This window comes from Achromobacter agilis (assembly GCF_900496965.1).
In the GTDB taxonomy this organism is placed as follows: Bacteria; Pseudomonadota; Gammaproteobacteria; order Burkholderiales; family Burkholderiaceae_B; genus Achromobacter; species Achromobacter agilis.
In genome coordinates, this window is the sequence record NZ_UFQB01000012.1 from 111,732 (window position 1) to 167,802 (window position 56,071).

Sequence of the window (56,071 nt, forward strand, 5' to 3'; positions counted from 1 at the left end):
TCTCGCCGGCGGATCTGCAACGTCTCATCGCCCGCTTCTCACGCTCCATCGAGGACTTCGAGCCTGCCTACCTGGAAGAGATGCGCGGCATTGCCGCCGGCGCGGGCGTCTCGTTCGAGGACGTGCTGATGATCAACGCACGCACCGAGATCGTGGCGCAGGCCCGCCGCGCCCGCAAGGCGGGCGGCGCGGAACCCGGGAGCGACGAGTGCACGGGCGCCGCCATCCTCCCGGGCCGCAGCGCCAATGGCAACTTCCTGCAAGGCCAGAACTGGGACAACCGCCAGGATTGCGCCGACACCATCATCATCCTGCGCCTCTTGCGCGAAGATGGCCCGGATGTGCTGACCTTCGTCGAGGCGGGCGGACTGGCGCGCTACGGCATGAACTCCGCGGGCATCGCCTTGAACGGCAACGGCATGTCTTCCAGCCGCGACTACCAGCAGAACGGCGTGCCGCTGCCGCTGGTGCGCCGCAAGGCGCTGGAGCAGGAGCATTACGCGCTGGCGCTGCAGGCCGTGACCGCCACGCCCAAGGCTTGCTCGTGCAATCTCATCCTGGGCACGCAGTTGGGCTTCGCGCTGAGCCTGGAATGCGCGCCGGACGAAACCTTCCTCGTCTACCCCGAAGACGGCCTGCTGGTCCACGCCAATCACTGGGTCAGCCCCGTCGCGCTCGGCAAGCTGAAGGAAACCGGCATCGCCGGTTCGCCCGAGAGCCTTTATCGCGACCAGCGCGTCCGCCAGCACCTGGCCGCCGCCGGCCGCAGCCTCGGCACGCGCGATCTCAAGGCGGCCTTCGCGGACACGCACGCCACGCCCTTCTCCGTCTGCCGGCCAGGCAGGGTCAGCGCCCAGGGCTACCCGTCCTGCACCACGGCCACCCTGATCATGGAACCCGCCGCCGGCATCCTGGAAGTGGCGCGCATGCCCTGGCGCCACACCGCCTACGCCCGCTATTCGCTGGAGCGGGGCTCCCCGCTTTCCTTCTGAACGTCTCCTGGCAGAAAACCGATCTCATCAAGGACCCACCATGAAACGACCTCTGTATGCGCTTACCGCCCTGGCCACCCTCTTGACGGCCGCGACGCCATCCCTGGCCGCCACGGTATTGCGCGTCCACCAGGACGCGGACATCCGCAGCAGCGATCCCGGCGTGAACCGCGACGCCAATACCGACACGGTAGTGCTGCATACCGTGGAAGGCCTGGTGGGCTACAACGCGAAAGGCCAGGCCTCGCCGCTGCTCGCCGAGAAGATCGACGTCTCCGAGGACGGCAAGACCTATACCTTCCACCTGCGCCAGGGCGTGACCTTCCATAACGGCGCCCCCTTGACCGCCGATGACGTGGTCTGGAGCTGGAACCGCTACATGAATCCCAAGACCGGCTGGCGCTGCCTCACCGATTTCGACGGCCGCATCGGGCTGAAGGTCGAAAGCGCCACCGCCGCCGATCCGGCCACCGTCGTCTTCAAGCTGAACAAGGCGGCGCCGCTGTTCCTGGATTCGCTGGCCCGCAACGACTGCGGCATGACCGCCATCACGCACCGGGACTCGGTCAAGGCCGACGGCACCTGGGACAAGCCGATCGGCACCGGCCCCTTCCGCTTCGCCGAATGGCGCCGGCGCGAATACATCAGCCTGACGCGCTTCGAGAACTATGCGAACCGGCCCGGCCAGCGCGACGGCTATGTGGGCTCCAAGCGCCCGCTGGTCGACGAAGTGCGCTTCCTCGTCATTTCTGACCCGGCCACGGCCAAGACCGCCCTGGCGAGCGGCGCCATCGACCTGATGTCGAAAGTGCCTTATTCCGAGGTCGCGGAACTGGCCCAGAACCAGGCCATCGGCACCACCGTCGTGCCGCAGCTCGCTCCGTCCACCCTGACGATCCAGACCCGCGACAAGCTGCTCTCCAACCCCTATCTGCGCCAGGCCATCGCCGCGGCGCTGAACTACAAGGAGCTGGTGGCCGGCGTTACCTACGGCCTGGCCGAACCCAACAACTCGCTGGTTCCCGTGGTGTCGCCCTACTACGGCGACGCCGAAAAGCAGGGCTACGCCTACGACCCGGCCAAGGCCAAGGCCCTGCTCGCGAAGGCCGGATACAAAGGCGAGAGGATCGTCATCTCGACCAATAAGCGCAACTTGCCGAACTACGACGCGGCGGTCATCACCCAGGCGATGCTGCAGCAGGCCGGCATCAATGCCGACATCGAAGTGCTGGAATGGGGCGCCCAGCAGGACAAGTGGCAAAAGGGCAACTACCAGATGATGTCCTTCTCGTACTCCAGCCGCATGGATCCCGCCCTCAGCTACGAAGCCGTCACCGGCGACAAGGCCACCCAGCCGCGCAAGCTGTGGGACGACCCCGGCGCCCGCGCGCTGCTTGACAAGGCGACCAACACCACCGCTCCCGCCGAACGCCAGGCCTTGCTGGACCAGTTGCACCGGCTGATGCTCGAACAGGTCCCCATCATCCCGCTGTTCAACACTCTGAGCACCGGCGCATACCGCAAGAACGTCAAAGGCTTCGAATCGTCGATTTTCGGCACGCCGCAGCTCTGGGAAGTGTCGAAGACCGACTAGGAACGCAGCCATGAATCACACGCTTTATCTGCTGGGCGACATCAACCTCAAGGGCGTCGACGACGCCACCGGCCTGTTCGATCGGATCCGCCAGCCCCTGCTGGCGGCGGACCTGGTCTTCGCGAACCTGGAATGCTGCCTGTACGACCTGCCCGAGCATGCGCAGGAGCGCCGGGGCTTCTACACTTCACCCCGCCATGCCCAGGCCTTGCGCGACGCGGGCCTCCAGGCGGTAGGCAACGCCAACAACGTCAACATTGGCCACGAAGCCGTGCTGTCGTCGCTGGCCGCCCTCCGGGCCGCGTCCCTGCCCAGCGTCGGCGCGGGCGCGGATTCCACCGCCGCGCGCGCGCCATTGATCGAAGTGCGCGATGGCGTGCGCTACGGCTTCCTGCAGCGCACCGCGGTGTACTGGCCGGACAACCACGAAGCCGGCGCCCACCAGGCCGGCGTCGCCATCATCAAGGCCCATACCGCCTACCGCCCGCGCCTGGAGACACAGGCGGCGCGCACGCGCCCGGGCGTTCCTCCCGAAGTCCTGACCTGGGCCTGCCCCGAATCGCTGGCGCAGTTCCGCGCCGACGTGGCGGCGCTGCGCGCCCAGGCGGACGTGGTGGTCGCCTCGCTGCACTGGGGCTATCGCCGCGAAGTCCTGCAATACCAGCGCGAATACGCGCACGCGGCCATCGAGGCCGGCGCCGACCTCGTGCTGGGACACGGCCCCCACATGATCCTGCCCGTCGAACTGCACCAAGGCAGGCCGATTCTCTACGGCAGCGGCAATTTCTCGTTCCAGGTGGCGCACCAGGCCGATGCGCACACCGAATGGACTGGCATGATCGCCCGCGTGGAGGTCCGCGACGCGCGCCCGGCTGCCCTGCAATTCAGTTTCGTCCAGCGCAATCCGGCCAACCAGACCGTGCTCGCGCCCGCATCCGCCGTGGCGCCGGAACGCGATCTCCTCGTCCAGTCCTCCGCCGCGCTGGGCGCAAGGCTGTCCGCCGATGGCGACGGCCTGCGCCTCGAACTCGATGGCCGCGCCCAATCCTGAACCCCGCCCCCTATCGCATCCCCCTATGAAATACGCCCCTTTTCCCCTCGTCTCCATCTCCGGCAGCCCCTATGAACGCGGCCTGCAATACGGCAAGGCCGTGCCCGCGCGAATCGCCCACAGCGCTCGCCATTACCGCGGCGAACTCGACAAGCTCGGCATGAGCCCGGCGGCCCAGGCCGCGCTGATCAAGGAATTCGCCGACCAGATCCAGGGATTCGATCCCGCGCACACGGAAGAGATGCGCGGCATCGCGGAGGGCGCCGGCTGCGACTTCGACGACGTCGCCCTGATCAACGCCCGCACGGAAGTCATCGCCAAGGCGCGCCTGCTGGCCAGGATGGGCAATGTGGATCCCGCCGAGGGCGAATGCACCGCCGCGCTCGTCATGCCCGCGCGCAGCGCGACGGGCCAGCTGATCCACGCCCACAACTGGGACTGGGATCCGGACGCCTGCGACAGCACCATCGTGCTGCGCGTCACCCTCGAAACCGGCCTGGTCTTCCTGACCCTGGTCGAGGCCGGCGGCCTAGCGCGGCACGGCTTCAACTCAGCCGGCATCGGCCTTACCGGCAACTACCTCAGCAGCGACCGCGACTATACGCAGTCGGGCGTGCCCTTGAGCAGCGTGCGGCGCGCGGTGCTCTGCCAGGAGCACGTGGCCATCGCCATGCAGCTGATCGCCGCCACGCCGAAAGCATGTTCCAGCAACATGATCGTCAGCCAGGCCGGCTGGGTGATCGACTTCGAATGCGCGCCGGACGAGAGCTTCACGCTGCTGCCCCAGGACGGCATCCTGACCCACTCCAACCATTTCATGAGCGAAGTGGCATTGGGCAAGCTGCGCGAGGCGGGGCTGAAGAACGCCGTGGACACCTACTACCGGGCCTGGCGCGTGCGCGAACTGCTGGAGGCTTGCGGCCCGCGGATCGCCGTGGCCGACGTGCGGCGCGCCCTAGGCGACGACTGGGCGACCCCCTATTCCGTCTGCCGGCCGCCCCGCGGCACGTTGACCGGCGGCCGCACCGCCACCGTCGCCACCCTGGTGCTGGACACCGCCGGCGGCACCATGGATATCGCCGTCATGCCGTCGTTCGGCCAGTCGTTCACGCGCTACGGCCTGGCGGGCGACGCCCATTCCATCGACTGATCCCACGTCCACTGGAACCGCTCCCGTGAAAAAGAACCTCATCGCCCTGGCGCTGGCCGCCGCATGCGCCGCAGGACCGGCCGCCGCCTCGGCCCGGCCCCTGACCGTCGTCCTGAACGCCGACATCCGCAGTACCAATCCCGGCGTGAACCGCGACGGCAACACCGATGGCGTCATGCTCAACATCGTGGAAGGCCTGGTCGGCTACGGCGCCGACGGGCTGGTCAAGCCCCTGCTGGCCGAGCGCATCGCGCTATCGGACGACGGGTTGACCTATACCTTCACCCTGCGTTCCGGCGTGCATTTCCACAACGGCGCGCCGCTCACGTCCGCCGAAGTGCTGTGGAGCTGGGAGCGCTACATGATGCCCGCCACGGATTGGCGCTGCCGCAGCGAGTTCGACGGGCGCAACGGCTTGAAGGTGACCGACGTCAGCGCGCCCGATCCGCGCACCTTCGTGATGCGCATCAACAAGCCCCAGGCCCTGTTCCTGGACTCGCTGGCGCGCACCGACTGCGCCATGGCCGGCGTCATCCACCCCGATTCGCTGAATCCGGACGGCAGCTGGAAATCCCCCGTGGGCACCGGCCCGTACAAACTGGCCGGCTGGACGCGCGGCCAGCAGATCAGCCTCAGCCGCTACACCGATTACGTCTCGCCGCCCGGCGATGCCCCCGACGGCGCCACCGGCAAGAAGGAAGCCCTCGTCGACGAAGTGCGCTTCCTGATCGTTCCCGACGCGTCCACCATCAAGGCAGGCCTGGCCTCGGGCGCGCTGGATATCGCCAAGGTCCAGAACATCGACGTGCCCGAGGTGACCAGGAACGGGCGGCTGTCCATCGCCGAAGACCTGACGGGCGGGCGCAACGCCATCCTGTTCCAGACCCGCGATCCGCTGATGTCCAACCCGAAGTTGCGCCAGGCCCTGGCGGCGGCCATCGACGTCGCACAGGTCGTCGCCCTGGTCACGGACGGCAAAGGCATACCCAACGGCTCCACGGTGAAGACCGGTTCGTACTACTACAGCGACACGCAGAAAAAACGCGCGGCCTTCGACCCCGCCCGGGCCCGCGCCCTGCTCAAGGAGGCCGGCTACAAGGGCGAGCGGATCCGCATCACCACCAACAACCGCGAGAACATTCCCAGCCTGAACGTGGCGATCGTAGTGCAGCAGATGCTGCGCGAAGTCGGCGTGGAATCCGACATCGATATCGTCGAATGGGGCACTCACATGGACCGTTTCCTGAAGGGGAACTACCAGGTCATGGTCCATTCGTACTCTTCGCGCATCGATCCCGCCTTGAGCTTCGAGCATTTCACCGGCCCCAAGGCTACGCAGCCGCGCAAGGTCTGGGACAGCCCCAAGGCGCAATCCCTGCTCGAGCAGGCGGCCGTGGTGTCCGACACGCGGGAGCGCCAGCGGCTGTTCGACGCGCTGCACCTGCAGATGCTGGACGAGGTGCCTCTCATCATGCTGTTCAACCCGATGGAGCCCTGGGCGGTATCGCGCAAGGTCCGGGGGTTCCAGCCCTGGGAAGGCATGCCGCGCCTCTGGGGAGTGTCTTTCCAGCCCTAGAATTGTGTCAAAACCTGGCGTGACCGCGCAGCCCGGGCGCACGCGATACGCCTGGAAACATCCGGACAAACCCCCGCGGAAAGGCGCGCCTACGATGTGTGGCTCGATGCGCGCCGCCGATGCGCGCCAGGAGCCCGGATGCGCGCATTGCACTCGCTCAAAACCCGTGTCGCGGCCCGCCTCGCCAGCGTCGGCGCGTTGGTCGCCGCCGCCAGCGTGGCGCTCTACGGCGCCTACGGCAAGATCAATCGCAGCACCGAGCCGGTATTCAGCCCCGGCGCCGCCATCCAGACCGGCCAATGGCACGTGGTGCCGCGCCGCGCCTGGACCTCGGCGGCCCGGACCTACGGCGTGCCGTTGAAGCCCGGAACCACCGCCCTGGTGCTCGAGGCGGACCTCACCAACCGCACCGCCGAATCCAGCAGCGACTATCTCGGCGTATTCCACTGGAGGGCCCCGGCGGGCACAACCATCGGCAAGCCCATCGTGGTCGGCCTGCGCGATACGCAGCAGATGCCCTACCTGCAGCCCGGGCTGCCCGAGCGCGTCGCCTTCATCTGGATGCTGCCGCCCGCCGCCGCGGCGCCTTCGCAGGCCGCCTTCGGGGTAGAAAGCAAAACCTATAAGCCCATCGACAACCTGTACGGCGCGCCCGGCTGGTTCAACCCCGCCATCCTGGGGCGGGTCGAGCTGCCCGTGGCCCGCGACGGCGCCCAGGAGCCGGCCTCGTGAGCGCGCGCCTGGGCTCCTTGCTGCTGATCCTTGTCGCGGCGCTGGCGCTGTACGCCATGCAGCGCAGCACGCCGCGCTACATGGAGCTGACCGGTCCCGTCGTCGAACGCGGCGCCATGGGCAGGGCCGTGGACACCCGCCTGTTCGAAGCCACGGTGCAGCGTGTGCAGTTCGCGCAGCGGCTGGACTACCAGCGCCTGGGCAAAGTCCAGACCCGCGAGACGGGCGGCGTCTGGGCCATCGTGTGGCTGCGCCTGGCCGCCGCCGACACCTCGGCCACCGTCGCCGAAGCCGCCTGGCTCGGCCCCGACGGCCTGGTCTACCGCCACACCGACCGCCTCTCGCTCGCGCGCGGCGTGCCGCCCTATTTCCTGGATCCAGGACTGCCGCGCACCGTGCGGCTGGTGTTCGAGATCCGCCCGGACCAGGCGCGCGGCGCCACGCTCCTGCTCTCCTCGCGCTACGCCCCGCGCCTGGATTCGCAAGCCCGCATCGCGCTGGACGACGTGCCGGTCGATGCCGATGGCCGGCCGCAAGCCGTGGCCCGCTACGACCTGGACCAGGAGACCGCCCCTTGAACGAGGTCCAACACGACGAGCGCCGCTGGCGCCGCCGCAGTCTCTGGCTGCTGCCGCCGCTGATCCTGCTGATCCTGTACTGGAACGGCCACGAAAACGCGGCCCGCTGGCTGGAGGGGCGCGAGCTGCGTCCGCAAGACGTGGCCGCCGGCGCGCAGGCGCCGCTGGGCGGCGTCCAGTGGCGCCTGCATGAATTCAGCACCCTGAAACCGCCGGCGAATAGGGGTTGGCTGCCCGGCTCGCGCGCCGCCCTGGCCGTCTTCAAGGTCCATGTGGAATCCTCCGATCTGCCCACGCGCTGGCGCGGCTGCCGGATCGCCCTGCACGACGCGCGCGGGCGCACCTGGCTGCCCGCCATCGATCCGGTGCTGCGCGTGCCGCCGACGGCGGCGCGCGGCTGCGTGGCCGCGGCCCACCGCGGCGCCTTGCCCGGTTCGAGCCTCGACATCATCGAGGCCTTCATGGTGCCGCCCGACGCGGTCCCGCCCTGGTCGCTGTCCATCTCCATGGACAGCAGCCGGCCGGACTACCTGCGTTTCACGCCCCCGGCAACGACGCCGCCGGCAGCGGACTGACAGGCCCGCGCCAAATCGGATCAGGCCGCCGGCACGGCCGCCGCGCGGCGCGATTGCCAGGGCGCGAACGCGGTTTCCAGCACGGCGGCCAGGAAGCAGATGCGCAGGGGCTCGATCAGCACGCCCGTGGACGAATCCCGGAATGGGCTGCCGAACAGCAGCGACACCCCCTGCCCCAGCACCTGCCACGTATCCAGGTCGTGCGGCCCGATCAGGCGGGCCGCGCCGTACCACAGCCATGCCGCGCCCCAATCGATCAGGCGATACCCCACGATCAGCGTCACCAGCAGCAGCGTGCCGCTATGGAAGGCCAGGCGCACGCCATTGGCCAGCGGCAGATAGCGCTTGCGATAGCCCGCCACGAAATGCTCGATGAAATCGCGCAGGAAGCGCGGCACTGAACGATAGCGCTCGCCCAGGCGCTGCAGCCGGTCGTAGCGCCGCAGTTCCGCGTCCTCGCGCACATCGTAGCCATAGACCAGCGCCGCCATCACCAGCCAGACGACGGGCAGCAAGGCATAGAAAAACAGGCGGGTCAGCGCCGCGCCCCAGGTCGGGCCCTGCGCCTCCACCGGCACCATGCCGGCCGACCATGCGTTCGAAATGGGCGTCAGCGCGTTCAGCAGGGACTGCAGCAGCGTCTCCAGCCCGCGTTTGTCGGCCAGCCATTGCCAGGCCTGGTCCTTCCAGCGGCTGATCACGTAAAGGCCGATAAGAATCCAGTTGGTTTCGCACAGCACCACCAGCCACTGCCAGCCGCCGCGCTTGGTGCGGTCGCGCGCCGCCACTGCCGCCTTGCGCACCAGCCAGGAAATCGCCACCGACACCAGCAGCCAGCGCGAATCCAGCGCATCCAGCACCTGGCCGTGCTCGCCCAGGGGATCCAGCCCGTAGGCCAGCCGCGAATACTGCCGCACCGTATCGCCCAGGAATCCCCACGCCGCGTAATAGGCAAAGAACGGCAGCAGAGCCACCGTCAGCGCCTGTCCCAGGCGCCCCTTCTCTGCGCCCCCCGCCGCGCCGCCCGAACGCGCCGCTTCCTGCGCCCCGCGCAAGGCCGGCAGCCCGGGCAGCAGCACGAGGAACATGGCCACCGTCGTCACCAGCTGGGTCAGCGCAACCAGCGTCAGCACCGCCAGGCCGGACAGATGGTTGGCGAATCCGGTATGCACCGCCACCCACAGCAAGACATCGTGGGCCAGCGCTCCGGCCAGCACCATCGCCATCAATTGCGGCCAGAACCGCAGCCACAGCCTGCCGGTGAGCGCCCACGGCGCGAGAACGGGTTCGAGCATTTCGCCACCCTATCGTTGCGCGGATAGAAGCGGTCGATCTTAATGCCGCGCCGCGGAGCGGATTGTTACCGCTTGCCACGATTGCGCACAGGGTGTCAGCGGCGCCGGAACCGGCGCGGCGACCTTGAACCGCACCTGCATCACGCGTGCTTGCTGATCGCCCTGGCCGCCCGGATCACCAGCGGACCCAGCTCGTTGCGCGCGCGCTCCAGCGACCAGCGGGGCTTCGGCACCGAGATGTTCAGCGCGCCCATGGGCAACCCCTTGTCGTCGTAGATCACCGCGGCCACATTCAGGTCCCCCGCGAAGAACTCCTCGTCCGCATAGGCGTACTGGTCCCGCCGGGCTTCGTCGATGAATGCGCGCAGCGTGGCGATGTCGGTGGTGCTGCGCGGCGTGTGCTTGATGCGCGCAACGCTGCGCAGCTTGCGGTCCAGTTCCGCGGGCGGCAACAGCGCCCATAACGCGCGGCCGGACGCCGACGCCACGCATGGAATCCGCGTGCCTGCCGGCATGTATTCCGGAATGTGCCGGGACGGCGCCACGCGCATCACGAAAACCATGTTGTCCTGGTCGTCGGGCACGCCCAGGTTGACGATCTCGCCGCACTCCTGGTTGACCTGGTGCAGAACGGCGTGGGCATGCTGAAAGGTGGGTTGCCGATAAAGATAGCTGTACCCCAGCCCAACCGCCTTGACGGTCACGCTATAGCGCTTGGTGCGCGGATCCTTGAACAGATAGCCGCTTTGCTCCAGCGTGTAGGCCACGCGCTGCGCCGAGCCCATGGTGATGCCGTTTTCGCGCGCGATCTCCTGCAGCGTCAGCGATGCATGGGTGCGAAATGACGCCAGCACGGCCAGGCCTTTTTCCAGCGACTGGATCATTAATGCGGAAGGTTCGGACATCTGGACTCCATGCCGGGAAAAGCGAACGCTGTGACGGCGGGCCCCAGGGAAACCCTAAATTGTCCCGCCAGCAGGCGCGCAGTATAAAAACGCCAGAGATATCTCTATCCGTATTTTGTTATCGCATAGCGATAAAACCATACAACGGGCTGACAACGCAAGTGTCGATTTCCCCGGATTTGATGCGCTCCCCTCCATCGCCCGTACTGCCCGCGGCGGTCGACGTGGCAATCATCGGCGCCGGCATCATCGGCGTAAGCACCGCGTATGCCCTGGCCCGTGCCGGCGTGCGCGTCGCAGTCCTTGAGAAAGGCACGGTGGCGTGCGAACAGTCCTCGCGCAATTGGGGATGGGTGCGCACGCTGGGCCGGGATTTTCCCGAGGTTCCGCTGGCGCTGCGCGCGAACCAGCTGTGGGGCCAGATCCAGGACCAGATCGATGTCGGCTTCCGCCGCAGCGGCATTCTGTATCTGCAGGAGTCCGACGCCGATGCGGCCGGGCACCAGGCATGGATCGACGGCGCGCGCGCCTATGGCATCGATGCCAGGCTGCTGGACAGCCGCGAGGCCCGCGGCTTGCTGCCGCAGACCGCGCGCGGCTGGACCGGCGCCCTGTACAGCGCCACCGATGGCGTGGCCGAACCGCAGCTTGCCGCCCCCGCCATCGCAACGCTGGCGCGCGCCGCGGGCGCGCAAATCCTGGAAGGTTGCGCCGTACGCGGCGTGGAACTGTCCGCCGGCCGCGTTTCCGCGGTGCTCACCGAACATGGACGCATCGCCGCCTCCTCCGTGCTGGTCGCCGCCGGCGCATGGTCGCGGCTGTTCTGCGGCAATCTGGGCGCCGATTTTCCCCAATTGAAAGTCCGGGGTTCGGTGCTGCGCACCTCGCCCGTCGAGGCGGGCCCGGCTGCCGCGGTCAATGGCAAGAACTTCACCTGCCGCAGGCGCGCCGACGGCGGCTATACGGTGTCGCAGTTCGGCGCGTCGATGGCCGACGTGGTGCCGGACAGCTTCCGGCTCATGCGCCACTTCCTGCGTTCCTGGCTCGCCAACCGCGACTTCGTGCGGTTGCGCTTCGGCAAACGGTTCTTTGAAGAATTGGGAATTCCGCGCCATTTCCCCGCGGACCGCGCCTCGCCGTTCGAGCGGTATCGCGTGCTGGATCCACCCCCGTCGGAACGCGGTATCGAACAGGCCTGGAGCCGGCTGGTGCATGCGTTTCCCGTGTTCCGCCACGCGCGCATCCTGCAGTCATGGGCCGGCTATATCGACGTGACCCCGGACGCCATGCCGGTCATGGACGCGGTGCCGCGCCTGCCCGGCCTGTACCTGGCGTCGGGGTTTTCGGGACACGGCTTCGGCATCGGCCCCGCGGCTGGCGAAGCCATGGCGCAGCTGATCCAGGGCCAGACGCCCGCCATCGATCTGCACCCATTCCGCTACGGCCGCTACCGCCCCTAGGAGATGCCCCTCATGTTCGCTTGCGCATTGGCCTTACTGCATCCACGGCGGCTCGCCCGCCGCGCCGCCGCGGCGTCGGGCCTGGCTGCCCTGATCGCGCTGGCCCAGCCCTGCACGGCCCTCGCCGCCGACGCCTGGCCCGACAAACCCATCCGCATGATCGTCGGCTATCCGCCGGGCGCCGGTACCGACACCGTGGCGCGCGTGCTGGCGCAGCAGCTGGGCAAACAACTGAAACAGCCGGTCGTCGTGGAGAACCGCGCCGGCGCCAGCGGCACCATCGCCACCCAGCAGGTCATCCGGTCCGAACCCGACGGCTACACGATCCTGTTCGCGACCGCATCGCCCCTGACCGGCGCGCCCCTGACGGTCAAGGGGCTGACCTACGATCCGATGAATGACCTGATCCCCGTGTCCCGCATCGGCGGCGGCCCGTTCATCCTGGTCGCCAACCCGGCGTTTCCGCCGAACACGCTGCCGGAACTGGTCGCCTACGCGCGCGCGCATCCAGGCGTCGTCAACTACGCCTCGCCCGGCGTGATGACCGCCAATTATTTTTTCTCCGAACAGCTGAACATGGATGCGGGCATCAAGACCGTGCACGTGCCCTACAAGGGCAGCGCCGCCCTGCTGAACGACGTCATGGCCGGACAGGTGCAATACACGCTGGACACTCCGGGCACCACCCTGCCCCTGATCAAGTCGGGCAAGCTCAAGGCGCTGGCGATTTTCAGCGAGAAGCGCCTGGATCGCGCGCCCGGCATCCCCACCGCCAAGGAAAGCGGATTCCCCAACATGGTGGGTGGCTCCTGGTATGGGCTGCTGCTGCCCAAGGGCACGCCGCCGGAGATCGTCGACGCGCTCTACAAGGCCACCAAGATCGCCCTGTCCGGCGAGGAAGTGCGCCACGCCATGGAAGAACGCGACGTGATCATCGAAGGCAGCACGCCGGACCAGTTCCGGACCTATCTGCATGCCGAATTCAAGCGCTGGCAAGACGTGACCGAGAAACTGGGCATCAAACCGCAGTGACCTGCCTGCCCCGCCCCCGCGCGCAACGCGCGCCTGCGCACACCGCCCCATATCGGAGACCTCGATGCCCGCAACGCCCTACGCGCCCGATCTGACCTCGGGCAGCGCCCCCACCTCCATGCGGCCCACGCTGGCCGGCCTGAACCACATGATCTCGGCTGGCCACTACCTGGCCACGCAGGCCGGCATGGACATCCTGCAGGCCGGCGGCAACGCGGTCGATGCGGGCGTGGCAGCCGGGATCGCGCTGAGCGTCGTGCAAAGCGACATCGTGAACTTCGGCGGCGTCGCGCCCATCCTGGTCTACCAGGCCAGCACGGGCCGCGTGTCCAGCATCTCTGGCCTGGGCTATTGGCCCCAGGCGGCCCGGCTGGAAACATTCCTGGAAAAGCACGGCGGCACGATACCGGCCGGCGTCCTGCGCACCGTCATTCCAGCGGCGCCCGACGCCTGGATTACTGCCCTGGAACGCTTCGGCACGATGCGCTTCAGCGACGTCGCCGCCGGTGCGATACGGCTGGCCCGCGACGGCTTCGTCATGTACCCGCTGATGGCGGAAGTCCTGGCCGAGAACGAAAAGAACTACGCCCGCTGGGCTTCCAGCGCGGCCATCTACCTGCCCGGCGGCAAACCGCCGGCCGCGGGGTCCATCTTCCGCCAGGCCGATCTGGCCGCCAGCCTCCAGTACATGGCCGACGAAGAACGTCTGCGCCAGGGCCAGGGCCGCCTGGCTGGCCTGGCCGCCGCCCGCCGCGCCTTCTACGAAGGCGACATAGCCGCCGCCATCGTCAAGTACCACAAGGAAGAAGGCGGCCTCGTCACCCACGACGACCTGCGAACCTTCTCCGTCGACGTCGACCCCGCGCTCGTTACCGACTTCCGCGGCACCCAAGTCCACAGTTGCGGCTTCTGGTGCCAGGGGCCGTCGCTGCTGCAGATGCTGAACATCCTGGAGCCGCGCGACCTGCGCGCGCTGGGCCACAACACCGCGCCCTATATCCATCTGCTCACCGAAACCATCAAGCTGGCCTTCGCCGACCGCGAAGTGCATTACGCCGATCCGCGCCACACGCAGGTTCCGCAGATGGCGCTGCTGTCCAAAGCGTATGCGCGCGCCCGGCTCGCGCTGATCGACCCCGATCGCGCCGGCCCCGATATGCCGCCCGCCGGCCGCCTGCCCGATGCGCGCGACATCGACCTGCGCCCCGCCGGCCCCGGCGACATGACCCGCACCGATCCCAGGCTGGACACCTCCTACGTTGCCGTGGTCGACAAGGAAGGCAACGCCTTCTCCGCCACGCCCAGCGACGGCTCGTACAACATCCCCGTCATCCCGGGCACCGGCATCTGCGCCTCCGGGCGCGGCAGCCAGTCCTGGGCCGAAGCCGGCCACCCCTGCGCCATCGGCCCGGGCCGCCGCCCCCGGCTGACCCCGAACCCGTCCCTGGCCATCCGCCCCGGCCAGTACGTCATGCCCTTCGGCACCCCCGGCGGCGACGTGCAATGCCAGGCCATGCTGCAGACCTTCCTCAACATGGAGGTCTTCGGCATGGAGGTGCAACAGGCCGTCGAAGCCCCGCGCTTCGCCACCTTCAGCTTCCCCTCCTCGTTCGAACCGCACAACGCCATGCCGGGCCGCCTCATGATCGAGGACTTGGTCGCGCGCGAGGTCGGCGACCGGTTGGCGGCCATGGGACACACGGTCAAATGGTGGCAAGACCGCAGTTGGCGCGCCGGCGCCATGTGCGCGGTCAGGCACGATCTGGCCTCCGGTATCCGCTACGGCGGCGCCGACCCCAGGCGGCCGGCCTATGCGGCGGGGTGGTAGGTTCCCGATAGGGTACGATCCGGGCTTCTGAAGCGCCAGGAACGACAATGCTGGAGACCCTACTTGCCCACGTGCCGCTGGAGGCACTCGCCGTCAGAATGCTTGCCACGGCGTTCGTCGTCATGGCCGTATCCTGGGCAGTGGGCGCCTTCGGTCCGCTTATCGGCGGCGCGTTGGCGGGGCTCCCGATCATCCTCGGGCCGGGGTTCTACTTCCTGTCCGCGCAGGCCTCCCCGGCGTTCGTCGCGCAGACCGCCGCCTATGCGCTGCTCTCGCTCTGCGCCACGCAGTGCTTCCTGCTGGCCTACATCGCCACGGCGGAGAAAACCCGTCCATGGACGTGTCTGGCCTACGCCGTCGGCGCCTGGCTCCTGGCGGCGCTCGTACTGCGCCTGCTCCCGGCGTCTGCGTTGTCCGGCGGCATCATGTTCGTCCTGGTCACCGGCCTGTGCCTGCGCGCCGGCCGGCGGTTCCTCATGCCCCGCGGCCCGGCCAGGGGAAAAGCCGGATTCGGCCTCCTCCTCCTGCGCGGCCTGCTTGCCGGCATGCTGGTTGCCGCCGTCACCACCGCAAGCCAATGGCTGGGCGCCACCGGCGCCGGCCTGCTGCTGGCCTTTCCCATCGGCTACAGCGTGGTCGCGGTAACGATCCATCAGAAACTCGGCAGCGCAAACCTCATCGCCACCCTCTACGCCGCGCTGCTCGGCACGGCCAGCCTGGCCAGCTTCTGCGCCGCGCTCGCGCTTGCCGCCGCGCATTGGACGGCCAACGCCGCGCTCGCCGCCGCCTTGATGGTCTCCATGAGCCTCACGCTGGGGCTGGTGCTCCGGCGGCGGGCCGTGGCGGCGCGCGCCTAGCGCAGGCTGCGTTCGGATACACTGCGAACGACCCGCTCGCAGGGCCACATCGCGGCCTCTCTCCCGCAACACCCGCCCAAGCACGCAGCGGTCCCTCGGCCTCGAGCACACCAGGAGCCTGAAATGACGATCACTGCCGGCGGATGCCACTGCAACGCCACCCGGTTCGAACTGGCGCATGCCCCCGCGGAAGTGACCTCCTGCAATTGCAGCATCTGCGCGAAACGCGGCGCGCTCTGGGCCTATTACCAGCCGTCGGAAGTCACGTTCACCCGGCATGAGGCGGACAGCACCTATCAATGGGGCGCCAGGATGTGCACATTCCATTTCTGTCCTCAATGCGGCTGCTCCACCTATAACGAAACGCCGTCCTGGACCGAAAAAGGCCCCGACCCCGACCACCCGCTGATCGCCATCAACGCCCGCTTGATCGACGACTTCGATCCCGACGCGGTGCCGGTCCGGAAGGTGGACGGCAAGAACCAATGGTAGCCACCGTGACGCGTCGTCCCGGACTGCTGGCTTCTGCCGCCTTGACTCTGCTGCTTGCCGCCATAGCCCCTGCGCAGGCCGCGGGCATGAATTGCAGCCAGGCCCGCAGCGCCTCGGAAAAAGCCATTTGCGCCGACGCCGACCTCGTCCGCCTCGACGCCGACCTGGCCGCCGCCTACGCCGCGCTCGGCCGGGCGAAGCCCGATACCCGCGACGCCTTGCGGCAAAGCCAACGCGACTGGCTCGCGCGCCGCAACGCCTGCGCCGCCGATGCCGCCTGCCTGCGTTGGCAATACGAACTGCGTCTGGACGCCCTACAAGGGCAACTGCGCCGCGCGCAGGCCTACCGCCCCGACGGCACCGACCTGCAGGCCCTGGAAGACTTCCGCCGGGCCGTGGAAGCGGCCGCCAGCCAGGACGCCGCGTTTCCGCTGGAGACCGCACTCAAGGCCCTATCGGCCAGCGGCGGAACCACCAGTTTCTCCAATGTGCGCGACAAGGAAGACGACATCGAGGCCCATTTCCCGACTGCCCGCCCGACCGGCGTCAGCGAGGACGAATGGCGCGCCCTGCTCGCCTCCGACGTCGATAGCGGCGGCGAGAACGGCGTCGCTTCGTACACCTTGATAGACCTGGATGGAGACGGGTTGCGCGATCTGGCGATCGACTCCTACGTCGGCGGCACCGGCCTCTTCTCTGAAATCAGCACCCTGCGCAGGATCGGCGCCCGGTTCGGCGCGCCGTCCGGCCAATCCGCGGAAGCGAACCGCGCGGACGCGCCATCCGGCGCAACCCTCTATTCCCTCAACGATCGTGGCGCCAACCAGGCCGGAGAATGGATTCGGCTGCGCGGCCGCGTCTACGCCGCCTATCGCTCGAGCCGGTACGGCATGGACAGCGTATACCTGCTGCACCCGCTGGCCGAGGTCGGCGATGCGCCCACGCTCACCGTGCGCTACCGCTATGACTTGTCCGTGCCGCGCCAGCAGAAAAATGAAACGACCGGCGCGGTCCGGGCGCTAGACGAAGCCCTGCATGCGGCGTTGACCCGCGCGCTGGCACAGATCGACCCGGAACGGGTCGCGACGCCCGGCGAGCCCGCCAAACCGCTGTGCCCGATGCCGGCCAACACAAAAGAAGACGAACGCTCCCAGTACTACAGCTTCGGCCCCGGGCACTACGCCTACGAAACCGTGGCCGACGTTGCCGTGCAACTGCGCTCCGGTTGCGCCATCGCGAGGCTGGCCGACTGGTTCGGCGGCTACAGCGCCAAGGATGGCCTGTACGCGCAGCTGTGGGTCCGCGGCACGGCCGACGACGCGCGGACGGATACCTACAACGTGCACGGCGTACGCCGGGCGGTGCGCTACGGCACCGCTGTCGGCCCGGTTGCAACCGGCGACGACGCGCAAGGCGCCCAGTAACGCGAGCGGGGACGCGTGGCCGCGCTGGTCCAGAAACCAGAACCCTTTACAGCCTGGCTTCAATATTGATCTAACGCAAGCGGTCACCTCGGAGAATGCCGCCAGAAGCGCTACGCTGACGGTTCACCCGACACGCACTTCAGGAGACTGCCATGCCCGCCATGATGAAAGCTGCTGTATTTGTCGAACCCGGCCGTATCGACATCGTCGACAAGCCGATTCCGGACGTTGGTCCCAACGATGCCCTGATACGCATCACCACGACGACGATCTGCGGCACCGATATCCATATCCTCAAAGGCGAATATCCGGTGGCGCCCGGGCTGACTATCGGCCATGAGCCCGTTGGCATCATCGAAAAACTTGGCAGCGCGGTAACAGGCTACCAGGAGGGGCAGCGGGTCATCGCCGGGGCGATCTGCCCCAACTTCAACTCGTATGCCGCCCAGGACGGCGTCGCATCGCAAGACGGCAGCTACCTCGCGGCGATGGGGCTTTGCGGCTGCCATGGTTACCAGGCCACGGCCGGCTGGCGATTCGGCAACAAGATCGACGGCACCCAGGCGGAATACGTGCTCGTGCCAGACGCGCAGGCCAATTTGGCGCCGGTGCCCGACGGCCTGACGGACGAACAAGTGCTGATGTGCCCGGACATCATGTCCACGGGCTTCAAGGGCGCGGAAAACGCCAATATCCGCATCGGCGACGTCGTGGCGGTTTTCGCCCAGGGCCCGATCGGCCTGTGCGCCACGGCCGGAGCCCGGCTCCTGGGAGCCTCTACCATCATCGCCGTAGACGGAAACGCCCACCGGCTGGATGTTGCCCGGGCACTGGGCGCCGACGTCACGCTGAACTTCCGCGACTGCGATGCCGTGGACGAGATCCTGCGCCTTACCGGCGGGCGCGGCGTCGATTCGGCGATCGAGGCGCTGGGGCTGCAAAGCACCTTCGAGTCGGCCTTGCGCGTGCTCAAGCCCGGCGGCACCCTCTCCAGCCTGGGCGTCTATTCCGAAGACCTGAAGATCCCCGTGAGCGCGTTCGCGGCGGGCCTGGGCGACCACAAGATCAATACGGCGCTGTGCCCGGGCGGCAAGGAACGCATGCGCCGCCTGATGAACGTCATCCAGTCCGGCCGCGTGGATCTTGGCGTGATGGTCACCCACCAATACAAGCTCGACGACATCGTCGAGGCCTACGACCTGTTCGCCCATCAGCGCGACAACGTACTCAAGGTCGCCGTCAAGCCCGCCTGACGCGCCTGCGGCGCATCACGGACTTCTCGATCTCGGCGCCGGCGAACACCAGGAGTCCGGCGCCGAGCACGTCCAGCCACTCGCGCCAGCCCAGCGGCACCGAGCCGAATACGGCATGCATGAACGGCGTGTAGGTGTAGGCCAATTGCAGCGCAACGCAGGCGGCAATGGCGATCCACACGTATCGATTGCCGAACAGGCCCTCGCGGTTGAGCACCGAATCGTAGATGTGACGGCTGTTGATCAGGTAGAACATTTCCGCCGCGACCACGGCATTGACCGCCATGGTCCGTGCGCGCTCCACCGACATGCCATTGGAGAGCTCCCACAGGAACAGCCCCAGCGCGCCGGCCATCATCAACACCGACACCACCAGCACGCGCTGCACGAAAAGCCCTGATAGCAGCGGCTCGCCGGGCGGCCGCGGGCGATGCTGCATGATGCCGGGTTCCGCCGGCTCGAAGGCCAGCGCCAGCCCCAGCGTACTGGACGTCACCAGATTGATCCACAGCACCTGCGCGGGCGTAAGCGGCAGGGTGATCTGAAACAGGATGGCCGCGATCACCAGCAGCCCTTCGCCGCCGTTCGTGGGCAGCATGAACAGCACGAACTTCTTCAGGTTGTCGTAGACCGCGCGGCCTTCCCGCACCGCCGCGGCGATCGTCGCGAAATTGTCGTCCGCCAGCACCATGTCGGCCGCTTCCTTGGCCGCCTCGGTGCCTTTCAGGCCCATCGCCACGCCCACGTCGGCGCGCTTGAGCGCGGGCGCGTCGTTCACCCCGTCGCCCGTCATGGAAACCACCTGCCCCTGCGCCTGCATCGCCTGAACCAGCCGCAGCTTATGTTCGGGACTGGCGCGCGCGTAGATATCGACCCCCATCACCATCTCCCGCAGCGCCGCGTCGTCCATCAGCGCCACCTCGGCGCCCGTGACCGCCGGCTTGCCCACGCCGATATCCAGCTGGGCGCCGATCGCGCGCGCCGTCTCGGCGTGGTCGCCGGTGATCATCTTGACCTGGATCCCGGCCTGATGGCATTGGGCCACGGCCGCGATCGCCTCTGCGCGCGGCGGGTCCATCATGCCCACCAGCGCCAGCAGCATGAAGCCGCCCTCCACGTCATCAAAGTCCAGGGCGCCGCGCGCCGGGCCGGTGCGCTTGCAGGCCAGGCCCAGCACCCTCAACCCCTTGGCCGCCGTATCGGTGGCCATGCGCCGCCAGTAGTCCACGTCCAGCGCCTGGGGCATGGCGTCGCGGTCGGCCTGCGCGCCGCACATGTCCAGCACCCGCTCGGGCGCCCCCTTCACGAAAATCCATGGCGCGCCCGGCCCGGCCTCGTGGTAGGTCGCCATGAAGCGGTGCTCGGATTCGAACGGGATCGAATCCCGGCGCGGCCATTCCCGCTGGCCCGCCGCCTGCGTCAGGCCCGCCTTGCCTCCCAGAACCAGCAAAGCGCCTTCGGTGGGGTCGCCCTCGACGCGCCAGGCGCCGCCTTCCTCCCGTAGCACCGCGTCGTTGCAGAGCACGCCGGCGCGGATGGCCAGCTCCAGCGCGGGATGGTTGGCCGGATCGGCGGGACGGCCATCGATGCTGCACTGGCCCGACGGCTCATAGCCCACCCCGCTGACATCCACCACCGCGCTAGCGCACACCACACGCTGCACCGTCATCTCGTTGCGCGTGAGCGTGCCCGTCTTGTCGGAACAGATCACCGTCACCGAACCCAGCGCCTCCACCGCCGGCAGCCGCCGCACGACCGCCTGCCGCCGCGCCATGCGCTGCACGCCCAGCGCCAGCGTGACGGTCATGATGGCCGGCAGCCCCTCCGGAATCGCCGAAGCCGCCAACGCCACCACCATCATGAACATCTCCGCCGGCGGGTGGGCCAGCCACCACGTGCCCACGGCGAACAACAGCGCCGAAAGCCCCAGGATCACCACCGCCAGCACACGGCCAAAGTGATCCACCTGGCGCAGCAGCGGCGTGGTCATGCTGTCGATGCCCGACAGTAGCTGATTGATGCGGCCCAGCTCGGTATGCGTGCCGGTGGCCACCACGACGCCACGGGCCTGCCCATGCACCACGACGGTGCCCGAATACGCCATGCAATGGCGGTCGCCCAGCGGGGCATCCACGGCCACGGGCTCGGCCAGCTTCTCCACGGGCAATGATTCCCCCGTGAGCGCCGCCTCTTCGACGCGCAGTTCCTTGGCCTCGACCAGCCGCAGATCCGCGGGCACGCGGTCTCCGGAGGCCAGCAACATCTGATCGCCCGGCACCAGCCCGGACGCGTCGATATCGCTGCGCGCGCCGTCGCGCAGCACCATGGCGTGCGGCGAAAGCATGCCCCGGATCGCGTCCATGGCGCTTTCCGCCTTGCCTTCCTGGATGAAGCCGATAATGGCGTTTACGATCACCGCCGCCAGCAGCACGGCCGTATCGATCCAATGCCCCAGCAGGGCCGTAATGACGGCCGAGCCCATCATCACGTAGAGCAGGATATTGTGGAACTGGCGCAAGAAGCGCATCAACGTGCCCTGGCGCCGCGCCTCTACCAGACGGTTCGGCCCGTAGCGGGCCAGCCGGTCCCGGGCCTCGTCTTCCGTCAAGCCCGTTGGACGGGTCTGTAATGCTTCCTCCACGGCCGTCGCCGGCCGCGCATGCCAATCTTCTTGTTCTGAGAATGGGCGATCGGAGGAAGTCATCGATGGGATATGCCTTCGTAGCTTGGTGGGCTCATCGCGATAGGAACAGTCCATTCGAGTCTATCAGCATAAGGGCTCTCAGGCTGTTCCCCGCCTTGCCGCCGCAGGCGGAATGTCATATGGCGTACGCACCTGGCGGCCGCCCCTGCCGTGCGCCGGCTCCGAGGCGGGGGCCCGACGCGCCCGATACCGTCAGGAATAGTGATGGACCGTCGTTCCGGGGAAAGTCCATACCGCGCCCTCCTTATGCTCCTTCAGCAACTCCCCATAGCACTCGACATCCTTGAACGTGATATTGCGGCCGTCCAGTTCAAAGTGCACCTCACGCTCCTCCAGCAACATGCGAGTCCGTGAAATGCTGGGCGGATCGTTCATGTAGGCGACAAACGCGTCCACGGTGATTGGGCCGTCCAGGCGCGCATCGTGGACGAAGGTGCGCCGCCGGGACGTCAGAGGCCGCATGGAGAGCTTTTTGCGGGCAAAGAAGGCATAGAACATGTTCTCGTCAATGACGTAAAAGTCCTCGCTTATTCTCACCCGCCCCAGTTTTGCGGACGTCAAGATCACCCTCACCACCCTGGACGGCACCCATGCCGGCGCAAGCCCAAGCCGGTCCCGGACGTGGGCCAAATTGCTCTCGAAGTAGTCGCACGTCTTCCGATGTTGTTGGGCGGCATCCCGGACAAGCTCAGCCTCCAGTTCCACGTAGCTGCGGAAATCGCTGGTCTGGAACCGGCCCTTGCACTCGCACAGGAACAAGACGTCCTCTTCCAGCACGAAGGCCACATCGCAGTCCCGGTTCTTATGCTTGACCTTTCTCGCGACGATGCCCGCATCCGTCAATACCCGGCGAGTCAGTTTCTCGAAGCCCGGCCCGATGAACTGCAGCTCATGGTTTGGCTCGTCCCGCTTGCTTCTTATGCTTTTCAGGAGAGACTCCAGGGAAAAAGCCGGCTCGATCAGCATGGCCGCCGTAGGAACCAGGACCAGCTCATCATTGAAGGGAATCAATGGCGCATCAAGAATGTCCTTCGAAGACGCATTGAAGGTGAAGCGGCACAGAATCTGCTCGGCAGATTTCACCGGAATTCCCGCCGCGGCAAACTCGGCCAGGAAAAAATCGGCGTTCTTATGCAACAGCAACGTCGCCGGCTGCCCAATCAAGGGATGCGATTCAATGTGCTTCTTCGCAATCTCCTTGACTACCGTATAGGCGCGAATCCATTCGCACAACCTGGCTCCACGGACTTCCTCCCGCAGGTCTTCCGAGTAGAACTGTTGAGCCGTCATGTATGCGGACTTCACCTCGTCGTTCGACCTGAACCCATCGATAGGTAATTTCCGGGTTGAGCCGCTGACCGCCGGATGGGTCATCGGATTAAAGGACTCTCCTTGCCTAACCCCGCGAAGCCGGCTAAGCGACACTCTGAACGCGGACAGCAATTCAGACCTGCTGGCATCGAAGACCGCAACGTTCTCATGCCGCGTCCCCTTCGCATGCCCGTGTTCCCAGATTGACCGTCGTTCGTGGAAAATCGCCCATTCGCCACTCAGGGGAAGATGCAGGCATGCCGCGTCGAATTTCGCACTTTCATAGTGCGCGCCCATCTTCTCCCCCGCTTCCAGGAACGACCGCAGCGTGAGGGAGAAGTAAGACATGGCGTAGTCCACCGAGGCGCCGAAGTCCAACGGGTTCTTGTAATGACCCTCGTCCAGGAATTTCACCTCGATGGCGGTATTGAAATGCTCGTAAGTCGGCAACCCACAGGTGGATCTGAGCTGTTGCTCGTGCACCAGCATCGTGTGATAGAGCTCATCGGACCGGGAATCGAATCTTGCGCCGATGGCGGCGATACGGTCGGTAAATGAACGATCCAGCGCCACAAAAATATCGGCATCTGCCAGGAGTTCTTGCACGTTCCGAACGTCGCCTTGCTTCCGAAGAAGGCCTGTTATGTCCCGATCGACATAGAGGCGGTGCAGTTTGACCTCCCGCAAGACTGCCGCCAACTCCTCCGCTGGCGCGGATGGCAGTTCCAAGGCCGCCATCACCCTCTTCTTGATCTTCTCCCGCTTCTTTTCCATTTTTCTTTCCCGCCCGCCAGTATTTCAAAGCGCCAGCATGGGCATCTGCGGAGTTGAAGCTATCCCTGGGCGACGAAACGTCGATGCTTGGAGCGCATCGCCTTCTCCCGCTTACGGTGTCATCCAACTTTCCTGCCTGACTGCATTTTCCCCTAAAAATCCGGATCGGCCGCGGGTCCGTTTGCGCGCGGACAAACTCCCGCCGCTAAAATTCCAGCCCGGCGGGTCTTCGAGCCGGAAATATCAAATACGGCCAGCCACAACCCGAAGTATCCTCACCAGAAGAATAATGTCCCACCTTCCCGCCAGACCCGCCTCATACATCGCCGGCGCGATCCTGCTGCTGACGGCCGCCTGCGCGTCCGCCCAGGAAACCCAAAGCAAGGCTGCCTCCGCGGGCCAGTTCCACGCACTGGCCGACTTCTGCGGCGTGCCCTCGCCCGAGATGATGGCCCTCTTCAAGGAACGGCAGAAAGCCGCCGCCGTCCAATCCGGCATCGCCCCCGGCGCCTTCGATGCCGCCTACGCGTGGTCATACGGCAAAGCCCGAGCCGCCCTGGCGGAGTACGACGAGGAAGAAAAGGCGGAGACCTGCCGGCCGCTCAAGGCGATGGCCGGACAGGATTGAAGCGGAATCGGCGTGGGCGAACAACGATGCCATGCCGTTGAAAGCCCTTGGGAATCAGTCGAACAGGCAGGACTGCCCACCACGCGCCACGTGTCGCGACAAACTCACAATCTGATCCTCCGTTACCCGGTGCAACGACAAGGCGGGCAAGCCGTCCACCGGAAAAAAACCGCAAGCCAGCGTTTCGTCGGTTTCCGGCCGGATCTCGCCGCCCGTCACGATGCAATGGAAAAAGCATTTGTAGGCATGCGGAATCTGGGGCGGATGGCCATGCTTGAGCTTGTCGAACAAGGCGACCAGACGCACCGCCTCGACTTGCAGGCCGGTTTCCTCCTCGACCTCCCTCACCGCCGAGGCCGATGGGGATTCGCCCATATCGCACCAGCCCCCGGGCAACGTCCACAACTCATCGCTTTTCTCCTGCACCAGAAGCACGCAGCCCTGAGCGTCGTACACCAGGGCCCGCACATCCAGCTTGGGCGTCGCATAGTGCTCGTCATAGGCGATCCACTTGCCCAGCTTCTCGACCTCGACTCCCTCTAGCCTGCCCAGCAAGGCGGCGGCCGAGGCGCGAAGCCGGTGAAATCGCGCAATGTCGAAGGCATCAGTCGAGTAGGTCAGGCCGATCTGGGCCACGCCCAGCGTTTCCTCGATGAAATTCAGGATATCGGTAGTGACGGAGGCAGACATGGCAATCCCGGATCCAGTGTTGGACGAGCCTCACGCCCGCCCCTTGGGGCGCAGGCGGCTGGCGATGGCCGCCGCGATCAATCCGCCGATCACCGTAGCATGCTCCAGCGCCCAGAACATCGCGAGCTTGGCCTGGGGCTCCGGCATCGCCCAGAAGCGATGCACCACCACGATGGTCAGCAACAGGAACACCGACAGGGCTCCCGCGCCCAGCCATAGCACGCGATCCAGCAGCAGCAGGACCGAGCCGCCGATCAGCACCAGCGCCGTCGCGATGTTGAACAGCCAGTCCGGCTCCAGCCCGGCGGCGCGCATTTCGGCAAGCCCGCCCTGGAAATCGATCAGCTTCGCCAAGCCCGAGGAAAGAAATACCACTGCCAGCAGGATACGGGCCAGGATCCACAGCCAGCGGCTGTCCAGCGCCTTATTTACGAAGTCTTGCATGGGTCTCCACGATTGAAAAATCGGCCAGCGGCTATGCCACGCGGCCGGCAGGGTTACGGGGAAACAGGCAATCCCGAGGGCTTGCCCGCATCGGCCTGCCGGACTATAAAAGCTCAAGTTAAGTTGAGGTCAAACACATGAATGGGAAGAGACCGATGGATTTCTCGCGCATGCTCACGGTGGGCGAAGTCGCGCACCGGGCCGGCGTGGCGGTTTCCACCATCCATTTCTACGAATCCAGGGGATTGATCGCCAGCACGCGCAATGCGGGCAACCAGCGCCGCTTCCCCTCCGCGGTGCTGCGCTACATCGCCGTCATCAAGGTGGCCCAGCGAACGGGGATTCCGCTGGAGGAAATCAAGGAAACGCTGTGCCGCTACCCGCCCGGCAGCAAGCTCAGCGCCGCGCAATGGCACGAGCTTTCATCGAATTGGCGGAAACGCCTGAACGAGCGCATCACGAAACTCGAACGGCTGCGCGACGAGCTGGACCGCTGCATCGGTTGCGGCTGCCTGTCGCTGGAAGATTGCCCCTTGCGCAACCCGCTGGACGTATTGGGAGAAAGCGGTTCGGGTCCGCATCTATTGGAGCGGCCGTGAATGCATCATCGTGCGATAGATGCGGGGTTCATGACGGGGCAGACCTTGCACGTCGATGGGGCGCAGCGAAATCGCGACAATCGTAATGGCCCGCGGGTATTTGAGGCCGATGGCAATGTACCGGGATCGTGCCTCGAACACATCGCGCCGCTAGTCCTGGGTCAACGCCCACCAGCCCGCTTTTTTTGAATCGGCATCAACGCGGCACATTCCTCCGACAAAGGAGAAGTGCCGAGGCGGGTATGGCTTCGTATTGCGGTCAGGTCCCTGATGCTTGCGAAACCGATCAGGTAAGCCTCGGCCCGGCGGCGGTTTGACCGAAGAGGAGCTTTTTGCCCTCTTCCGTCACCGCAGGGCGTGACGCGAAAGGTTCGCCACGCGCGTAGGCGCCGATCGTCGCGGGGCGATTGCGGATCGCATCGAACCACCGTCGAAGGTGCGGAAAATCGTCGAGTTCCTGCTGCTGACGCTTCCACGGCACCACCCACGGGTAGGTCGCCATGTCCGCGATCGAATACGCCTCGCCGGCGAGGTATTCATGCGTGGCCAGACGCCGGTCGAGCACACCGTAGAGACGGTTGGTCTCGTTGACGTAGCGCGTGATGGCGTAGGGAATTTTCTCCGGCGCATAGATGCCAAAGTGATGGTTCTGGCCGGCCATGGGGCCAAGTCCACCGACCTGCCAGAACAACCACTCCAGCACCGCCTTCCGTCCGCGCAGGTCGCTCGGCATGAAGAGGCCCGTCTTCTCCGCGAGATAGAGCAGGATGGCACCCGACTCGAAGACGGTCACGGGTGTTCCGCCGTCGACCGGCTCCGTGTCGATGATCGCCGGCATCCGGTTGTTCGGCGAGAACGCGAGGAACTCCGGCTTGAACTGGTCGCCCGCGCTTATGTCGACAGGATGAATGCCGTACTTGAGACCGGCCTCCTCCAGGAACATCGTGACTTTGTGGCCGTTGGGCGTAGGCCAATAGTAGAGATCGATCATTTGAGATTCCCTTGTTGAGATGGGCCGGCGCCATCGAGCAGCGCTAATGCGGGCCGCACAACCCCACGCAGCAGTTCCGGTTCTGGCCGCGAGCGCGCGAGAACGCGCAATCCCATCAGCAGACCGAGCAACATCCGGGCAAGATCGTCTGCGGGCAGTGCAGCGCTGATCGCGCCACTGCCCTGACCCGCCTCGACGCAGCGATGGAAGAAGGCCTCCATGTCGCGCAGGACATTGGCCAGCGCCGCCTGAAACTCCGCGTCGTGGGGCGCCAGCTCAAGTGCCGAATTGACGATCATGCAGCCCTTGCGCTGGTCGTCGGCCAACGACAATTCGATGATCTCGTCGAAGAACGCCTCGATGGCCGCCCGAGGTGCCAGTTCGGACTCGAAGCGCCGGACCCGATTGCAAAAGCCTCGCTCGACATAGTGTTCAAGTGCCTGCCGGTACAGCTTGCGCTTGTCGCCGAACGTGTTGTACAGACTGGGGCCGGCGATACCCATCGCGTCGGCTAGGTCACGCACCGAGGTGGCCTCATAACCGCGTGACCAGAAACACTGGATCGCGGCATCTAGCGCTGCGGCTTCGTCAAACTCTTTGGGGCGCGCCATGGTCGTACCTGAATTGCTTCAATATGGAAGGAAGTGCCTGACGTTGAGCCATCAGAGCGCGCTGTGATCCTTAACCGCTGCCTCCAAGGCGCTCTTGAGCCCCTGAAATCTCGCGTCGACCGCTGCTGGATCGTTGCGGTTGAGCGCAATCATCTGGGCTCGCGCCTCGCCACCACGAATGACCTCGAAGGCGTTCGTCGCTATCCCTTCGACAATGGCGTCAGCCACTGCTGAAGCAGACTCGCGCGAAAAACCCAGTTCGGGGCCTGCCCGGTTGGACTTCATCATCGGCGTGTCCGTCCCCCCGGGATAAGCCGTCATGACATGAATGCCTTCGCCTTTGAGTTCGCGCCTGAGAGCTTCGCCGAAGTGAGCCAGGCCCGCCTTCACCGCGGCATAGGTTGCATAGAATGGCGCACCGATCAAGGCAATGCCGGAAGCGATGTTCACCACCATGGCGTCGCCACTGGATCGCAAGGCGGGCATCGCCGCGCGGGTCAGCAGGATCGGCGCGAGCAAGTCGACGACTACCATCTGTTCGATGTCGGCTTCCGTGGTGTTCTCCAGCCGGCCAGCCCGCACACCGCCGGCGTTGTTGACGAGAATGTCGAGTCCACCCAGCGCCTGCATTGCTTGGTCCAGCGTGGCCGCGCGTCCCTCGGAGGTTGCCACGTCGGCACAAACGCCCGTCACGGAGTCGAAGCTGCACAGCGCATCGTCAAGGACGGTTCTTCGCCTCCCGGTGATGACCACGCTGGCACCTCGCGCCGCGAGCGCCTGTGCAAGCGCGAGCCCGATCCCGCTGGATCCGCCAGTGACGAGGACCCGTTTGTCCCTAAGTTCCATTTCAAACTCCTTGCGCCGATGCAGCCGGATAGTTGGACGGGAAGAGCGCACGCTTGGTCTCTTCGTCGTTGATCGTTTTAAAGGCATGGCTCTTCGCAAGCGCCCTGGCGCGCCCGACCGCGGGACGCGCATCCACGCCTGCGAACCACCGCTTGAGTTCCGGAAACGGCCCCAACGGATCCTCGGCACCCTTGCGAACACGCGAGGCGCGATCGAGCCATCCCCAGGTAGAGATGTCGGCGATCGTGAAACTGCTGCCGACGATGTAGTCGCGTCCCGACAAATGGTCGTCGAGGACCTGGTAATGCCGCTCCGCCTCCCGGCGGTAGCGGTTGACGGCGTAGTCCAGGCCTTCGGGCGCGGCAAACTGGAAGTGCACCGCCTGCCCGGAGAACGGTCCCAGTCCCGAGGCGATGAAGAGCAGCCAGGACAGTAGTTCCGGCCGATCCTCCGGTGCGCCCAGAAGCTGACCGGTCTTTTCGGCGAGATAGATCAGGATAGCAGTCGAATCAAAGACCCTGACCTCTTTGCCGCCGGGACCATCGGTATCGACAATGGCCGGCACTTTGCCGTTCGGATTGATCGCGCGAAACGCCGGCATGTGCTGTTCGCCCCTGCTCGTGTCGACCGGAACAGCTTCGTAGGCTAAGCCGGTCTCCTCCAGGAAAAGCGCGATCTTCGCGGGGTTGGGGGTCGGATGGAAGTAGAACCGGATCATGTTGGTTGCCTCGCTCTCGTGGAATTCCGTGGTTTCACTGCTTCGCGGACGGACGTGCCGCCAGCAACACACCGCCCACAACGGCGGCAAGCGCGACCCATTCCCCAAGGGACGGCAGTTCTGCAAGTACGGGAATGGCGGCCAGTAAAGCGACCACCGGGATCAGCGCGATGATGGCTGTGGCGGCGGATGGGCCCAGAAGCGCGACAGCGCGATTGAAGGAAACGATCGCAACCCCGCTCATCAGGACACCCTGATAGATGGCCTGCAAACCGATCTCGCTGGGCGAAGCCAAGGCGAGGCGACTGAGCCCGGCAAGTATATAGATCGGCAGGAAGAGCACGGCCGACCAGAAACAGATGAGGGCGGCTGCCTGCACCGGCGTCAGTTTGCTGCGCCGAAAGAGCAGCGTGTAGACCGCCCACATCGCAGCCGCAGTCATGAGGGCGATGAGGCCTAGTGGGTTGATGCCTCCGTGAGCGGAAACGCCGCCCGCAACCATGCACACCAGCCCAATGACAATGGCGAGATAACCACACCAGCGCGCCCTACCTTGTTTCTCTTTGAGGAAGATCCACGCGAAAGTGCCGGCGAATACCGGCATCAGGGTCGGTGTGACCGCCGCCGCGCGCCCGGCCGATGTGAGCTGCAGGCCGAGCGCGACGGCCAGGACGAAAGGCAATCCCCATAGGCAGGCATACAGCAGCCCTTCAAGCCATTCCCTGGCCGAGATGCGTCTCTTGCTTCTCAGCAGCACCGGAAGAAGAATGATGGCCCCGATACCGAATCGCAGCGCGGTCACATCCCACAGGCGCAGTTCGCGCGTGACGCTGAAGCGCGTCACGACGAACCATCCCGCAAAAATCATGACGCTCAGTCCGGCCCAGAAGAGTCCGCGCAACGTGTTCCGGGGCGCTCTCTGAAACTGCGCCAGGGCGGCCGATGGGACGACCGCTCCCTGTGCGGGATTGTTACCCTGGATCATTCAGAGACCTGCTTTCGCAACGCCGCGAGCAAACGCTGCGGGACGAGTCTCTGCCGGTCCTAGTGCAAGGGCAGACGACAGCGACACGACATCGCCATGCGCATTCGGCAACGAGAAGTCCGGCGCGCTATCACCCTTCTTCAGCGCGACACGCTTGGCGAAATCAGATCGCAGTTCCTCGATCTTGGATTCATAGAGCTCGACCCGGCCGGCCGGGGCGGTGCGGACGAATTTCTCCTGCAACTCTCGCAGTTGAAGTTTGAGATCGACGATGGCCATTTGGCGAGAGACCTTCCAAAGCGAGGGAGTGGATGAACGAGTGCGGCAAAATCGTGCCGCTCCCGCCGATTCTATATCGAACGCTATAAAACAGCCATGCCTAGTTTCGTCGGATGCACTCCGGAGCGAGTAAGGGGGTTATGGGCACGCGTGCTGGCGTCGAGCGCCTGTTTGCGCGTCGCGCGCTTCACGTGGCCAGGCTAGATCAAAGCGACCAAGCCGGTCGTGACGTAGGCCCAGTTCGACGCGCTCGAGGTCGGCCTACCCTGGCAGCGCCGGCCCCAAATGAGCACGATCACGCAGTTTTTTTCGTGGGACTCGCGACGGGAGCGTTCACAGCCCCGGGAACTAGACATGGGTTCGGCCGAGGGGCGCCAGCTATGAGCCTTATGAATCTTGGACTTAGGCTTCAGATTTCGCAGTGCCGACGTCGGTCAGCATCGAGGCTCTCCTCCGGTTTTTCGACGGCTTTTACCGCTAGGGACCTGGAGGCCTGCTGGTGCTCGGAAAGTGGCGTAAAAAAGACTTTTACCGTCAAAGACGGTAAAAGTCTCAATAGTGAACGAGAGTGTCTTAATCCGGCTTCGATTCTTACCGCCAGCGCCACCGTCAATTTGTTTTGCTGGTTGGCGATAGTCCTCGAAGGACGTTAAATCACTCCCACTCGATCGTCGCAGGCGGCTTGCTCGACACGTCGTACACAACCCGGTTAATCCCGCGCACCTCATTGATGATCCGCGAAGACACCCGCGCCAGCAGCGGGTGCGGCAGCGGCGCCCAATCAGCCGTCATGAAGTCGAAGGTCTGCACGGCGCGCAGCGCGACGACGTATTCGTAGGTGCGGCCGTCGCCCATCACGCCCACCGACTTCACCGGCAGGAACACGGCGAACGCCTGCGAGGTCAGCTCGTACCAGGTCAGGCCGCTGGCCTCGTCCTTGGTATTGCGCAGTTCTTCGATGAAGATCGCGTCGGCGCGGCGCAGCAGTTCGGCGTATTCGTGCTTGACTTCGCCCAGGATGCGCACGCCCAGGCCGGGGCCGGGGAACGGGTGGCGGTAGACCATCTGCGGCGGCAGGCCCAGGGCCACGCCGAGTTCGCGGACTTCGTCCTTGAACAGTTCGCGCAGCGGCTCCAGCAGCTGCAGGTTCAGCGTGTCCGGCAGGCCGCCCACGTTGTGGTGCGACTTGATGGAGGTGGCCTTGCCGGTCTTGGCGCCTGCGGATTCGATGACGTCGGGGTAGATGGTGCCCTGGGCCAGCCACTTGGCACTCTTCTGCTTGCCGGCCTGGTCCTGGAACACTTCGACGAATTCGCGGCCGATGATCTTGCGCTTGGCTTCGGGATCGGCCACGCCGGACAGCTTGCCCATGAACTGGGCGGTGGCGTCGACGTGGATGATCTTCACGCCCATGTTCTCGGCGAAGGTCTGCATGACCTGCTTGCCTTCGTCCAGGCGCAGCAGGCCGTGGTCGACGAAGACGCAGGTGAGCTGGTCGCCGATGGCCTTGTGGATCAGGGCCGCGGCAACGGACGAATCCACGCCGCCCGACAGGCCGAGGATGACCTCGTCGTCGCCGACCTGTTCGCGGATGCGCGCGACGGCCTCGGCCACGTAGTCGGGCATGTTCCAGTCGCCTTCGCAGCCGCAGATCTCGTTCACGAAACGGGCCAGCATGGCCTTGCCCTGGACGGTGTGCGTGACTTCGGGGTGGAACTGCACGGCGTAGAACTTGCGGTCTTCGTCGGCCATGCCGGCGATCGGGCAGGACGGCGTGGACGCCATGATCTTGAAGCCCGGGGGCAGCTCGGTGACCTTGTCGCCGTGGCTCATCCAGACCTTGAGCATGCCGTGGCCTTCATCCGTGGTGAAGTCGGCCAGGCCGTCGAGCAGCTTGGTGTGGCCGTGCGCGCGGACTTCGGCGTAGCCGAATTCGCGGTGGTCGGAGAAGCTGACCACGCCGCCCAGCTGCTGCGCCATGGACTGCATGCCATAGCAGATGCCCAGCACGGGCACGCCCAGCTCGAACACGGCGTGGGGCACGCGCATGGAGCCTTCTTCGTAGGCCGAGGCGTGGCTGCCCGACAGGATGATGCCCTTCAGGCCTTGCGCCATCTGTTCGCGCACGAAGGCGTCGTCGACGTCGCCCGGATGCACTTCGGAATACACGCCGGCTTCGCGGACGCGGCGGGCGATCAGTTGGGTGACTTGCGAACCGTAGTCGAGAATGAGGATGCGCTGGTGCATGGAGACTCTACCGGTAATGAATGAAACCGCAGTAAATAAAACCGCACCGGCAGAACCGCTGGTTCATTTGCGGTTCTGCCGGTGCGTGATGCATGACATTGTAGTTGACTGTACGGATCAGTCGGCGCGGTAGTTGGGCGCTTCCTTGGTGATCTGTACGTCGTGCACGTGGGACTCGCGAACGCCCGCGGAGGTGATCTCCACGAATTCGGTCTTGGTGCGCATGTCGTCGATGGTGGCGGCGCCGCAGTAGCCCATCGAGGCGCGGATGCCGCCCACCAGTTGGTAAATGATGGCCAGCACGCTGCCCTTGTAGGGGACGCGGCCTTCGATGCCTTCCGGCACCAGCTTGTCGGCGTTGTTGGCGGGATCCTGGAAGTAACGGTCGGCCGAGCCGTCCGTCATGGCCCCCAGGCTGCCCATGCCGCGGTACGACTTGTACGAACGGCCTTGGAACAGGACCACTTCGCCCGGCGCTTCTTCCGTGCCGGCGAACATACCGCCCATCATGCAGGCGAACGCGCCGGCGGCCAGCGCCTTGGCGACGTCGCCCGAGTAGCGGATACCGCCGTCGGCGATCAGCGGCACGCCCGTGCCTTCCAGCGCCTTGGCGACTTCGGAGATCGCGTGGATCTGCGGAACGCCCACGCCGGCCACGATACGCGTCGTGCAGATGGAGCCCGGGCCGATACCGACCTTGACGCCGTCGGCGCCATACTCGACCAGCGCGCGCGCGGCGGCGGCGGTGGCGATGTTGCCGCCGATGACTTCAACCTTGGGGTAGTTCTGCTTGACCCAGCGCACGCCTTCCAGCACGCCCTTGGAGTGGCCGTGCGCGGTGTCGACGATCAGCACGTCCACGCCGGCCGCAACCAGCTTCTCGACGCGTTCTTCGGTGCCGGCGCCCACGCCCACCGCCGCGCCCACGCGCAGCTGGCCTTGGGCGTCCTTGCTGGCCATCGGGTGCTCGGTGTTCTTGACGATGTCCTTGACCGTGGCCAGGCCGCGCAGTTCGAAGCCGTCGTTCACGATCAGCACGCGCTCCAGGCGGTGCTTGTGCATCAGGGCCTGGGCTTCGTCCAGCGTGGCGCCTTCCTTCATGGTGACCAGGCGTTCCTGCGGCGTCATGATATTGCGCAGGGGCTGGTCCAGGTTCTCTTCGAAGCGCAGGTCGCGGTTGGTGACGATACCGACCAGCTTGCGCCCTTCGACCACCGGCAGGCCCGAGATGCCATGCTGGCGCTGCAACGCGATGGCGTCGCGCACTTTCATCTGGGGGGTGACGGTGACCGGATCGATCACGATGCCGAACTCGTGGCGCTTGACGCGGGCCACTTCACGGGCCTGGGCTTCTGCCGACAGGTTCTTGTGGATGATCCCGATGCCGCCCTCTTGCGCCATGGCGATGGCCAGGCGCGATTCCGTCACGGTGTCCATGGCGGCGGACACGAGCGGGATGTTCAGGTTGATATTGCGGGTGAGGCGCGTGGCCAGGGAAGTGTCGCGAGGCAGGACCTCGGAATACGCAGGCACCAGCAACACATCGTCGAAGGTGAGCGCTTTTTGTACGAGACGCATGGGTAACTCCGGGCGCAAAGCAAGATTATACGCCGCCTGTGTATTTTGCCTAGGTGTTGACCCTAGGTTCGCGGGGATATTTCTGAGGCGGAACCTGCCGCACCGGCCTGCGCAAACTTTTTTTACCCGGATGTATTGACTTCATTTTTTACCCGGATGATAATTCGATCACAATTTTACCCGGACAAAATAATGAACAACTTGCATCCGCCCCGCCCCGCCGATCCCCACACGGCCTTCGCGGGCCATCGCATTCTCACCGCCGGCGCGCTGGCCGACGTGGCGCTGGCCGTCAAGCGGGCCATGGCCGCCGGCAGCGACGCCCCCCTTTTGGTATTCGATGACCGCTCCGGCAAGCAGGTGGACCTGGACCTAAGCGGCGACGAAACCAGCATCGGTGAACGCCATCGCATTCCGGCGGACGCCGCGGCCGCGCATGCTGAACCCGCCCCCGACGCCCCCGACGACGCGCAGCCGCGCGGCCGCGGCCGGCCCAGGCTGGGCGTGGTGGCGCGCGAAGTCACCCTGCTGCCCCGCCATTGGGACTGGTTGAGCGCGCAGCCCGGCGGCGCGTCCGTGGCGTTGCGCAAGCTGGTGGAACAGGCGCGCCGCGACAACGAAGCGCGGGACCGGCGGCGCGAGCGCCAGGAGGCCGCCTACCGTTTCATGTCCGGCATGGCGGGCAACCTGCCCGGCTTCGAAGAAGCGACGCGGGCGCTCTATGCCGAAGACCGGGAGCGCTTTGTCTTGCAGGTCGCGAACTGGCCGGCGGACGTGCGCGGCTACGCCACGGCCCTGGCGTGGCCGTCGTCCGCTGAGCCGGCCGCGGCATGACGGCTGCGCTGTGCGCCCGGCTCAGCGCAGCATGGGCCACAGCGTCGCCGCCAGCAGCGCCCCCATCGCAATATTGAAGACCTTGAGGCGCCCGGGGTGCGCAAGAAAGCCGCGCAGCGCCACGCCGAAGCCGGCCCACACGGACACGGCCGGCAGGTTCACCAGGGCGAAGACGGCGCACAGCCAGGCCAGCGACGCCCACGGCGCCGCCGCATCCATATAGACCGCCACCGCCGCCAGCGCCACGATCCAGGCCTTGGGATTGACCCACTGAAACAGGGCCGACTCCATGATGCTGAGCGGCCGTGCCGACGCCCCCTTGCCTGGGGCGATCGAGCGCGACAGCGCAATGCGCCACGCGAGATACAGCAGATAGGCCGCGCCGATGATCTTCAGGCCCGTAGACAGGGCCGGCCAGGCTTGGAACAGCGCGCCCAGGCCCAGCCCCACCCCCAGCAGCAGCGAGGTGAAGCCCACCGTGATGCCCAGCACCTGCGGCAACGTTCTTGCGAAGCCGAAATTGGCCCCCGACGTCATCAGCATGACATTGCTGGGCCCGGGCGAGATGGAAGTCACCAGGGCGAACGTCGCCAGGGCAAACAGGTTTTCGAGGGGCAAGATGGGCTCCCGGCGCGCACCATGCACGCCATGCAGATGAAGACAGCCGAATTGTGGGCCTGCGCGGGCGTTATTAATATTGGCGCTATTGACATCTTTGATAGTGTTCTTGCCATGAAAATGCAGATCCTCGCGTTGGACGGCGTGTTCGATACAGGCTTGTCGGCCATCCTGGACGTGTTTGCGACCGCCAACGAACTGGCGCCCATGCTGCCGGCCCGCATCGCGCCCTTCGATACCCGCATCGTGGGCATGCGCCGCCATGTGCGCACGTCGCAGGGATTCAGCGTGCCGGTTTCGGGCAGCCCGGATCCCGCCGATCCGGACTGGATCGTGATCCCCGCCATCGGCTACAAGATGCCCGAGACGCTGGTGCCGGCCCTGGAGCGCCGCGACGTGCGCGACAGCGGCCGGATGCTGCGGGAACGCGCGCCCGGCGGCAACACCGCCGCAGCCTGCATCGGAACCTTCGTGCTGGCGGAGTCGGGCCTGCTGGACGGCCAGAAAGCCACCACCACCTGGTGGCTGGTGCCGCTGTTCCGGCAGCGCTATCCCGAGGTCGAACTCGAAGACAGCCGCATGCTGGTCCGCTCGTCGGCGTTCCTGACGGCCGGCGCGGCGCTGAGCCACATGGACATGGCGCTATGGTTGGTGCGCCAGGCCAGTCCTGAACTGGCGGCACTGGTGGCGCGCTATCTGATCGTGGACCAGCGGCCCGCGCAGTCCGCCTATGCGCTTGCCGACCACCTGGCGCATGCCGATCCGCTGGTCCAGGCCTTCGAGCGCTGGGCGCGCGAGCATCTGGCGCAAGGGTTCTCGCTGGACGCCGCCGCGCAGCAGCTGGGCGCCAGCAAGCGCACCCTGGCGCGGCGCACGCAGCAGGTGCTGGGCAAAAGCCCGCTATCGTTCTTCCAGGATCTGCGGGTCGAACGCGCGGCCCACCTGCTGAAAACCAGCAGCCTGTCGCTGGAGCAGATCGCCGCGCAGGTCGGCTACGCGGACGGCGTCACCCTGCGGAACCTGCTGCGACGGCGCCTGGGGCGCGGTGTGCGCGAACTGCGCTGATATGCGGTTTAATCGAGGTGGCGGACGCGCTTTTCGCGGCCGCGCATTCCAGACGGTGCATCATGGCCATTGCGAAAAATTTCCTGCTCTACGACGGAGATTGCCCCTTCTGCTCGAACTACGTGCGGATGCTGCAACTGCAAAAGGCCGTGGGCCCGGTCGATCTGCTGAACATGCGCGACCATCCCGATCTGGCGGTGGCGTACAAGGCGCAGGGATACGACCTGAACCAGGGCATGCTGCTGCACCTGGACGGCAAGGATTACTTCGGCGCAGACTGCATCAACCGGCTGGCGCTCATCAGCACCGGCAATGATCTATTCAACAGCTTCAACGCCGCTGTGTTCCGCAACCCCTGCCTGTCGACCGCCCTGTACCCGTTCATGCGCACGGGCAGGAGCCTGGCGCTGACCCTGCTGGGCAAGAAGAAGATGCAGGTATAGGGCGCGGCCCGCCTGAAGCCGTTAAGCGGCGTTCGCGGCGGGTTCCGCAGCCTGGGGCGCGGCGTCGCAGCGGCTCCAGCCGGAAGACGGATCGCGCTTGTCGTGCCGGTAGTCCCACTCGGCGCCGCACTGCGCGCAGGTAAACGCTTCCCGCGTCACGCCGCGCCTCCCCTCCTCCAGAGAACGCACGTCGCCCAGGCTGATCAGGTGCTCATGCCCTGGCGCGTCGCGCTGGTTCGGAACGATGGCTTCGCATTTTTCGCAGGTCTCCATGGCCCATCCCCTTTTTTCTATGCTTTAAGGGGATCGTACGAAAGCGCAACCCGTGAAAGTTCAGCAATTCTCACCGCGGGGCGGCTAGATTCCGTAACGTCTTGGAAAAATATCGAACTGCAATAAGTCCCCGAAAGTCGGACCATCTTGCGCTGGGTTCCGGATTACGCCCAAAGCATGAGTCCTGGCCCCCGATACATCGCCCCGAACGTTGAACAACAAAGGATGCTTATCGTGACTTCGATCAGAAAGACGGCCGCCGCCTGTGCGCTTGGCGCCTGCATGACCCTCGCCGCCATCGGGCAGGCCGCCTTTGCGCAGGCCGACGCCCCCGTCCCCCTGGCGACCGGCATGGTCGACTCCGGCACGGCCGAGGGCCAGGTGATCGAAGCGGTGCGCAATGGCGACATCCTTTCCATCAAGATGCGGTTCAAGCCCATCGTTTCCAGCAAGAGCGAGATGGTCTATTCGGCGATCACGCAGAACGACTACGAGAACAGCTTCTACGTCGTCGCGGGCAATAAGAAGTACCTGCTGCTGAAAGACAGCAACGACAAGCCGCTGACCAATCCCAAGCTGCTGATCCGGACCTCGAAAGACTCCCCCATCGCCGGAACCTGGCACGGGAAGTTCCCGGCGCCGCCCAAAGAGATCACCGAAGTCTCGCTGACGATCCCGGGAGTCGAGACCCTGGACGCCATCAAGATCACCGACCGCTAGCCATGGCCGGCCATCCGGGCGCGTCGACTCTGCTGGCCGCGGCGCTGCTGGCCGCCGCCGGCGGCTCTTTTGCGCAAGAGCCTCCCTACAAGGCCGAGATCCTCGATCTCAAGGCCACGATCCTGGACCTGAAGGGTTTTCCTTCCGACACCGGCGCAGGCGTGTCCGACCTGACCGCTCGGGTGGACGGGCTGGCGGCCCGGCACGAAGGGCTGTCGGTGCGGCAAGACAAGAATGCCGTGACGGTATCGATGCTGGGCGACGTGCTGTTCGACTTCGACAAGGCCGCGATCCGGCCCGCCGCCGAGCCCACGCTGCAGGACATCGCCAGCCTCATCAAGTCGGGCTCCGGCGGCAAGGTCGTCATCGAAGGGCACACCGATTCCAAGGGATCGGCGTCCTACAACAAGGATCTGTCGCTGCGGCGCGCCAAGGCGGTGGCGCAGTGGCTGGCAAGCCATGGCGTGGACCCGTCGCGGCTGAGCACCAAGGGACTGGGCGATACCCAGCCGGTCCAGCCCAACAAGCTTGCCAACGGCGCCGACAATCCGCAGGGCCGAGCCCAGAACCGGCGCGTGGAATTCGTGCTGCCCAAGAAGCAGTAGCGCGGCGTCAGCGGGCCGCCGCCGGCTCGTCCGCCGCATGCAGGGCGACGTCCATATCGATCAGCACCGGCGCGTCGCGCGGCAGTTCCCGCACGCCGATGACCGAGCGCGGATGCCGCCCCTTTGCGCCGAACAGCTCGGACAGCAGTTCCGATCCGGTGTCCGCAATGGCGGAAAGCCGGGCGCTCTTGCGCTCGCCCACCTGGAAGTAATAATTGACCCGCAGTATCTGGGCCACGGCGTCCAGGCCGCCCTGCGCGCTGTGCGCCACCCACGACAGGGCATGCAGCACGCACAGGCGCACGGCCTCGCGCGCCTGCTCCTCGGACACCTGTTCGCCGATGGCGCCCTGAACGAGCAGGCGGTCGGGCGCCACCTTGGGGATCTGCCCGGCCACATGCACCGTGTTGCCATGCCGCAGCGCCGGCAAGTAGGCATAGTGCGTCGGCGTGGGCGCCGGCAGCGCCAGCCCCAGCGCCTTCAATCGCGATTCCGTTTCGCCCATTTCCGCCGTCCTTCTAGAGCTTGCCGGGCAGGAAATTGACTTGCTTGGCCAGCGTGGCCCACCGCTTGCTCTCGCCCGCGACGAAGCTGGCGAAGGCTTCCGCCGAACCGCCCTTGGTGCTTACCCCCTGCTCTTTCAGCCGCGTGGCGACTTCGGGCGATTGCAGCGCCTTGTTGAATTCCTCGTTCAACTTCCTGATGATGGGCGCGGGCGTGCCGGCAGGCGCCACGATGCCCTGCCAGGAAGTGATGTCCAGGTCGGCCAGGCCCACCTCCTTGTAGCTCGGGATGTCGGGCGCGGAGTCGATGCGGGTGGGAGAAGTCACCGCCAGGGCGCGCAGCTTTCCTGCCTGCACGTGCGGCAGCAGCGTGATCACGGGGTCCAGGATCAGGCTGATGTGGCCGCCCAGCAGGTCATTGATGGCGGGCGCGCTGCCCTTGTACGGGATGTGCGCCATGCGGATGCCGGCCCGCTGCTTGAAGAGCTCGCCCGCCAGGAAGGTGGAACTGGAGGCCGAGCCGAAGGTCAGCGCGTCGGGTTTTTCATGGGCATAGGCGATGAACTCCTTCATCGTCTTGGCCGGCACGGAGTGGCTGGTCGCGATGATGTAGGGCTGGTCGGCCAGTAGGATCACGGGCGCGAAATCACGCGCGGCGGAGTATGGCAGGCTGGCGTACTGCAGTTCATTGATCGACATGATCGGCAGGTTCGCCAGCAGCAGCGTATAGCCGTCCGCGGGCGCCCGGGCCACGTATTCGGCGCCGATGATGCCGCTGGCGCCGGGCTTGTTGACCACCAATACGGGCTGCTTGATGTCCTGGCCGAGCTTTTGCGCCACTGTGCGCACGACCAGGTCCGCCACGCCTCCCGGCGGGAACGGCACGACGATCTGGATGTTCTTGTTCGGGAATTCCTGCGCACAGGCTTGCCCATTCCACAGGACTCCCAAGGCCAGGGCGGCGGATGCGAAAAGGCGGACGGCTTTCTTCATGTTCATGCTCCGGGGTTGCGGCCCAAGGAAAATTACGATTCGCTCGGCGCGGCGGCCGGGCCAAAACTCTGGTCGAAAAAGCGCATCCAGTTCTCGCCCATGAGCAACGCCACCTCGCGCGGCGAGAACCCCGTGGCGCGCAGCCCGTCCTCGATGTTGGCGAAGTCGCGGCTGTCCTGGAACCAGCCGGGCTGGGGCGGGAACCCCGGCTGCGCCGCGGATCCCTCGCCGTAATCGACGCCCTTGGTGTAGCGGCCCGTGCGCATCCACTGGACGACGGAATCCGGCTGGTCCTGGCACAGGTCCGACCCCAGGCCCAGGTGCTCGACGCCGATCAGTTCGGCCGTGCGAGCCACCATGGCGCAGAAGTCGTCCAGGGTGCAGGCCGACTTGCCCTTCAGATGGTGGGGATAGAGCGAAAAACCGAACATGCCGCCCGCGGACGCCAGCGCCTTCACCACCGTGTCCGATTTATTGCGCAGCGCCGCGGCCCACGAATGCGGATTGGCGTGGCTGATGGTGATGGGCCGCTCGGACAGATCGATCGCTTCGAGCGTGGAGCGTTCGCCTGAATGGCTCATGTCGATCACCAGCCCGACCCGGTTCATCTCCTTGATCACTTCCCGCCCCATGCGGGTGATGCCGCTGTCCACGGATTCGTAGCAGCCCGAGGCCAGCAGGGACTGGTTGTTGTAGCTCAGCTGCATGAAGCGCACGCCCAGGGTGTGCACCACTTCTACCAGGCCGATGTCGTCCTCGATGGGCGAAGGATTCTGCAGGCCGAAGATGATGGCCGTGCGCCCCGTTTCTTGCGCGCGCCTGACGTCGTCGCCGCTGCGAGCCTGCACGATCAATTCCGGATAGCGCTCGAACCAGGTGTTCCAGCGTTCAATATTCAGGATGGTCTCGCGCAGGTTCTCGTGATAGGCGATGGTGACGTGGACTGCGTCCACGCCCCCTTCCCGCAATTGCCGGAATATCTTTTCGGACCAGTTGCTGTACTGCAGGCCGTCGACGCGTAAGGGGTTTGCGCTCATTGCTGCTTCCTTGAATGGGATGAGCGGTACTGTAGATATCCAGCCAAATTTCAGTCAAACTAAAATTATTTTCATCCATTCAATAATTTCTTAATCGTGAAGCTAGAGCACTTGCGCATGTTCCTGGCCGTGGTCGATGCGGGCGAGCTGGCCCAGGCGGGCGACCGCGTCGGCCGCACGCCAGCGGCGCTGTCCATGACCTTGAAACAGCTGGAATCCGAGCTGGGCGGACCGCTGTTCGAGGGCGAACGCAAGATCCGGCTGTCTCCCCTGGGCATCTATGTGCGCGCGCACGCGCAACGGGCCATCGCCGAATACGACTCGGCCGTAGCCCACATGCTGCGCTACGCCAGCGGCGCCCTGGGCACGGCCAAGGTGGCAGCCGTGCCGTCCGCGGCCACGCGGCTGCTGCCGCGGGTCATCGGCCAGATGCGCCGGCAATATCCCCAGGTGCGGGTGGATCTGCGCGATATCGATTCCGCCGCCGTGGGTAGCGCGGTGGCCAGCGGCGCGGTGGATTTCGGCGTCGCCACGCTGCCAGAGCCCCTGCCGGGGATTCTGGCCGAGCCGCTGTTCGCGGACCGCTTCGTGCTCGTGTGCCCCGCCCGCCACAGCCTCACGAAGTTGGGCCGCGACGTGCGCTGGAAGGACATCGACGCCGCCGAGTTCATCGCCAATGGCCTGTGCGCGCGTTTCAACGTGCCGGAGGTGGCCGCGCTGGTCGAAGGCTCGCTGCTGACGGTGCGCAACACCACCTCTTTGCTCACTTTCGTCGAACAGGGCTTTGGCGTCACCATCCTGCCCGCGCTGGCGGTTCCCGCGGCCGACGGCCTGGCCATCTTGCCCCTGGCGGACCAGAGCGCCGCTCGCAGCCTGGAACTGCTGACCCGGCGGGGCGAAACCCTCAGCCCTGCTTCGCAGGCATTGCTGGGCCTCACCCGAACCGCGGCCGCGGAACTGGCGCTGGCCTGGTCCTGACGGAAACCGGACACTCATGAAATTCGATATCTACGGCAGGTTCCAGCTCGACATCCATCGCGAAGGCGCCGCCTGGGCGGCATACCGGTCGGACGGCGGCAAACGCGTCCGGGTCGCGGACCTGGCGATCCCGCCAGACGTCTCCACCGATGAACTGGCTGAATACCTGGACGACGTCTACCACGAGCTCTCGCGCCCCGGCGAACGGATCTCGCGCGTTGGCTAGGCCGCCGGAGCCCCGCCGGCCTGCGGCGTTTGCCACCCGGTCGGCCCGGTGCTACCGTGCCGATGGCTTATCGGGGATGGAACAGTCGATGGGAATTTTCAAGGGCATGCGGCGCTCGCTGGTCGCCTTCGGGATCGTGGCGGTGCTGGGCGTGCTGAGCATGGGAGCGCTGGGCGCGGCCCTTTACTACGCGGGATATCCCGTGCTGGCGCCGCTGTACGGCAAGTTGGACGATTGGCACGGCGACTGGGTCTGGCCCGCCACCATTGCCACGGGCTCGGCCTGGTCCCTCAGCTTCCTGGCCGCCGGCGCGCTCAATCTGCGGCTGGAACGTTCCCGACTCGGTTCCGCGGCTCGCCGCGCCGTCTACGCAGCGACACTATGGATAGGCGCAGTGGCCGCCTGGATCGTGGCCGGGGCGTTCCAACCCGCCTGAGGCCCGAGCGGGCCTATTCTTCCTCGCCGTAGCCGAACGGCCAGCGGCGCTTGTTCGGCTCGGGCGCGGGTGTCTGGGTGTGCATGGCAGTCTCCTGGATATCGATGACCGAATGCTACAGCCATCCCCAGGATCGAACTGCAAAGGTTCGCAAAGTTTGCGACCACCGTCCCAAAGCAACTCCATCCGTGTTTCTAACACAAGCAGGCCCCGCTCTGCATCGGGGCTAGAACGCATGCGATTTCACGATGTGGCGCAGTAGGATGGGAACAGAGCGCCGCATGAAGGGAGAACGTCATGCCAGGTTCCAACTGGATATGTGGCACCAAGCCACCGCATCGTCAGGGGTTCTACGAAACCGAATTCAATACCGGGGAAACCGAAGTCACGATGTACTCCATACTGGGCTGGATGCCGCCGGCACACCGGGGGTATGTGGTCCGGTGGCGCCCGCTGGAGCCAGCCGTGGAGCAGGCGGAGATCGAGCGCTATCTGTATTACCGCCGGGAAGGCCGCGGCCATTCATGAGCCGCGGCCCGGCGACCGCCCGGTAACACTCAGAACTTATAGGTAGCCGTCAGCATGGCCACCCGGCCGTCGCCGTACTCGATGGCGGACGAACGCGATTCGCTGCCCAGTACCTGGCGCACGCGCTCTACATAGGCCTTGTCGCCCAGGTTGTCCACGTTGAGCTGCAGCCTGAAATGCTTGTCCAAGTCATAGGACACCATGGCGCTGTGCACCAGGTAGCTGGCCAGTTCCCCATCACCCTGCGCCGTGACGTTGCGGGTACCCATGAAGCGCGCGCCGTAGCCCAGCGTCCACGAATCGTCGGGCTTATAGGTGGTCCACAGGCTGAAGGAAGAACGGGGCGTGTTGCCCAGCCGTTGCCCTTCGCGATCGGGATATGCCGAGGAATTCAGCGTCTTGGCCTGGGTATAGGTGTAGTTGGCGAAGACGTTCCATTGCGAGGTGATGGCGCCCGCCGCGCCCAGCTCCAGCCCGCGCGAGCGCTGCCGTCCGACCAGGGCCTGGGTGCCGTCGGCCATGCGTTCGCGCACATTGGTTTTTTCGATCTGGAACAAGGCCGCCGTCAGCCCGAGCTTGCCGCCCAGCACGTCCCACTTGGTGCCGAGTTCGACTGCGCGGTTCTTTTCCGGGTTGAGGTCGCTCGTGGCGGCGGTGAAACCCGAGCCCGTGGTGACGAGGCTTTCGGCCGATGGGTTGAACGAAGTGCCGTACGACACATAAATGCGGCCGTTTTCGGCGGGCTTGAAAACAATGCCGGCGCGTCCGCTGAGATTGCGGTCGGTGCCCGACACTCTGGTGACGTCGCCCGCGGGCGTGGTGCTGCGCAGCGCGGCGTCGATCCAGTCGTAGCGCAGGCCCAGGCTGAGATCCCACTGGCGGGCCAGCGCGATGGTGTCCATGAGGTACAGCGCCTTGACCTCCAGGCTGGTCTTGTTGCGGCCCGAATATGCTTTGGCGGTGGGACCCGCCCAGTATCCCGGCGGATTGGAAAGCTGATAGCCCGCGGCGGGGAAATGCCGCCCGATGTTGTACGAATAAGTGTCGCGCTCATAGGTCTCGCGCGAGAACTCGAAGCCGCTGACCATGGTATGGCCCAGGCCGAAGGTGTCGAATTCGGTGCTGAGCGTGGTCTGGTTGGCCCACATGTCCGTGAGCGAATCGCGGCCATAGGCCTGCGGGCCCGCCGGCCGGTAGCGGCCCGGCGCCAGGCCCAGCGTGTTGGCGTGCGAAGCGGAAATGACGGTATCGCGGCTGACGCGGGAATAGCGGCTCAGGTTCTGCAGCTTGGCCTTGTCGTTGAATGTATGCACCACCTTGACCGTGACCGCATCGGAATCGATTTTCTCGCGGTCGAGGTTGCGCCAGCCGAAGTAGGCATGCTGGGATACGCCGTCCAGCCTGGAACCCTGCAAGGCCGGCAGGCCGTAGTCGGGCAGGTTGTGGTCGCGCTGATGGATATAGCTGAGGGTAAGGCGGGTGGGCCCGGTCAGGCCCAGCGTGAGCGACGGCGCTACGCCCCAGCGATGCCGGTAGATTTCGTCGCGGCCGGCCACGTCGCTGCGGTGGCCCATCAGGTTGAGACGGAAGGCCGCGAAACCGTCGGAGCCGGGAAGTTCATGGTTGGCGTCCAGCGTGGCGCGGCGGTAGCGGTCCGTTCCCAGGCCGGCGGACATTTCGGTGAAGCTGCCCTCGCGGGCTTCCTTGCTGACCATGTTGACCGAGCCGCCGGTGGTGCCGGCGCCGCCGTACACGGAGTTGGGGCCCTTGATGACCTCGACCGATTCCAGGTTGAACATGTCGGTGCGGCTGGTCTGGGCGCTGTCGCGCAGGCCGTCGACCTGCATATTGGTGGTCGCGGCAAAACCGCGGATGTTGAACATGTCGCCGGAGCCGCCGCCGCCCTCGCCGGCATTGAAGGTAATGCCGGACACGTTGGACAGCACTTGCCGCAGGCTTTGCGCGTTCTGTTCCTGGATGATCTCGCGCGGCACGACGGTGATGGTCTGGGGCACGTCGAGCAGGGGCACGGGATACTTGGCCGAATTGGACTGGTTGGCCTTGTACCCATCCACCGGCGAGGCCGAGACGGTGACGGGATCCAGGACGTGATGCCCGGAGGACGCGCCGTTGCCGGCATGGGCCGGGGCGGCCAGCGTGGCGGCCGCCATGGCGGAAAAGAAGGTCGCGGCGGGAGCGAGGGAGTTGGAAAGGAGAGGCTTGCATGCCATCGGGGGGGGGCTCCAATTAAATGCGAATGATTCGCACTTAATTCTCACTAAGACCGGCCGGACCCGGCGCAAGAAAATTCTCAATCTGCCGGCCTGCCGCTCTCCCCGCGCATAAGCCCTTGAAATAACTGACGGTTATGAAATTCCCTAAGGAAAACCCCATTAGGGAATTTGCTTATGCGCTTTAATTATTTGCAAAGCGCATACTTGGCGCGCAAGAATTCGTCCTTGGCATAGATCAATACAGATGGAACTTCGTCAACTCGAGGCCTTCGCGGCCGTCATGTCCACGGGCAGCGTCACGGCTGCCGGACGGCTGCTTGGACGCTCGCAACCGGCGATCAGCCGGTTGCTGCAGGAACTGGAAGCCGAGATCGGCTATCCCCTGTTCGCGCGCAGCGGCCCGCGGGTAACGCCCACCGAGCAGGGCTTTCTGCTGTATGACGATGTGGAGCGCGCGCTGGCCGGCCTGCAGCAGATCCGCAACCGCGCCGACGAGATCGCCCGCGGCCAGGCCCAGCCGCTGCTGATGGCCGCCACGTCCGCCCTGGCGGCGGGGCTGGTGCCGGATGCGCTCAAGCGCATCGAGAACCAGATCGGCGCCGCGCGCATCCAGCTGCGCAGCGCCTCCCCCGAACGCGTGGTGCACGCCGTGCTATCGGGCGCCGCACAACTGGGCGCGACCAGCCTGCCGCTGGAACACCGCGGCCTGACGGTGCACTGGATCGGGCAAGCCCCCTGTGTGGCCGCGCTGCCGGAAGACGATCCGCTGGCCCAGCAAACCGTAGTGCCCGTAGCCGCGTTAGCCGGGCGCCGCATGATCACGATGGCCAACCCCTATCGGCTGCGCCGCCGCCTGGACGCGGCGCTGGCGCAGAACGCCCAGACGCCGGCCACCCTGGAAACCAATTCGTCCGTCAACGCCCTGGCCGCCGTGCGCGCCGGACTGGGCGTGTCGGTGCTGGAACCGATCACCGCCTACGGCGCCCCCATGCCGGGCGTGGCGATCCGCCCCATCGATCTGGACATCCCCTTTTTCTTCGGGGTCATCACCCCGCAGTCGCAAACGCTGACGCCGGCCTGCCAGGCCATGGCGGACGCGCTGGCGCAAGCCGCCGCGGCCCTGCTGCCCGGCTTTGTGCTGCACGACGCCTGCGAGCATTCGGCGCTATTGCAGTCGATCTACGGTGACGATGCCCCTCTTTCGGAATCCCCTGCTATATGAATCAGCCTGTAGCCACCCCGCCGCAAGGCCTAGCCGCGCTGGAAGCGCGCCTGCGCCAGGACCTGTCGTGGCTGGAAATCCCCGCCAAGAACTGGGTCACGCCCCGGCATGTCGACGGCCAGCAGGTGCTGGACGTGGCCATCGTCGGCGGCGGCATGGCCGGGCTGGCGGCGGCGGCGTCGCTGACGCACCTGGGCGTCAATGCGCCCATATTCGACCAGGCGCCCGAAGGCTATGAAGGCCCCTGGGCCACCACCGCCCGCATGGAAACATTGCGTTCGCCCAAGCAACTGACCGGCCCCGCGCTCGGCCTGCCCGCCCTGACCTTCCGCGCCTGGTTCGAGGCCCAGTTCGGATCCGAGGCCTGGGAAGCGCTGGACAAGATCCCGCGCCTGCAGTGGATGGACTACCTGCGCTGGTACCGCCGCGCGCTGAACCTGGACGTGCGGAACGAGCACCGCATTCTTGCCGTGCTGCCGCGCGCCGACAAGCTGGTCCAGCTCGATATCGAATCCCCCGCCGGGCGCAGCACGGTGCTGGCGCGCCGCGTGGTGCTGGCCACCGGCCGCGACGGCCTGGGCGGCGCCTATGTGCCTGATTTCGCGAAGAAACTGCCGCGCAGCCGCTGGGCGCACTCGTCCGACGTCATGGACTACAACACGCTCGCGGGCAAGCGCGTGGGCGTGGTGGGCGCAGGCGCCTCCGCGATGGACAGCGCGGCCACCGCGCTGGAAGCGGGCGCCGCCAGCGTGGACCTGCTGATCCGCCGCAACGACATTCCCCGCGTCAACAAGGGCAAGGGCGCGGGCAACCCCGGCCTCACCCACGGCCACCTGACGCTTCCCGATGAATGGAAGTGGAAGATCCGCCACTACATCAACGCCGCCCAGGTGCCGCCGCCGCGCGGCAGCACGCTGCGCGTGTCGCGCCACCCCAATGCCCGCTTCAACCTGGGCGCAGGCGTGCAGGACCTGGCCCTGGTGGACGACGAGATCCGCGTCACCACCCCCAAGGGCGTGTTCGCGCTGGATTTCCTGATCTTCTCCACGGGTTTTCGCATCGACTGGACCGCGCGTCCGGAATTCGCCGCGCTGGCGCCGCACGTGCGCGCCTGGGGCGACCGCTACGTGCCGCCGGCCGGTGAGGAAGACCAGGAACTGCATGACTCGCCCGACCTGGGCGCGGTATTCGAATTGCAGGAAAAGATCTCGGGCGCCTGCCCCGGCCTGGACCGCGTGCATTGCTTCTCCTACCCCGCCGCGCTCACCCAGGGCACGATCTCGGGCGACATCCCGGCCATCAGCGAGGGCGCCAAGCGCCTGGCCCAAGGCATCGCCGGCCTGTTCTACCGCGAGGACGTGGAGACGCACTACGCCAATATGGAAGCCTTCTCCGAGCCCGAGGTGTACGGCGACGAGTGGGTCCCAGCCCCGGTCCCAGCCCCGGCGCCCGCCTCCGCCCCGCAATCGGAGACCGCGCAATGACCGGCTGGTTGCTGCGCCGCATCGCGCAAGCCGCAGTGGTGGTCTTCCTGATGACGCTGATCGTCTTCGTGGGCCTGCACGCCATCGGCAACCCCGTGGACATCCTCATCGGCCAGGACGTGGACCAGGTGGACCGTGCCCGCATCATCGCCGAGCTCGGCCTGGACAAGCCGCTGTGGGAGCAGTACCTGGCGTTCCTGAACGGCGCCCTGCACGGCAATCTGGGCAATAGCTTCGTCTACAACATCCCGGCCGTGGAACTGGTGATCCAGCGCCTGCCCGCCACCTTCGAGCTGGCCATCGCCGCCATGATGCTGGCCGTGGTCGTGGGCCTGCCGCTGGGCCTGTACGCGGGCCTGTATCCGGATGGCAGGTTCTCCAAGATGATCATGGCGGGCAGCATCGTCGGCTTCTCGCTGCCGACGTTCTGGATCGCCCTGATGCTGATCATGACCTTCAGCGTCTCGCTGGGCTGGCTGCCGGCCAGCGGCCGCGGCGAAACGGTGGAGTTCCTGGGCTTCCAGTGGTCGTGGCTGACGGCCGACGGCTGGCGCCACCTGATCCTGCCGGCGTTCAACCTGTCGCTCTTCAAGATTTCCCTGGTCATCCGCCTGACGCGCGCCGGCGTGCGCGACGTGCTGCCGCAGGACTTCGTGAAGTTCGCGCGCGCCAAGGGCCTGTCGCCGATGCGCGTGGTCTGTGTGCACGTGCTGCGCAACACCATGATCCCGCTGGTGACGGTGCTGGGCCTGGAGCTGGGCTCCACCATCGCCTTCGCCGTGGTCACCGAGAGCATCTTCGCCTGGCCCGGCGCCGGCAAGCTGATCCTGGACAGCCTGAACGCGCTGGACCGCCCCGTGATCGTGGCCTACCTGATCGTGGTGGTCTTCCTGTTCGTGACGCTGAACCTGATCGTGGACATTCTTTATAAAGTGCTGGACCCGCGGGTGCGGCTGGAGGCCTCGGCATGAGCGCCGTATCTACCCCTACCCCTACCCCTACTCCTACCCCCACTCCCGCCCTGCGCCGCGAATCGCCCTGGCGCCGCAACCTGGCCGAATTCCTCTCGTCCAAGACGGCGGTGCTGGGCCTGGCCGTATCCGTGCTGCTGATCCTGGCCGCCGCGCTGGCGCCGTGGATCGCGCCGCAGAACCCGTACGACCTGCTGCAGATCGACGTGCTGGACGCGCGCCTGCCGCCCGGCACCATGAACGGCCTGGAGACCTTCCATTACTGGCTGGGCACCGATGGCCAGGGGCGCGACCTGCTCTCGGGCATCCTGTACGGCCTGCGCATCAGCCTGGTCGTGGGCGTGGGCTCGGCCCTCATCGCGGGCGTCGTCGGCACACTGCTGGGCCTGCTCGCCGCCTACGCCGGCGGCAAGGTCGACGCGCTGATCATGCGCCTGGTGGACCTGATCCTGTCGTTCCCGTCCATCCTCGTCGCCATGATGATCCTGGCCTACCTGGGCAAGGGCGTGGGCAACGTGGTGCTGACCCTGGTGATCCTGGAATGGGCCTACTACGCCCGCACCGCGCGCGGCCAGGCCCTGGTGGAGCGCCGCCGCGAATACGTCGAGGCCGCTCGCTGCCTGGACATTCCCAACTGGCGGATCATGCTGAAGCACATCCTGCCCAACTGCCTGCCGCCGCTCATCGTCATCGGCACGCTGCAGATCGCGCGCGCCATCACGCTGGAAGCCACGCTGAGCTTCCTGGGCCTGGGCGTGCCCGTGACCGAACCGTCGCTGGGGCTGCTGATCTCCAACGGCTTCCAGACCATGCTGTCCGGCGAATACTGGATCAGTTTCTACCCCGGCATCGCGCTGCTCGTCACCATCGTGGCGATCAACCTGGTGGGCGACCGCCTGCGCGACGTGCTGAACCCGAGGAACCACAAATGACCGCCGCCCGCTCCCCTTCCGGCGCGCCGGCCACGCTGGAAGTGCGCGGCCTGCGCACCCACTTCTTTACCCGCGCGGGCGTGTTGCCCGCCGTTGATGGCGTCTCTTTCACGCTGGAGCGCGGCAAGATCCTGGGCCTGGTCGGCGAGTCCGGCTCGGGCAAGTCCGTCACGGGCTTCTCCATCATGGGCCTGGTGGACGCGCCGGGCCGCGTCGTGGGCGGCGAAGTGCTGTTCCAGGGCCGCGACCTGACCAAGCTGGCGCCGCGTGAATTGCGCAGGCTGCAAGGCAACCGCATCGCCATGATCTTCCAGGATCCGATGATGACGCTGAACCCCGTGCTGCGGGTGGACGCGCAAATGATCGAAACCGTGCGCGCGCACACGAAAATGAGCGTGGCCCAGGCCCGCGAACTGTCGCGCGACACCCTGGGCATGATGGGCATTCCCAGCCCCGAGGAACGCCTGCGGGCCTATCCGCACCAGCTGTCCGGCGGCATGCGCCAGCGCGTGGCCATCGCCATCGCCATGCTGCACCGCCCCGACCTGATCATCGCGGACGAGCCCACCACCGCGCTGGACGTCACCATCCAGGCGCAGATCCTGTCCGAAGTGCAGAAGCTTGCGCAGCAGCACGGCACCAGCCTGATCTGGATCACGCACGACCTGTCGGTGGTGGCCGGGCTGGCCGACGACGTGGCCGTCATGTACGCCGGCCGCATCGTCGAGCACGGCACCGTCGACGACGTGCTGGACCGCCCGCAGCATCCCTACACCGTGGGCCTGATCGACAGCCTGCCCAGTAACAACCAGCGCGGCCAACGCCTGCGCCAGATTCCCGGCATGACGCCCAACCTGCTCAATCTGCCCGCCGGCTGTGCCTTCGCGGCGCGCTGCCCGCGCGCCACCGCCGCCTGCGGCCAGCAGCCTTCGATTACCGACGCCCTGCCCGGACACCGCGTGCGCTGCTTCCACCCCAGCCTCCAGGCCAGCGAGGTAACGGCATGACGACGCCCGCCTCCGCCCCCACCCCGCTGATTGACCTGAGCGGCGTCAGCAAGCGCTTCGGCGAGCGCCGTATCGGCCCCGCCGGCCGCGCCCTGCAACGCCTGGGCTTGTCCAAGCCGCCCGCCATCACCCGCGCCGTCGACAACGTCGACCTGGTGGTCCGGCCCGGCGAAGTGGTCGGCCTGGTCGGCGAATCCGGCTGCGGCAAGTCCACGCTGGGCCGCATCGCGGCCGGCCTCTTGACGCCCTCGGGCGGCGAGATCCGCATCAACGGCGTGCGCCCGGCCGACATGAACGCCGCCCAGGCTCACGCCGCGCGCCTGCGCGTGCAGATGATTTTCCAGGACCCCTACGCCAGCCTCAATCCGCGCCTGCGCGTGGACGAGATCGTGGGCGAAGCGGCCCGCATCCATGGGCTGGTCGGCAACGGCGACTTCGACGACTACGTCAGCGCCCAGATGGAGCGCGCCGGCCTGGACCCGGCGCTGCGCCAGCGCTATCCGCACCAGTTCAGCGGCGGCCAGCGCCAGCGCATCGGCATCGCCCGCGCGCTGGCGGTGCAGCCCACCATGCTGGTGTGCGACGAAGCCGTGGCCGCGCTGGACGTGTCCATCCAGGCGCAGATCCTGAACCTCTTCATGGACCTGCGCGAAGACCTGGGGCTGACCTATCTCTTCATCAGCCATGACCTGGGCGTGGTCGAACACCTGTCCGACCGCGTCGTGATCATGTACCTGGGCCGCGTCGTGGAAACGGCCACGGTGGAGGAAGTGTTCCGCCGCCCCAACCACCCGTACACGCAAGCCCTGCTGGCCGAGATCCCCAGCCTGAAATCGCGCCACAAGACCTTTACCGCGATCAAGGGCGAGATCCCCAGCCCGCTGAACCCGCCCGGCGGCTGCCATTTCCATCCGCGATGTCCGCATGCGATGCCGCGCTGCAAGACCGAGGTTCCCACGCTGAAGGGAATCGCCATCAACCACCTCAGCGCCTGTCACCTGAACGACATGGCGTGAACGCATCCGCCGCGGCGCCCGCGCCGCGGTTTCTCGAATAACCGCTCGTTCCCCCTATACCAAGGACTCCGAACATGAAACGCCTGATTCTCACCACCCTGACCGCCGCCATCCTCGGCGCTTCCGCCGCCGCCAGCGCGGACGACCTGTCCATCGGCTTCGCCGACCCGCTGTCGTCCCTGGACCCGCAGCTGAACAACCACGCCGGCGACCGCTCGGTGGCCCTGCACTTCTGGGACCTGCTGATCGAGAACAAGTGGAACAAGCTGCAGCCCGGCCTGGCCGTCAGCTGGAAGCCGCTGGACGACAAGACCTGGGAATTCAAGCTGCGCGAAGGCGTCAAGTGGCAGGACGGCACGCCGTTCACCGCCGATGACCTGATCTATTCCTATACCCGCGCGCGCGCCGTGCCGGGCAGCGTGGCCACCTATGCCGGCTACCTGCGCACCATCGACACGATGACCGCCAAGGACCCGCTGACCCTCATCGTCAAGACCAAGGCCCCCAACCCCGACCTGCCGCTGAACCTGGCCTCGGTGCACGTGGTCAGCAAGCACGTGGGCGAGAAGTCCGCCACGGAAGACTACAACTCGGGCAAGGCCATGGTCGGCACCGGCCCCTACAAGTTCGTGTCCTACACCCCCGGCGACCGCGTCATCATGGAACGCAACGACGCCTACTGGGGCGACAAGCAGATCTGGGACAAGGTCAACTACCGCTACATCAACAACGCCGCCGCCCGCACCGCCGCGCTCCTGGCCGGCGACGTGGACGTGATCGACAAGGTGTCGGTGTCTGACCTGGCCAAGCTGCAGAAGGCTTCGAACATCTCGGTCTATCCGTACGACGGCCTGCGCGTCATGCTGCTGCAACCCAGCTTCAACCCCGCGCCCAACCAGTACATCACCGACAACAACGGCAAGCCGCTGGACAAGAACCCGCTCCTGGACGTGCGCGTGCGCCAGGCGCTGAACCTGGCCATCAACCGCAAGGCCATCGCCGACCGCATCCTGCAGGGCGCCGCCACCGAAGCCAACCAGTGGATGCCCAAGGGCACCTTCGGCTACAACCCCGAGGTCAAGGACATCCCCAACGACGTCGCCCAGGCCAAGAAGCTGCTGGCCGAAGCCGGCTTCCCCGACGGCTTCAAGCTGACCATGCACGTGCCCAACGACCGCTACCCGCAGGGCCCGGAAACGGCCCAGGCCGTGGCGCAGTTCTGGACCCGCATCGGCGTGAAGACCCAGGTGGAAGTGGTGCCATGGGCCGTGTATTCGGGCCGCGCCAACAAGAACGAATTCGCCGTCAGCATGCTGGCCTGGGGCAACGGCACCGGCGAAGGCAGCTACGCGCTGGTCAACATCCTGGCCACCGCCGACGCCAAGAAGGGCCTGGGCGCCTCGAACTGGGGCCGCTACAGCAACGCCAAGGTCGACACCGCCCTGGAGCAGTCCACCTCGGAATTCGACGTGGCCAAGCGTGAAGCCATCCTGCGCGACTCCGTCAAGATCGTGTCGGACGACGTGGGCATCATCCCGCTGTTCCACTACAAAAACATCTGGGCCACCAAGAAGGGCCTGAAGGTCACCCCCATGACCAGCGACCGCACGGCCGCCATGATGGTGACCAAGGACTCCGGCAAAGACTCGGGCAAATAAGCCATGGCCCTTACTCTTTCCATCACCCCCGCGGACGCGCTGATCGACGTGCCGCGCCACATCCGGGTCGATCACGCCCAGCCCGGCCAGACGGTGGAGATCACCGCGCTGACCCGCCGCAAGGGCGTGCTCTGGCAAAGCCAGGCCGCCTTCGTGGCGGATGCGCACGGCACCGTCGACCTGAGCCGGGACGCCCCCGCGTCCGGCGACTACGCCGGCGTCGCCCCCATGGGCCTGATCTGGTCGCAGTCGCCCGTGGACTCGCCCAGCCGCGAACAGTTCAACCTGCCGGTCGCCGAGCCCCTGGTCACCGACGTGGTGGCGCGCGCCGGCGGCGCGCAGGCCCAGGCCAGCTTCATCCAGCGCCTGGCGTGCGAGGGCGTCACCCGCCAGGACGTGCGCGAGGAAGGCCTGGTCGGCACGCTGTACCTGCCGCCCGGCGCCGGCCCTGGAACGCACCCCGCCGTCATGATCCTGAACGGCTCGGGCGGCGGCATCAACGAACCGCGCGCCGCGCTCTACGCCTCGCGCGGCTACGCCGCCTTCGCGCTCGCCTACTTCAAGGCGCCCGGCCTGTCGGACTACATCTCCAACACCCCGCTGGAATACTTCCAGACCGGCCTGCGCTGGCTGCGCAAGAAGGTCCAGCCCAAGCACGACTTCGTCGCCATCAGCGGCCAGTCGCGCGGCGGCGAACTGGTGTTGCTTCTGGGCGCCACATTCCCCGAGGAAGTCTCGGCCGTCGTCGCCTACGTGCCCGGCGCCGTCGTCCACAGCGGCCAGAACGCCTGCGACCCCAAGATCGGCCGCGAAGGCCCCACCTGGCTCTTGGGCGGCAAGCCCATCCCCCACGTCTGGGAGAACAACCGCACGGCCACCTGGGCCCCCTTCGACGAAGGCCCCGCCCCGCACCGCCACGAGAAAGCCATCCTCACCGCCCTGCAAGACCCCGACGCCGTGGCCCGCGCCCGCATCAAGGTCGAGGACATCCAGGGCCCCGTCATCATGCTGTCCGGCACCGACGACGGTTCCTGGCCGTCCAGCCTGTACTCCAAGATGGTCAAGGACAAGCTGGCCGAGGTGAAGCACCCCTACCCGGTCCAATGGCTGGACTACGAGAACGGCGGGCACTCCATCCTGTTCCCGTACGTGCCCACCACCCAGCACGTCTACGCCCACCCCGTGTCCGGCAAGATCAGCACCAGTGGCGGCACCCCCAAAGACAACGCCCGCGCCGACCAGGAATCCTGGGAAGGCGTGCTGAAGTTCCTGGACGCCGCCGTCCGCGCCCGCGCCGCCTGAGAGAAACAAGGAGATCCCGCATGGCTGAACCCATCGTCTACAACGTCACCGACGACCTGGTCGATCGCCTGATCGCCCTGGCGCCCGGCAGCAAGACCTACGAAGCGCGCCACCAGCGCGAGAAAGTCGCCGCCGCCACCCAAGGCAGCTACGACGCCCTGTTCGACCCCGCCCTGCCCGGCCTGTCGCTGGCCGAGCGCCTGCTGGTCGCGCTGTACGCCACCCGCATCACCCCCTCGCCCGTCCTGGCCGCGCACTACCGCGCCCGCCTGACCGACGCCGGCGCCACCCCGGCCGACATCGCCGTCGCCGAATCCGGCAAGCCCGCCGACGCGTCCACCCCGCGCCTGGCCGCCATCCTCGAATACACGCGCAAGCTGATCGAGAAGCCCGTCGAAGGCGACGAAGCCGCGCTCAAGACCCTGCCCGCCGCCGGCGTCTCCACGCCCGCCGTGGTCACCCTGTCGCAGCTCATCGCCTTCCTGTCCTACCAGGTCCGCCTCGTCGCCGGCTTGGAAGCCATGAAGGCCCTGGAAGGCCAGCCCAGCCGCGCCGCCGGCAACCCGCCCGCGCCCTTCCCGCCCAACACCGCCGCCACCGCGCCCGGCGCCGTCATCAAGGCCCACGGCTTCACCAACGAAAGCCTGGAATGGAAGGCCTGGCTCGATGTCGTCAACGTCGAAACCGCCACGCCCGAACAGGTTGCCGTCCTGGAAGAAAGCCACCCCAAGGCCAAGGTCTCGGACTACTACCTGTTCCTGGTCCACCAACCCGAAATCCTGCGCCA

At 66.3% G+C, this 56,071-nt stretch carries 55 protein-coding genes (2 of these 55 only partly in view); 35 read left to right on the top strand and 20 right to left on the bottom strand.

The features are described from left to right. The 8 genes from AGI3411_RS15755 to AGI3411_RS15790 form a co-directional block, all read left to right on the top strand. On the top strand, positions 1-992 hold the 3' portion of the coding sequence (locus AGI3411_RS15755) for a C45 family autoproteolytic acyltransferase/hydrolase (RefSeq protein ID WP_129528311.1). 139 nt of this gene lie to the left of the window's left edge; the window shows 992 of its 1,131 coding nt (coding positions 140-1,131); the start codon falls outside the window, past its left edge; it ends in the stop codon at positions 990-992. 40 nt (positions 993-1,032) lie between these two features. Continuing rightward, positions 1,033-2,586: an ABC transporter substrate-binding protein gene (locus AGI3411_RS15760; protein ID WP_129528312.1), complete on the top strand. Its 1,554-nt coding sequence runs from the start codon at positions 1,033-1,035 to the stop codon at positions 2,584-2,586. A 10-nt stretch (positions 2,587-2,596) separates the two neighbouring features. Then, on the top strand, positions 2,597-3,637 hold the full coding sequence (locus tag AGI3411_RS15765; protein ID WP_129528313.1) for a CapA family protein: 1,041 nt from the start codon (positions 2,597-2,599) through the stop codon (positions 3,635-3,637). A 25-nt stretch (positions 3,638-3,662) separates the two neighbouring features. Next, positions 3,663-4,787 carry a C45 family autoproteolytic acyltransferase/hydrolase gene (locus AGI3411_RS15770; RefSeq protein WP_129528314.1) on the top strand — a complete coding sequence of 375 codons (1,125 nt, stop codon included), beginning with the start codon at positions 3,663-3,665 and terminating at the stop codon, positions 4,785-4,787. Positions 4,788-4,812: 25 nt separating this feature from the next. Further along, on the top strand, positions 4,813-6,363 hold the full coding sequence (locus tag AGI3411_RS15775) for an ABC transporter substrate-binding protein (RefSeq protein ID WP_129528315.1): 1,551 nt from the start codon (positions 4,813-4,815) through the stop codon (positions 6,361-6,363). 138 nt (positions 6,364-6,501) lie between these two features. Further along, positions 6,502-7,095: a hypothetical protein gene (locus AGI3411_RS15780; protein WP_129528316.1), complete on the top strand. Its 594-nt coding sequence runs from the start codon at positions 6,502-6,504 to the stop codon at positions 7,093-7,095. Continuing rightward, entirely contained in the window at positions 7,092-7,673 is a 582-nt protein-coding gene (locus tag AGI3411_RS15785; RefSeq protein WP_129528317.1) for a hypothetical protein, read from the top strand. The genes AGI3411_RS15780 and AGI3411_RS15785 overlap by 4 nt, the downstream gene beginning before the upstream one ends. Then, positions 7,670-8,248, top strand: a complete 579-nt coding sequence (locus AGI3411_RS15790; protein WP_129528318.1) for a hypothetical protein — start codon at positions 7,670-7,672, stop codon at positions 8,246-8,248. Before AGI3411_RS15785 ends, AGI3411_RS15790 begins: the two co-directional genes overlap by 4 nt. Positions 8,249-8,268: 20 nt before the next feature. On the opposite strand, the gene AGI3411_RS15795 is transcribed toward AGI3411_RS15790, so the two are convergent. Then, positions 8,269-9,543 (bottom strand): hypothetical protein, encoded by a 1,275-nt coding sequence (locus AGI3411_RS15795; protein ID WP_129528319.1) that lies wholly within the window; start codon positions 9,541-9,543, stop codon positions 8,269-8,271. 140 nt (positions 9,544-9,683) lie between these two features. Further along, a complete protein-coding gene (locus AGI3411_RS15800; protein ID WP_244240368.1) occupies positions 9,684-10,448 on the bottom strand; it encodes an IclR family transcriptional regulator in 765 nt (254 codons plus the stop codon). A 182-nt stretch (positions 10,449-10,630) separates the two neighbouring features. Between AGI3411_RS15800 and AGI3411_RS15805 the strand changes: the two genes are divergently transcribed. From AGI3411_RS15805 to AGI3411_RS15835, 7 genes are all read left to right on the top strand, one after another. Beyond that, positions 10,631-11,908, top strand: a complete 1,278-nt coding sequence (locus AGI3411_RS15805) for an NAD(P)/FAD-dependent oxidoreductase (RefSeq protein ID WP_129528320.1) — start codon at positions 10,631-10,633, stop codon at positions 11,906-11,908. A 12-nt stretch (positions 11,909-11,920) separates the two neighbouring features. Further along, the gene (locus AGI3411_RS15810; protein WP_165359186.1) at positions 11,921-12,940 is read left to right on the top strand and encodes a Bug family tripartite tricarboxylate transporter substrate binding protein; all 1,020 of its coding nucleotides are present in this window, start codon (positions 11,921-11,923) and stop codon (positions 12,938-12,940) included. A gap of 64 nt (positions 12,941-13,004) precedes the next feature. Continuing rightward, entirely contained in the window at positions 13,005-14,768 is a 1,764-nt protein-coding gene (locus tag AGI3411_RS15815) for a gamma-glutamyltransferase family protein (RefSeq protein WP_129528322.1), read from the top strand. 47 nt (positions 14,769-14,815) lie between these two features. Next, complete coding sequence (locus AGI3411_RS15820; protein ID WP_129528323.1) at positions 14,816-15,625, top strand: hypothetical protein; 810 nt, start codon at positions 14,816-14,818, stop codon at positions 15,623-15,625. A gap of 123 nt (positions 15,626-15,748) precedes the next feature. Beyond that, positions 15,749-16,117: a GFA family protein gene (locus tag AGI3411_RS15825; RefSeq protein ID WP_129528324.1), complete on the top strand. Its 369-nt coding sequence runs from the start codon at positions 15,749-15,751 to the stop codon at positions 16,115-16,117. Next, positions 16,111-17,541, top strand: a complete 1,431-nt coding sequence (locus AGI3411_RS15830) for a lysozyme inhibitor LprI family protein (RefSeq protein ID WP_129528325.1) — start codon at positions 16,111-16,113, stop codon at positions 17,539-17,541. The genes AGI3411_RS15825 and AGI3411_RS15830 overlap by 7 nt, the downstream gene beginning before the upstream one ends. A 152-nt stretch (positions 17,542-17,693) precedes the next feature. Further along, entirely contained in the window at positions 17,694-18,794 is a 1,101-nt protein-coding gene (locus tag AGI3411_RS15835) for an NAD(P)-dependent alcohol dehydrogenase (protein ID WP_129528326.1), read from the top strand. Here AGI3411_RS15835 and AGI3411_RS15840 read toward each other — a convergent pair. After that, entirely contained in the window at positions 18,781-21,498 is a 2,718-nt protein-coding gene (locus AGI3411_RS15840; protein ID WP_129528327.1) for a cation-transporting P-type ATPase, read from the bottom strand. The genes AGI3411_RS15835 and AGI3411_RS15840 overlap by 14 nt on opposite strands. 192 nt (positions 21,499-21,690) lie before the next feature. Further along, entirely contained in the window at positions 21,691-23,583 is a 1,893-nt protein-coding gene (locus AGI3411_RS15845; RefSeq protein ID WP_129528328.1) for a hypothetical protein, read from the bottom strand. 289 nt (positions 23,584-23,872) lie between these two features. Here AGI3411_RS15845 and AGI3411_RS15850 point away from each other — a divergent pair, with 289 nt between their 5' ends. After that, the gene (locus AGI3411_RS15850; protein WP_129528329.1) at positions 23,873-24,211 is read left to right on the top strand and encodes a hypothetical protein; all 339 of its coding nucleotides are present in this window, start codon (positions 23,873-23,875) and stop codon (positions 24,209-24,211) included. 54 nt (positions 24,212-24,265) lie between these two features. Here the strand turns inward: AGI3411_RS15850 and AGI3411_RS15855 are convergent, their stop codons facing one another. Together AGI3411_RS15855 and AGI3411_RS15860 are read right to left on the bottom strand one after the other, a co-directional pair. After that, the gene (locus AGI3411_RS15855) at positions 24,266-24,901 is read right to left on the bottom strand and encodes an NUDIX hydrolase N-terminal domain-containing protein (RefSeq protein ID WP_129528330.1); all 636 of its coding nucleotides are present in this window, start codon (positions 24,899-24,901) and stop codon (positions 24,266-24,268) included. 30 nt (positions 24,902-24,931) lie between these two features. Next, a complete protein-coding gene (locus tag AGI3411_RS15860) occupies positions 24,932-25,345 on the bottom strand; it encodes a DoxX family protein (protein ID WP_129528331.1) in 414 nt (137 codons plus the stop codon). 137 nt (positions 25,346-25,482) lie between these two features. On the opposite strand from AGI3411_RS15860, the gene soxR reads away from it, so the two are divergent. Further along, the gene (gene soxR / locus AGI3411_RS15865) at positions 25,483-25,944 is read left to right on the top strand and encodes a redox-sensitive transcriptional activator SoxR (protein ID WP_129528332.1); all 462 of its coding nucleotides are present in this window, start codon (positions 25,483-25,485) and stop codon (positions 25,942-25,944) included. 286 nt (positions 25,945-26,230) lie between these two features. On the opposite strand, the gene AGI3411_RS15870 is transcribed toward soxR, so the two are convergent. The 8 genes from AGI3411_RS15870 to guaB form a co-directional block, all read right to left on the bottom strand. Continuing rightward, a complete protein-coding gene (locus tag AGI3411_RS15870) occupies positions 26,231-26,935 on the bottom strand; it encodes a glutathione binding-like protein (protein ID WP_129528333.1) in 705 nt (234 codons plus the stop codon). After that, positions 26,932-27,546: a TetR/AcrR family transcriptional regulator gene (locus tag AGI3411_RS15875; protein ID WP_129528334.1), complete on the bottom strand. Its 615-nt coding sequence runs from the start codon at positions 27,544-27,546 to the stop codon at positions 26,932-26,934. The genes AGI3411_RS15870 and AGI3411_RS15875 overlap by 4 nt, the downstream gene beginning before the upstream one ends. A 51-nt stretch (positions 27,547-27,597) precedes the next feature. Continuing rightward, complete coding sequence (locus tag AGI3411_RS15880; protein ID WP_129528335.1) at positions 27,598-28,392, bottom strand: SDR family NAD(P)-dependent oxidoreductase; 795 nt, start codon at positions 28,390-28,392, stop codon at positions 27,598-27,600. 1 nt (position 28,393) lies between these two features. Further along, positions 28,394-29,110, bottom strand: a complete 717-nt coding sequence (locus AGI3411_RS15885; protein WP_129528336.1) for a glutathione S-transferase family protein — start codon at positions 29,108-29,110, stop codon at positions 28,394-28,396. 34 nt (positions 29,111-29,144) lie between these two features. After that, entirely contained in the window at positions 29,145-30,095 is a 951-nt protein-coding gene (locus AGI3411_RS15890) for a DMT family transporter (RefSeq protein WP_129528337.1), read from the bottom strand. Further along, on the bottom strand, positions 30,096-30,374 hold the full coding sequence (locus AGI3411_RS15895) for a thioredoxin domain-containing protein (RefSeq protein ID WP_129528338.1): 279 nt from the start codon (positions 30,372-30,374) through the stop codon (positions 30,096-30,098). 654 nt (positions 30,375-31,028) lie between these two features. Next, on the bottom strand, positions 31,029-32,621 hold the full coding sequence (guaA, locus tag AGI3411_RS15900; protein WP_129528339.1) for a glutamine-hydrolyzing GMP synthase: 1,593 nt from the start codon (positions 32,619-32,621) through the stop codon (positions 31,029-31,031). Positions 32,622-32,738: 117 nt separating this feature from the next. Continuing rightward, positions 32,739-34,199 carry an IMP dehydrogenase gene (guaB, locus tag AGI3411_RS15905; RefSeq protein WP_062680199.1) on the bottom strand — a complete coding sequence of 487 codons (1,461 nt, stop codon included), beginning with the start codon at positions 34,197-34,199 and terminating at the stop codon, positions 32,739-32,741. Between the two features lie 192 nt (positions 34,200-34,391). On the opposite strand from guaB, the gene AGI3411_RS15910 reads away from it, so the two are divergent. Continuing rightward, positions 34,392-35,033, top strand: a complete 642-nt coding sequence (locus tag AGI3411_RS15910; RefSeq protein WP_129528340.1) for a DUF2239 family protein — start codon at positions 34,392-34,394, stop codon at positions 35,031-35,033. Positions 35,034-35,054: 21 nt separating this feature from the next. On the opposite strand, the gene AGI3411_RS15915 is transcribed toward AGI3411_RS15910, so the two are convergent. Then, positions 35,055-35,651, bottom strand: a complete 597-nt coding sequence (locus AGI3411_RS15915; protein WP_129528341.1) for a LysE family translocator — start codon at positions 35,649-35,651, stop codon at positions 35,055-35,057. A 114-nt stretch (positions 35,652-35,765) separates the two neighbouring features. Between AGI3411_RS15915 and AGI3411_RS15920 the strand changes: the two genes are divergently transcribed. Together AGI3411_RS15920 and AGI3411_RS15925 are read left to right on the top strand one after the other, a co-directional pair. After that, positions 35,766-36,716, top strand: a complete 951-nt coding sequence (locus AGI3411_RS15920; RefSeq protein ID WP_129528342.1) for a GlxA family transcriptional regulator — start codon at positions 35,766-35,768, stop codon at positions 36,714-36,716. Between the two features lie 62 nt (positions 36,717-36,778). Next, positions 36,779-37,159: a DCC1-like thiol-disulfide oxidoreductase family protein gene (locus AGI3411_RS15925; RefSeq protein ID WP_129528343.1), complete on the top strand. Its 381-nt coding sequence runs from the start codon at positions 36,779-36,781 to the stop codon at positions 37,157-37,159. Positions 37,160-37,180: 21 nt separating this feature from the next. On the opposite strand, the gene AGI3411_RS15930 is transcribed toward AGI3411_RS15925, so the two are convergent. Next, positions 37,181-37,432, bottom strand: a complete 252-nt coding sequence (locus AGI3411_RS15930; protein WP_129528344.1) for a hypothetical protein — start codon at positions 37,430-37,432, stop codon at positions 37,181-37,183. A 225-nt stretch (positions 37,433-37,657) separates the two neighbouring features. Between AGI3411_RS15930 and AGI3411_RS15935 the strand changes: the two genes are divergently transcribed. After that, entirely contained in the window at positions 37,658-38,152 is a 495-nt protein-coding gene (locus tag AGI3411_RS15935; RefSeq protein ID WP_244240369.1) for a hypothetical protein, read from the top strand. Positions 38,153-38,154: 2 nt separating this feature from the next. Further along, positions 38,155-38,757 (top strand): OmpA family protein, encoded by a 603-nt coding sequence (locus AGI3411_RS15940; protein WP_129528345.1) that lies wholly within the window; start codon positions 38,155-38,157, stop codon positions 38,755-38,757. A gap of 7 nt (positions 38,758-38,764) precedes the next feature. Here the strand turns inward: AGI3411_RS15940 and AGI3411_RS15945 are convergent, their stop codons facing one another. The 3 genes from AGI3411_RS15945 to AGI3411_RS15955 are packed head-to-tail and all read right to left on the bottom strand — an operon-like array spanning position 38,765 to position 41,290. Further along, positions 38,765-39,262 (bottom strand): RidA family protein, encoded by a 498-nt coding sequence (locus AGI3411_RS15945; protein WP_129528346.1) that lies wholly within the window; start codon positions 39,260-39,262, stop codon positions 38,765-38,767. 13 nt (positions 39,263-39,275) lie between these two features. Then, entirely contained in the window at positions 39,276-40,253 is a 978-nt protein-coding gene (locus tag AGI3411_RS15950) for a Bug family tripartite tricarboxylate transporter substrate binding protein (RefSeq protein ID WP_165359187.1), read from the bottom strand. 32 nt (positions 40,254-40,285) lie between these two features. Continuing rightward, positions 40,286-41,290, bottom strand: a complete 1,005-nt coding sequence (locus AGI3411_RS15955; RefSeq protein ID WP_129528348.1) for a membrane dipeptidase — start codon at positions 41,288-41,290, stop codon at positions 40,286-40,288. 96 nt (positions 41,291-41,386) lie between these two features. Here AGI3411_RS15955 and AGI3411_RS15960 point away from each other — a divergent pair, with 96 nt between their 5' ends. The 4 genes from AGI3411_RS15960 (at position 41,387) to AGI3411_RS15975 (ending at position 43,458) form a co-directional block, all read left to right on the top strand. Further along, the gene (locus AGI3411_RS15960; protein WP_129528349.1) at positions 41,387-42,268 is read left to right on the top strand and encodes a LysR family transcriptional regulator; all 882 of its coding nucleotides are present in this window, start codon (positions 41,387-41,389) and stop codon (positions 42,266-42,268) included. A gap of 16 nt (positions 42,269-42,284) precedes the next feature. Beyond that, the gene (locus AGI3411_RS15965; RefSeq protein ID WP_129528350.1) at positions 42,285-42,494 is read left to right on the top strand and encodes a DUF7661 family protein; all 210 of its coding nucleotides are present in this window, start codon (positions 42,285-42,287) and stop codon (positions 42,492-42,494) included. Positions 42,495-42,582: 88 nt separating this feature from the next. After that, entirely contained in the window at positions 42,583-42,930 is a 348-nt protein-coding gene (locus AGI3411_RS15970; protein ID WP_129528351.1) for a hypothetical protein, read from the top strand. Positions 42,931-43,227: 297 nt separating this feature from the next. Then, positions 43,228-43,458, top strand: a complete 231-nt coding sequence (locus AGI3411_RS15975; RefSeq protein WP_129528352.1) for a hypothetical protein — start codon at positions 43,228-43,230, stop codon at positions 43,456-43,458. Between the two features lie 29 nt (positions 43,459-43,487). Here AGI3411_RS15975 and AGI3411_RS15980 read toward each other — a convergent pair whose 3' ends face one another. Beyond that, a complete protein-coding gene (locus tag AGI3411_RS15980) occupies positions 43,488-45,689 on the bottom strand; it encodes a TonB-dependent receptor (protein ID WP_208748111.1) in 2,202 nt (733 codons plus the stop codon). Positions 45,690-45,936: 247 nt separating this feature from the next. Here AGI3411_RS15980 and AGI3411_RS15985 point away from each other — a divergent pair, with 247 nt between their 5' ends. The 9 genes from AGI3411_RS15985 to AGI3411_RS16025 form a co-directional block, all read left to right on the top strand. Next, complete coding sequence (locus AGI3411_RS15985) at positions 45,937-46,914, top strand: LysR family transcriptional regulator (protein ID WP_129528353.1); 978 nt, start codon at positions 45,937-45,939, stop codon at positions 46,912-46,914. Beyond that, the gene (locus AGI3411_RS15990; protein WP_129528354.1) at positions 46,911-48,398 is read left to right on the top strand and encodes a flavin-containing monooxygenase; all 1,488 of its coding nucleotides are present in this window, start codon (positions 46,911-46,913) and stop codon (positions 48,396-48,398) included. The genes AGI3411_RS15985 and AGI3411_RS15990 overlap by 4 nt, the downstream gene beginning before the upstream one ends. Continuing rightward, positions 48,395-49,369: an ABC transporter permease gene (locus tag AGI3411_RS15995; protein WP_043547805.1), complete on the top strand. Its 975-nt coding sequence runs from the start codon at positions 48,395-48,397 to the stop codon at positions 49,367-49,369. The genes AGI3411_RS15990 and AGI3411_RS15995 overlap by 4 nt, the downstream gene beginning before the upstream one ends. After that, the gene (locus AGI3411_RS16000) at positions 49,366-50,301 is read left to right on the top strand and encodes an ABC transporter permease (protein ID WP_129528355.1); all 936 of its coding nucleotides are present in this window, start codon (positions 49,366-49,368) and stop codon (positions 50,299-50,301) included. Before AGI3411_RS15995 ends, AGI3411_RS16000 begins: the two co-directional genes overlap by 4 nt. Next, complete coding sequence (locus AGI3411_RS16005) at positions 50,298-51,308, top strand: ABC transporter ATP-binding protein (RefSeq protein WP_129528356.1); 1,011 nt, start codon at positions 50,298-50,300, stop codon at positions 51,306-51,308. Before AGI3411_RS16000 ends, AGI3411_RS16005 begins: the two co-directional genes overlap by 4 nt. Next, positions 51,305-52,324, top strand: coding sequence for an ABC transporter ATP-binding protein (locus tag AGI3411_RS16010; RefSeq protein ID WP_129528357.1), 1,020 nt, complete (start codon positions 51,305-51,307; stop codon positions 52,322-52,324). Before AGI3411_RS16005 ends, AGI3411_RS16010 begins: the two co-directional genes overlap by 4 nt. Positions 52,325-52,398: 74 nt before the next feature. Next, on the top strand, positions 52,399-53,982 hold the full coding sequence (locus AGI3411_RS16015) for an ABC transporter substrate-binding protein (RefSeq protein ID WP_129528358.1): 1,584 nt from the start codon (positions 52,399-52,401) through the stop codon (positions 53,980-53,982). A 3-nt stretch (positions 53,983-53,985) separates the two neighbouring features. Continuing rightward, positions 53,986-55,284 (top strand): acyl-CoA thioesterase/bile acid-CoA:amino acid N-acyltransferase family protein, encoded by a 1,299-nt coding sequence (locus tag AGI3411_RS16020; protein WP_129528359.1) that lies wholly within the window; start codon positions 53,986-53,988, stop codon positions 55,282-55,284. A gap of 20 nt (positions 55,285-55,304) precedes the next feature. Further along, positions 55,305-56,071, top strand: partial view of a CMD domain protein gene (locus AGI3411_RS16025; protein WP_129528360.1) — the 5' portion only. Its footprint extends 403 nt past the window's final position; only the first 767 of its 1,170 coding nucleotides appear in the window; it begins with the start codon at positions 55,305-55,307; the stop codon falls past the right edge of the window.

What these genes read in the sequence shown, in the direction of transcription:
- AGI3411_RS15760 (WP_129528312.1), top strand. Translation starts at nt 1,033, where the DNA reads ATGAAACGACCTCTGTATGCGCTTACCGCCCTGGCCACCCTCTTGACG.
- AGI3411_RS15765 (WP_129528313.1), top strand. Translation starts at nt 2,597, where the DNA reads ATGAATCACACGCTTTATCTGCTGGGCGACATCAACCTCAAGGGCGTC.
- AGI3411_RS15770 (WP_129528314.1), top strand. Translation starts at nt 3,663, where the DNA reads ATGAAATACGCCCCTTTTCCCCTCGTCTCCATCTCCGGCAGCCCCTAT.
- AGI3411_RS15780 (WP_129528316.1), top strand. Translation starts at nt 6,502, where the DNA reads ATGCGCGCATTGCACTCGCTCAAAACCCGTGTCGCGGCCCGCCTCGCC.
- AGI3411_RS15795 (WP_129528319.1), bottom strand. Translation starts at nt 9,543, where the DNA reads ATGCTCGAACCCGTTCTCGCGCCGTGGGCGCTCACCGGCAGGCTGTGG.
- AGI3411_RS15800 (WP_244240368.1), bottom strand. Translation starts at nt 10,448, where the DNA reads ATGTCCGAACCTTCCGCATTAATGATCCAGTCGCTGGAAAAAGGCCTG.
- AGI3411_RS15805 (WP_129528320.1), top strand. Translation starts at nt 10,631, where the DNA reads ATGCGCTCCCCTCCATCGCCCGTACTGCCCGCGGCGGTCGACGTGGCA.
- AGI3411_RS15810 (WP_165359186.1), top strand. Translation starts at nt 11,921, where the DNA reads ATGTTCGCTTGCGCATTGGCCTTACTGCATCCACGGCGGCTCGCCCGC.
- AGI3411_RS15815 (WP_129528322.1), top strand. Translation starts at nt 13,005, where the DNA reads ATGCCCGCAACGCCCTACGCGCCCGATCTGACCTCGGGCAGCGCCCCC.
- AGI3411_RS15820 (WP_129528323.1), top strand. Translation starts at nt 14,816, where the DNA reads ATGCTGGAGACCCTACTTGCCCACGTGCCGCTGGAGGCACTCGCCGTC.
- AGI3411_RS15825 (WP_129528324.1), top strand. Translation starts at nt 15,749, where the DNA reads ATGACGATCACTGCCGGCGGATGCCACTGCAACGCCACCCGGTTCGAA.
- AGI3411_RS15830 (WP_129528325.1), top strand. Translation starts at nt 16,111, where the DNA reads ATGGTAGCCACCGTGACGCGTCGTCCCGGACTGCTGGCTTCTGCCGCC.
- AGI3411_RS15835 (WP_129528326.1), top strand. Translation starts at nt 17,694, where the DNA reads ATGCCCGCCATGATGAAAGCTGCTGTATTTGTCGAACCCGGCCGTATC.
- AGI3411_RS15840 (WP_129528327.1), bottom strand. Translation starts at nt 21,498, where the DNA reads ATGACTTCCTCCGATCGCCCATTCTCAGAACAAGAAGATTGGCATGCG.
- AGI3411_RS15845 (WP_129528328.1), bottom strand. Translation starts at nt 23,583, where the DNA reads ATGGAAAAGAAGCGGGAGAAGATCAAGAAGAGGGTGATGGCGGCCTTG.
- AGI3411_RS15850 (WP_129528329.1), top strand. Translation starts at nt 23,873, where the DNA reads ATGTCCCACCTTCCCGCCAGACCCGCCTCATACATCGCCGGCGCGATC.
- AGI3411_RS15855 (WP_129528330.1), bottom strand. Translation starts at nt 24,901, where the DNA reads ATGTCTGCCTCCGTCACTACCGATATCCTGAATTTCATCGAGGAAACG.
- AGI3411_RS15860 (WP_129528331.1), bottom strand. Translation starts at nt 25,345, where the DNA reads ATGCAAGACTTCGTAAATAAGGCGCTGGACAGCCGCTGGCTGTGGATC.
- soxR (WP_129528332.1), top strand. Translation starts at nt 25,483, where the DNA reads ATGAATGGGAAGAGACCGATGGATTTCTCGCGCATGCTCACGGTGGGC.
- AGI3411_RS15870 (WP_129528333.1), bottom strand. Translation starts at nt 26,935, where the DNA reads ATGATCGATCTCTACTATTGGCCTACGCCCAACGGCCACAAAGTCACG.
- AGI3411_RS15875 (WP_129528334.1), bottom strand. Translation starts at nt 27,546, where the DNA reads ATGGCGCGCCCCAAAGAGTTTGACGAAGCCGCAGCGCTAGATGCCGCG.
- AGI3411_RS15880 (WP_129528335.1), bottom strand. Translation starts at nt 28,392, where the DNA reads ATGGAACTTAGGGACAAACGGGTCCTCGTCACTGGCGGATCCAGCGGG.
- AGI3411_RS15885 (WP_129528336.1), bottom strand. Translation starts at nt 29,110, where the DNA reads ATGATCCGGTTCTACTTCCATCCGACCCCCAACCCCGCGAAGATCGCG.
- AGI3411_RS15890 (WP_129528337.1), bottom strand. Translation starts at nt 30,095, where the DNA reads ATGATCCAGGGTAACAATCCCGCACAGGGAGCGGTCGTCCCATCGGCC.
- AGI3411_RS15895 (WP_129528338.1), bottom strand. Translation starts at nt 30,374, where the DNA reads ATGGCCATCGTCGATCTCAAACTTCAACTGCGAGAGTTGCAGGAGAAA.
- guaA (WP_129528339.1), bottom strand. Translation starts at nt 32,621, where the DNA reads ATGCACCAGCGCATCCTCATTCTCGACTACGGTTCGCAAGTCACCCAA.
- guaB (WP_062680199.1), bottom strand. Translation starts at nt 34,199, where the DNA reads ATGCGTCTCGTACAAAAAGCGCTCACCTTCGACGATGTGTTGCTGGTG.
- AGI3411_RS15910 (WP_129528340.1), top strand. Translation starts at nt 34,392, where the DNA reads ATGAACAACTTGCATCCGCCCCGCCCCGCCGATCCCCACACGGCCTTC.
- AGI3411_RS15920 (WP_129528342.1), top strand. Translation starts at nt 35,766, where the DNA reads ATGAAAATGCAGATCCTCGCGTTGGACGGCGTGTTCGATACAGGCTTG.
- AGI3411_RS15925 (WP_129528343.1), top strand. Translation starts at nt 36,779, where the DNA reads ATGGCCATTGCGAAAAATTTCCTGCTCTACGACGGAGATTGCCCCTTC.
- AGI3411_RS15930 (WP_129528344.1), bottom strand. Translation starts at nt 37,432, where the DNA reads ATGGAGACCTGCGAAAAATGCGAAGCCATCGTTCCGAACCAGCGCGAC.
- AGI3411_RS15935 (WP_244240369.1), top strand. Translation starts at nt 37,658, where the DNA reads ATGCTTATCGTGACTTCGATCAGAAAGACGGCCGCCGCCTGTGCGCTT.
- AGI3411_RS15940 (WP_129528345.1), top strand. Translation starts at nt 38,155, where the DNA reads ATGGCCGGCCATCCGGGCGCGTCGACTCTGCTGGCCGCGGCGCTGCTG.
- AGI3411_RS15945 (WP_129528346.1), bottom strand. Translation starts at nt 39,262, where the DNA reads ATGGGCGAAACGGAATCGCGATTGAAGGCGCTGGGGCTGGCGCTGCCG.
- AGI3411_RS15950 (WP_165359187.1), bottom strand. Translation starts at nt 40,253, where the DNA reads ATGAAGAAAGCCGTCCGCCTTTTCGCATCCGCCGCCCTGGCCTTGGGA.
- AGI3411_RS15955 (WP_129528348.1), bottom strand. Translation starts at nt 41,290, where the DNA reads ATGAGCGCAAACCCCTTACGCGTCGACGGCCTGCAGTACAGCAACTGG.
- AGI3411_RS15965 (WP_129528350.1), top strand. Translation starts at nt 42,285, where the DNA reads ATGAAATTCGATATCTACGGCAGGTTCCAGCTCGACATCCATCGCGAA.
- AGI3411_RS15970 (WP_129528351.1), top strand. Translation starts at nt 42,583, where the DNA reads ATGGGAATTTTCAAGGGCATGCGGCGCTCGCTGGTCGCCTTCGGGATC.
- AGI3411_RS15975 (WP_129528352.1), top strand. Translation starts at nt 43,228, where the DNA reads ATGCCAGGTTCCAACTGGATATGTGGCACCAAGCCACCGCATCGTCAG.
- AGI3411_RS15980 (WP_208748111.1), bottom strand. Translation starts at nt 45,689, where the DNA reads ATGGCATGCAAGCCTCTCCTTTCCAACTCCCTCGCTCCCGCCGCGACC.
- AGI3411_RS15985 (WP_129528353.1), top strand. Translation starts at nt 45,937, where the DNA reads ATGGAACTTCGTCAACTCGAGGCCTTCGCGGCCGTCATGTCCACGGGC.
- AGI3411_RS15990 (WP_129528354.1), top strand. Translation starts at nt 46,911, where the DNA reads ATGAATCAGCCTGTAGCCACCCCGCCGCAAGGCCTAGCCGCGCTGGAA.
- AGI3411_RS15995 (WP_043547805.1), top strand. Translation starts at nt 48,395, where the DNA reads ATGACCGGCTGGTTGCTGCGCCGCATCGCGCAAGCCGCAGTGGTGGTC.
- AGI3411_RS16000 (WP_129528355.1), top strand. Translation starts at nt 49,366, where the DNA reads ATGAGCGCCGTATCTACCCCTACCCCTACCCCTACTCCTACCCCCACT.
- AGI3411_RS16005 (WP_129528356.1), top strand. Translation starts at nt 50,298, where the DNA reads ATGACCGCCGCCCGCTCCCCTTCCGGCGCGCCGGCCACGCTGGAAGTG.
- AGI3411_RS16010 (WP_129528357.1), top strand. Translation starts at nt 51,305, where the DNA reads ATGACGACGCCCGCCTCCGCCCCCACCCCGCTGATTGACCTGAGCGGC.
- AGI3411_RS16015 (WP_129528358.1), top strand. Translation starts at nt 52,399, where the DNA reads ATGAAACGCCTGATTCTCACCACCCTGACCGCCGCCATCCTCGGCGCT.
- AGI3411_RS16020 (WP_129528359.1), top strand. Translation starts at nt 53,986, where the DNA reads ATGGCCCTTACTCTTTCCATCACCCCCGCGGACGCGCTGATCGACGTG.